The sequence below is a fragment of the Kitasatospora sp. NPDC127116 genome, from assembly GCF_042677365.1.
Classification (GTDB): Bacteria; Actinomycetota; Actinomycetes; order Streptomycetales; family Streptomycetaceae; genus Kitasatospora; species Kitasatospora lactacystinica.
Genome location: NZ_JBHXTL010000015.1, coordinates 58152 through 101299, shown reverse-complemented (window position 1 = coordinate 101299; position 43148 = coordinate 58152). Strand labels below are relative to the sequence as shown.

The following is a 43148-nucleotide window of genomic DNA, read 5'->3' as shown; positions in this document are numbered from 1 at the left end:
GGGCGGCGGCGGTCGGGTGTTGGGTCAGGACGGTTCGTTCGAGGCGAGGACGCGGTCGAGGTACTCCTCGCGGGCCGTCTTCTCCAGCTTGCCGTCGAGGCTCAGCGCGCTGCGCAGCGCGTCAGCGCTGACGTCAGCCGGGATCTTCAGACGGGCTTCGGCCTCGCGCTGGATCTCGCCGAGGGTGTGCTGTGCGGAGGCGGGGTGGTGGCAGATGAACCAGTCCAGCATCTTGGCCACTGGCGGGAAGCGCTCTGGTCTCTTCATCCTGCCGCGAGCGGCCGCCAAGCGCGCGGCATGGACCCCACGGGCGGGGCGTGGTAGCTCCGGTGCTCCCGGCCGGTCCCAGGGGGTAGGCGCGACTTGCGGTCTCCCTCCGTGACCGTGCCCGCCGACGGACCCACGGGTCGCTGGTCCGCCCGGCGCCCTACATCGCGGCACCTGCCACGACCGTCGATGCCGGGGAAGGCATCGTGCCCCGGCGCCACGCACGGCGCGTCGGTCGAGGCGTGTAACGCGCTGCGGACCGGGCAGACGGTGGCCGGACGTCCTGCGGTCTCGCTGGGTCGGGCCGCCGCTCGCGGCCGACCAGTGGCGCCGGGCGCCCGGGGGTGCCGCTGACTCGTCCGCCCGGATCTGGCTGGGCCGGAGTTTTGTCTGGAGGACCAATGAGCAAGTCCAACCCTGTGCGCAAGCTCGTGGGCGCCGTGACGGACGCTGTCTCGGGCAAGATGGATCACGGCCGGCCGGAAGTGCCGGGCGCGCCCGGCGTGCAGCCGCCGCCGGTGGCGGAGCCCACGGAGCCGCGCGCCCCGCTGCCGCCCAAGCCCGACCAGAGCCCGCCTGCCGTCCTGTCAGCGACCGGCCGAAGAGGTGGCGGGGCCGAGGATGCGCGCGCGGCTTCTTCCGTCAGGCGAGCAGCTTGAGGAGAGCCCGGTGCCGCGCCGCCGGCCGTGTTGTCAGGGAGACGGCGTCCTATATCTGGGCACCACCCCGGCGGTGTGCCGGGCCTCCGACGTCAATCCCAGACTCATCGAGCCCTACGGGCGGACCATCGCCGTCGCGCTGGCCGGCCTCGTCGCGGACCCCGCGGGCCCAGACTTGCCGGGCGGCGGCGAGACTGTCGAACATGCCGTCCTCGACCTGCTGCATCACCGCCGGAGCTGTCCAGTGAGGCCCTATGCCTTGCTCGACCTCGACCCGACCGCACGGAGCCGGTCGACCCGACCGAACCGGTGGCCCGCTTGCATCCCGCCGGTCGCCCGGCGGCCCGGCTGTTCCTGCGGCGGCTGCTGGCCGGGCGGCGTACGGCGGCTCTGGAGGAGTGCGGCCGGGAACCCGCCGCCCGCCGGCCTGCGAGGTGCGGTCGCAGGCCCCACCGGGACCGCCCTCAGGGGCAGCCGGAGACCCACTGCCGCGACACCGCTCTGCCGCTGCGGCCCGAGGACGGCACCGTGCTGTTCTGGACCGACGGCCTGCTGAACCGCCGCGACGAGGGCACTGTCCGCCCGGACCGGCTGCTGCGCGAGGCCGAGAAGCGCGGCACCCGCGAGCTGGCGGACTTCCTCGACCGCATCGCAGCCCGCCTCGGCGGCCCCAGCTCCGACGACGACAGCTACCTGCCGGCCGCCCGGCTCCGGGCGGGGTCGAGGCGTTAGCGATCGCGGATCCGGGGTAGCCGCAGCGGCAGACCGCGGGGACCACGTTGCGAGGAGGCGGACGGCATGGACGGACGTGAGCAGATGGAGCTGCGCGGGATCGAACGGGGGCTCCACCGCGACCGCGTCCTGGAGCTGCGGCTGCGCGTCGTCGGGCTCCGCCTGCGCGGCCGGGCCTGGGACGTGCTGCGCGGCGTGCGGCCGCGGACCGTCCTGGCGCTCGCGCTGCTGTCGCTGGGCCTGCTCGGGGCAGGCCTGGGGACGTCCGAGGCGCCGTTTCTGTGGGTCTTCACGGGCTGCTGGGCCCTGACCCTGACCATCGCCTTCGCGGTGCTCTGTGCCTGCGCCGACGGCTGCCGGGAGGAGGGGTGAACGCGCTGCCCACGCCGCGCGGTCCGCTGTCGGCTGCGGTGTCGGCCCTGCTCACCTCCGGACCGCCAGGAGCGGGCCGTCCGCTCACACCGTCCGGCCCGCCCACCGAGCCGTGGGGCGAGGACCACCAACTGGCCCTGCACCTGTGCTACGAGCTCCACGACCGCGGGCTGCCCGGGGTCCCGGACGGCTGGGAGTGGGATCCCGAACTCCTGAGATTCCGGAAAGAGTTGGAGCAGCCTTTCCTGGCCGCGGTGCGCGCGGAGGCGGAGCCCGTGCCGCCCTTGAGGGAGGCGTTGGAAGCACTGCTCACCGAGCCGCCCGACGGCACCGGCCCGTCGCACTACCTGCTCGCCGAGGGCGAGCGCCGGCACGCCCGCGAGTACCTGGTGCACCGCTCGGTCTACCACCTCAAGGAGGCGGACCCGCAGCTGTGGATGCTGCCGAGGATCCACGGGCCCGCACAGGCGGTGCTGACGGCGATCCTCTACGACGAGTACGGTGCCGGACGGCCGGAGCGGGCCCACGCCCGGCTGTTCGAGCGGATGATGGTCGCCTTCGGCCTCGACCCCGGCTACGGGCACTACCTGGACCTCGTGCCAGCGCCGACCCTGGCCGTGGTCAACTTGATGACGCTCTTCGGCTTGCACCGGGCGTTGCGCGGCGCGGCCGTCGGGCACTTCGCCACCGTGGAGGTCACCTCGTCGCCCGGCTCCGCCCGCTTGGCGGCGGCGTTGGAACGGCTCGGCGGCGGCCCGGACGGCACCCTCTTCTACCGGGAACACGTCGAGGCGGACGCCGTCCACGAGCAACTCGTGCGGCGCGGGGTCATCGAGGAACTGGTCGCGGCCGAGCCCGAGTTCGCCCGGGACGTGGCGTTCGGCGTGGCTGCGGCCGGGGTGGTCGGCGGGCACTTCGCGGACCACCTGCTCGGCCGCTGGCGGGCCGGACGCAGCTCGCTGCGCTCCCCGCTGCCGGACGGCACGGGGTGAGCCGGGCCCGTCCGGGCCCCGGCCCGGACGGTCAGCCGGCCCTGGGAGCCGGACCTCCAGGTGCTCGGAGAGCACCCGCGTCTCCAGTGCCGGCTGGGGCGCGGTGGCCGGGCCATGTACGACCTCGCCGTCCCGCAATCGGAACTCGCTGCCGTGCCACGGGCAGCGCAGGCAGCCCTCCACCAGTTCGCTCTCGGAGATCGGCCCTGTGCGGCACGGCCGTCCATGGAGAACTTCACCGGCGTGATCAGCGATGTACGCATCTGGAGCCCTGCCCGCCAGGGGTCTTCAGGGTGCAGGCCGGCTGGCGCAGTTCCCAGGTCCACGGCGCGGCGGTCTCTCGGACCACCAAGAAGGCCGCCCACCAGTACGCAACAGTGAGCCTGCTGGGACACATAGCTGGCATCGAGCCGGTCGAGCAAACCGGCTCGGTGTCGGGCTGGGTGTCAGCAGCGCGCGGTACGCGAGCGATCCGCTTCCCGAGCAGGCACGGGAGCTGTCCTTCGCCGACCGCCTGCAGCACGTTCTGGAACTGCCGCAATTCGCACCCGCTGTGGTGGCGGAGGTGGTCGCACGCATTGCCGCAGGTGCGCTCATCCCCGGGACCTTCACGCGGTGCTGTTTGCGGCGGTCTCCTCGGCCTGGGAGCCGGCGTGCCGAGCCGTCCTACAGGCTGCCGCGGCGGAGCCTGGCACAGCGGTGGCCTTGCTGACGCTCTACCAGTCGATGGGCAATCGCCCCATGACCGGCAGCGGCAGCTGGGCCCAGGTGCGGCCGTCGAGTAGGCGGCCGCCGGCCTTGGGGGTGTGCCCGCCCCACTGCTTGAAGAAGAACGCCACCTCGCCCTGAACACAGGCGTCGCGGATGTCCCGGGTCCAGGCCGCCTCCATGGGGCGGTACCCCGGCCCGGACTCACCACCGGCAATGACCCAGTGGATGCCGCCCAGCTCCAGCCCGTCAAGTGGGCCCAACAGCGGCTCGCAGGACAGGAACCGGACAGCGGCGGGCACTACGCGAAGGTCGTCCACCCGGTCGAGTTCCTCCGCGCTCTCCACGGACACGCCCATCCACACGTTGGAGGGCCACTCCAGCCGGTCCGCCACGCGCCGGAGCCGGCGGGCCCGCTTGGGTCAGCACCTGGTACGTGTGCTGCGGCGTGTCCGCCATCACGGCGAAGACCCGGCGCACGAAGTCCAGCGGGACCCGGGCGTGGAAGAGGTCGGACATCGAGTCGACGAAGACCGTCCGCGGACCGCGCCATCCGTACGGAGCCCGCAGAACGTCCGGGTGGAGCGTGAGATCGAAGCCGGGCCCCGACGTCCGCGGATCACCGTCGTTCTGGTACTTTGCAGCGCCCATCGCCTTCAACCGCTTCGCCAGCGTGAGCGCGTAGCAGTTGTCGCAGCCAGCCGACACTCGGTCACACCCCGTCGTGGGATTCCACGTCACCTCCGTCCACTCGATCCCGCTGCGCTCGCCCGCTGCCGCTCCCGATCTCCGTCGTGCTCTGCGGCCCCGCCCCCGCAAGCGTCCGCGTCCCGTGTTCGGGACAACCCTCCTCCGTCGCCGGAGCCCTGTCGAACCCGGCAGGTCACAGCTCCGCACTCGCCGGGGACGCCTATCACCGGCCGACGGCTCGGCCAAGCTGTCCGATCCGGCGACGATCGGTCGCCCCGTTGTCCGACGGGTGCTCATCGCCCCCCAGGGAGAAGCACTCATGCCCGAGCAGTTCATGACCGTCAAGCAGACCGCTGCCTACCTGAATATGTCTGTCGCCTGGGTGTACCGAGAGGCGCCGCGGGTCGGGCTGAGCCCCTACAAGTTCGGCCGCGGACCGAACGCGAAGCTCCAGTTCAAGCTGTCGGAGGTCCAGGCGTGGGTGAAGCAGCAGCGGATAGCGGGGGTCTCACGGCGTTCGCGCGTGACGGAGGGCCTGCCCTGGGTAGGGCAGGCCCTCCGCGTGTTCAGGTGGCCAGGCCGAGGTCGAGGAGTTGGGCGGCTCGGCTGAGCGAGCCGGGCATGAGGTGGCGGTAGATCCCGAACGTGATGTCGATGCTTCGGTGGCCCATCCACTCCGCCACGTCGGTGATCGCTATGCCGTTGCTGAGGCAGTTCGACGCAAAGAAGTGACGGAGGCCGTAGAGCACCATCCCTTCCGGGATGCCGGCGAGGCCGGACTTCTTGATCCGCCGCCACTGGCGGTCGATGACGTAGTGCGGCATAGCCCGGGTGATGTCCACGGGGTTGCGGGAGGAGGTACCCGTCCACGGTTCCGTACGTGTCGGCGTACTCCTCGATCGAGCGCCGGGTGCGGGCCGGCAGTGGGACGTCCCGGTACTCGCCGGCCTTGCGGTGCTTCAGACGGGCGTAGGACCGGGTGGTCTGGTTGACTTGCTCGGTGACCCGGTAGACGTCGTCGGCGACGATGTTGTTGATGTTGACGGCGTACGCCTCTCCGTTGCGCAGACCACAGCCGCTCATGAGGTTGGCGATCAGACGGAAGGTGTCGGCGCCCGCATCCCGGATCTGGTGCAACTGAGAGAGCGACGGGATCACCGCACGCTTCGGGTCGTACTGCGGCGACTTGACCCCGTCGAGCGGGCTGCCCTCGTAGAGGCCGAGCCTGTGCGCGTCGAGCAGGATGGCCTTCAGGCTCATGAACGCGTTGGCCTGGGTGGCCAGGCCGACGCCGTTTCGCTCCATGTCCTGGATAAACGCTTCGACGACCTTGTGGTCGAATGTGCCCATGCGGCGACTGCCGAAGGCGGGGAGGAGGTGGATCCTCAGAAGGGAGTCGACGTTCCGCAGCGAAGTGGGACCCAGGTCGCGCTGACTCTTGAGCCACTCGGCGACGTAGTCGGAGAAACTCATCCCTCCGTACTTCTGGACGCGCTCGGCCTTGCGCTGGCTTTGCGGGGAGTTCTTTCGCGCGTGGTACACCTCGGCGAGACGGGTCTTGGCCTTGTCCTGAGTGGCGAAGCCGGACTCCTCCGTCTGACGGCCCGCCGCGTTGCGGTACCTGATCTTGTACTCGTGAGGGCACTTGCTCCAGCGGGACTCGGGGTGCTCGCACTCCTTGAAGAAGCTGCCCATGCCGCGGGTGAGGCCTGTGGTCGCCATGGTGGTCGGAACCTCCGGGAGTCTTGCTGACGTTTTGCTGACTCCGGATGGTCGATCATGCCCCTGAGCTGGGCGGAAACGTCAGTTCCGCTATATCCTGCGCAAGGTGATCTGGATGGTCCCGGGCTTCACCGTCGACGCCTACCGGGACCGGCTGCGCGAGCTGGACGCCCGGATCCGGGCCGAGGGCCTGTTCGTGGCCCACTCGGCGCGCTTCCTGATCGAGGCGCGCAAGCCGTAGCCGTAGCCGTAGCCGTAGCCGTAGCCGTAGCCGCGGCCCGCCGGACGCCGGCCCGCCGGGCAGGGGACCGGCGGGCCGGCGTCGGAGCTCAGGACTGTGCGACCAGGTCCAGGTACGCGTCGTGCCAGAGGTCCTCGTCCCCGTCCGGCAGGAGCAGCACGCGGTCGGGCCGGAGGGCCTCGATGGCGCCGGGGTCGTGGGTGACCATCACGATCGCGCCCGGGTAGCTGCCCACAGCCGTCAGGACCTCCGTGCGGGAGGCCGGGTCGAGGTTGTTGGTCGGCTCGTCCAGCAGCAGGACGTTGGCGCCGGAGTGCACCAGGGCGGCCAGGGCGAGCCGGGTCTTCTCACCGCCGGACAGCACCCTGGCCGGCTTGTCGGCGTCGTCTCCCCGGAAGAGGAACGCGCCGAGCACGTGCCGCAGTTCGCCGTCGGTCAGGCCGGGCGCGGCCGCGGCGAGGTTGTCGCGCACGCTGAGTGCCGGGTCGAGGGTGTCGTGCTCCTGGGCGAAGTAGCCGAGTCGCAGACCGGAGCCGGGGACGACGCGGCCGGAGTCCGGTGTCTCCCGGCCGGCCAGGATGCGCAACAGGGTGGTCTTTCCGGCCCCGTTCAGGCCGAGCACGACCAGCCGGCTGCCGCGGTCCACGGCCAGGTCCAGTCCGGTCAGCACCGGCCGGCCGCCGTAGGACTTGGCGAGGCTGATCGCCCCGAGCGGCATCCGGCCGCACGGGGCGGGCTCGGGCAGCCGGATCCGGGCGGTGCGCTCGGCCTGCCGGACGGGTTCGAGTTCGGCGAGCATCCGGTCGGCCCGGCGGGCCATGCTGCGGGCGGTGGTCGCGGTGGCGACGTTGGCCCGCATCCGGTCGGCCTGCGCGTGCAGGGAGGCGGCCTTGCGTTCGGCGTTGGCCCGCTCCCGGGTGCGACGGCGCTCGTCGGCGGCGCGCTGGGTCAGATAGGTCTCCCAGCCGGTGTTGTGGACGTCGATCGTGGCGCGCTGCGGGTCCAGGTGGAAGACCCGGTTGACGGTCTCCGCGAGCAGGCGCAGGTCGTGGCTGATCAGTACCAGCCCGCCCTGGTGGGTGGCGAGGAAGCCGCGCAGCCAGGCGACGGAGTCGGCGTCCAGGTGGTTGGTCGGCTCGTCCAGCAGCAGGACGCCGTGGTCGGCGAACAGGATGCGGGCCAGCTCGACCCGGCGGCGCTGGCCGCCGGAGAGCGTGCCGACGGGCGAGCCCATCAGGTGGGTGGGCAGGCCGAGCCCGGCCGCGACCCGGGCCGCCTCGGCCTCGGCGGCGTAGCCGCCGCGGGACTGGAACCCGGCCTCGGCCCGGACGTACGCGTCCATCGCCCGGCGTTCCTCGGCCGGTGACCCGGCGCGGGCCATCGCCGCCTCGGCGGCGCGCAGCGTGCGGACGGCGGTGTCCAGGCCGCGGGCGGACAGGATGCGGTCGGTGACGGTGACCGACGGGTCGGCGGCGCGGGAGTCCTGCGGGAGGTAGCCGACGGCTCCGGTTCGGGTGACGGTGCCGGCGGCGGGTGCCAGCCGCCCGGCCAGGGTGGCGAGCAGCGTGGTCTTGCCGGCACCGTTGCGGCCGACCAGGCCGATCCGGTCGCCGGGGGCGATGTGCAGGGTGACGTCGGACAGCAGGAGACGGGCGGCGACGCGCACGTCGACACCACGGGTGGTGATCACGGGATGACGCTCCGAAAGGGCTAGCGAACAGACGGGTGGCGTGGAAGCGGTCCGTCGGCTAGGAAATTCGGGGCGTTGACATGGGGCCACGGTAGCGGGAGGGGTGGACCGGACGCATTCGAATTAACGGGGCGGCGCGGGGTGGTCGGCCGCGGCGGGGCCCAGAGGGCAGGCCGGTCCGCCCGGGGCGGTGCGGTTTCGGCCATGCCGGAGGCGGATGGCGCGCGGGGCCTCCTTGTCATGGTCGCGGCGTAATCGCTTGCATGTCCGCATGGGCCGACGCGATCTCGTACTCCTGACCGACCACAGCTCGACCGAAGGCAGCCGGCAGGTGCTCGCCGCCGCCGCGCGGACGCTGACCGGCCGGGAACCCGTCCAGCTGGACGCCCGGCACTTCATGACCGGCGGCAGCGGTCTGATCGAGGCCGACGACGCGGGCGGAATCCGGCTGGAGGCGGGCGGCCGGGCGGTGACCGCCGACACGGTGATCGTCTACGAGATCCCGCCGCACCGGCGCCGCGCGTTCGAGGGCTGCCAACGGCGGCTGCGCGGCTTCGGCGCCCGCTCGCTCGGCACCGACGCCGAGGCGTGGCGGGCGGCCACCGAGAAGGACGCCACGGTCGCGAGCTTCGTCCGGGACGGCGTGCCGCACATGCCCAGCATCGCGCTCTCCAGGCCGAGCCCGGAGGCCGCCGCCGACGCCTTCGCGGCGCTCGGCGGCGACGTCTGGGCCAGGCCCTGCATCGGGATGGGCGGCGACGACGTCTTCCACGTCACCACCCACGCGCAGCTCGACACCGCCGCGCGGCACTACGCCCGGGCGGGCGCGGACTGGCTGATCGCCCGCGACGCGCGGAACGTCCTCCCGGACGGGCGCCGCCACCAGTACCGGGTGGTGGTGCTGCAGGGGCGCGTGGTCCGGGTCGTCGAGCACGTCCAGGCGGACCCGGACGCGCCCTGCAACGAGAGCCGGGGGGCCGTCTCCACGCTGCTCGACTACACCGAACTGCCGGACGGGCTCGCGGAGTCGGCCGTCGCGGCGGCCGCCTCCACGGGCCTCGACCTCGCCGGGGTGGACCTCGCCGCCGAGAGCGGCGGCGTGGTCTTCGAGGTCAACGTCCACCCCGCCTTCGGCCGGCGCGGCCTGGAACAGGTGGCGCTGCCGTACGTCGCCGCGCACCTCGGCGAGTAGCGCCGGGGGCGTCGCGCCGGTGCCTGGAACACCCCGTCGGTGCCCGGAACGCCCTAGTGGTGCCCGGACACCCCGCCGGTGCCCGGAAGGCCCCGGTGCCCGACTCAGGCCCGCAGGACCGCCGCGAGCACCGAAGGCCGGAACAGCGCCGACGGTGGCGCCACCAGCGACATCACCTCGTGGAACACCGCGGTGACCGCCGTGTCCAAGGTGCTGGCCGCCAGCACCTTGTCGAAGAAGCTGTGCTGGAGCCCGATCAGGGCGCCGGAGGGCGCGCCGGTGGTGGCGGGGAAGCGGGCGTCCTCGGCGCAGGAGATCACCCAGGGGATCTTGGACGCCACCGCGACGGCGCGCCGTGCGGCCCGGGCGGTGGCGTGTCCGATGCCGCCGTGCCGCTTCGCGGTGCGGCGGAGCTCCCGGGCGCAGAACAGCGCGACGGTGACGCCCTGCCCGTACACCGGGTTGAAGGTGCTCGCGGCGTCGCCGACCACCACCAGCCCGTCCGGGCAGCTGCGCTCGTAGTGCCGGCGCACGCCCGGGCCGGGGTGGAAGCCGCGGACCTCGCCCGCGGGTTCGGCGTCCCGCAGCATCTCGTGCAGGAGCGGGTCGCGCAGCAGGCGCAGGTGTTCGGTGAAGCCCTCCTCGCCGGCCGCCGGCTCGGCGCCGCGCATCCCGGCGAGGCTGACGATCCAGCGGTCGCCCTCGACCGGCAGCAGCACGCCCATGCGCTGCGCGTCCGGCGCCTTGGTCTGGAGGTAGGCCGCCCGGCCGACGGTCTCGGACCCGTCCGGGCGGTGGAACATCCGGGAGGCGTACGCGACGCCCGCGTCCACCCGCTCCTCGGGCACCGGCGGGCAGCCCAGCTCGGCGAGCCACTTCGGCACCGAGGTCGAGCGGCCCGTCGCGTCCACCACCAACTCGGCGGGTATCTCCCGGACTTCGCCGCGCTCCTGACCGCGCTCGCGGACCTTCACCCCGGTCACCGTGGTCGCCGTGCCGAGCAGTCCGACCGCGTCCGTGCCCTCCAGGAACTCGATCGCGGGATGGGCGCGGACCCGGTCCAGCACGAACGAGTCCAGCAGCGACCGGGTGCAGGAGAGGAAGCCCACCTGCGCCGGGTACTCGGCCAGCCACCCGGCGGAGCAGAGCCACTTGACGTCCGAGGCGGCCACCCGCTGCGCGCCCGCGGCCACCAGCTCCTGCTTGATGCCGGGCATCATCTCCTCCAGCAGCCGGTGCCCGGCCTCCAGCACCAGGTGCGCGTGCCGGCCCTGCGGCACCCCCGCCCGGAACTCCGCCCCCGCCGGGTACCGGTCCCGCTCCACCACCACGATCCGCTCGGCGAACCCGCGCAGCGCCCACGCGGCCGCCATTCCCGCGAGCCCGCCGCCGATCACCACTGCCGTACCCCGCCCCGGGGCCCTCTCCGAAGAAGTCATGACACGTAGCGTAGTGGCGTGCTCGCCTCCCCGTGATCACTTCGCTGCCGACGAACAGCCCTGCCCGGTGGGGCCGTTGACGGCGCACGGCGGCACCGGACGGTCCGCGGGGCGCGCGTGGGGCGTGCGCGGGGGCGGCAGGCGCGGGCGGCGGACACGGTCCGGGGGCGCAGGCCCGGGCGGGCCCCGGCCGGAGCCCGGGCCGTCACCCCGGTCGGGGCCCCGGTCGTGCGGGTACTAGACTCGACGGGATTGTGCTGGCGCCCCTCCCGGTGCGCGGGCGCGCGGAGGCGAGGAGGTGAGGGCCGTGGAGTGCAGTAGTACGGGTCGAAGTCGGCCCCGCCCCCGGTTGTCCCGCACCACTCGCGGCCCCCGGCACACCTCCTCCCGTACGGCTCCCGCGCGGCACTGACCTCGTCCTCCCGGCGAGGCGCCGCCGGTCGCGCCGTGCGCGTGGCGGCCGGCCGGGCGCCTCCGGTCCGCCGTGTCCCCTTGCGGCGGCCGGGCATCCACCGTGGAGGTCCCGCCATGTCCGACTGGCGTGTGCGCGCCGTGCGCGCGAGCAAGCGTCCGTTCTCCCGTTCCGTCGTCCGGCCCACGGACACCCAGCCCGCGCCCGAGCACTCGATGGACCCCCGGCCCGACCAGCCCGTCGAGCCGGTGACGCTGGAACGCTCCGTGGTGGACGCGGCCGTCTACCGGGACGGCCGCCGGACGGACGCGCCCACCGACCTCGCCGACATCTACCGCACGCTGCCCGACCGGCCCGGCACGATGGCCTGGATCGGGCTCTTCCGTCCCGCCGAGGCGCAACTGCTGGAGGCCGCCGACCGGTTCGACCTGCACGAGCTGGCCGTCGAGGACGCCATCGTCGCCCATCAGCGGCCGAAGCTGGAGCGCTACGGCGACACCCTGTTCGTGGTGCTGCGCGCCGCCCGCTACCTGGACGAGGCGGAGGAGGTCGACTTCGGCGAGATCCACCTCTTCGTCGGCCCCGACTTCGTGCTCACCGTCCGGCACTCCCAGGCCCCGGACCTGTCGGCGGTGCGCCGCCGGCTGGAGGCCGACCCGGAGCTGCTGGCGCTCGGCCCGGAAGCGGTGCTGTACGCGGTGCTGGACGCCGTGGTCGACGGCTACGCGCCGGTGATCGCCGGCCTCCAGCACGACATCGACGAGATCGAGACCGAGGTGTTCGGCGGCGACCCGCAGGTCTCCCGCCGCATCTACGAGCTCTCCCGCGAGGTGATCGAGTTCCAGCGGGCCACCCGCCCGCTGCTGGAGATCATGAAGAGCCTGGAGGCGGGCTTCGGCAAGTACGGCACCGACGACGAGCTCCAGCGCTACCTGCGCGACGTCGCCGACCACGCCACCTACGCCGCCGAGCGGGTGGACGGCTTCCGGCAGATGCTCCAGAACATCCTGACCGTCAACGCGACGCTGGTCTCCCAGCGGCAGAACGAGGAGATGAAGCAGCTCGCCGAGGCGGGGCACGCGCAGAACGACGAGATCAAGAAGATCTCCTCCTGGGCGGCCATCCTCTTCGCGCCGACACTGATCGGTAACAGTGTTTGTAATGAGCGAACCGCCCTGGCCAGCAGGTAGGCGGCGCTGGAGGCAGCCAGACGGTCTGCAGAGAGGGACCCCGGCCAGGTTGATAGCTCGGTGAGCGGCGCGCCCGATCCGCCCTCAGGCGTCCCCCCAGCCCGCCGAACTTGCGTGGGCTGGGGGAGCTCCCCGAGGCCGGATCGGGCGGCGGAGGGTCTACGTGATGCCCGCACAGGGGGACTTGGTTCTGGGCGTCATTGGAGTTCGGACCGGCCGATCGGGGTGGCTATGAAGTGCTTGGCCCGTCGGCGTCAGGGGTGCATTGCTCCAAGAGTTCCGCGAGACCTTCTACGGTGGCGGCAAGCCTGTCAATCATGAGAATCATGGCAGCCGGGGTCTCCTTGGTGAGATCGATCCGGCGGGCCTCGCTCAGCTGAGTTCTGGCGATCCGCAGCCGCATCTGAGCGGCTGCAGAGTGGGTTCTGGGATCGGGCGGTGGGACTGCGGTGCTCACGGTTCTCCTGCGAGGGTGGGGGTTAGGTCGCGAGAGAGCGTGGCGACCTGGGAGAGAACGACCGATTGTCCGGGCGAGGTTAAGAGGGTGACGGCTCGCAGGTTCACGTGTTTCCTGGGATTCCGGGGGATGTTCGATTGGGGGCTGCCGCAACGGAGCGGTACCCAACCTGGCATGTATGCAGATTGATCATCTAGGTGTGTTGCCGAGTGGTTATCCAGTGTTCGAACTGGTGGGGTGAGTATGTCCAAGAGAGTCGCTTTGTACCACCCCTGGTACAGACTTTTGATCTTGATCGGTGTGGCATATCAGGGTGCCGACCGAACTGCCCGCCTGGGCTCTTGCCCAGCGCCGCTCCGTCGGCGAGCGTGTCCGTGAGCTGCGCGTAGAGCGGCAGCTAACCCAGGAACAGCTTGGCCATGCGACCGGCCTGGACAGGAAAACGGTCAACCGGGTGGAGCAGGCCACCTATGGCAGCAGTATCGACGTGTATCTGCTGATCGCCCGTGAGCTCGACTGCTCGCCGGAAGAGCTGTTCCGAGGCCTTTAGCGGACGGTTCAGTGCGGACGGTGCGGACACATCGGCGCTCGCTGCTCCGCCTCCGGCGCCTCGCTGGCCGGTCGGGTGGAGCTGATGTGCGCACGCAGTTCGTCGAAGGAGGCCTCGATCCGCTGCAGCTCCTGCGGGTCGATCGTCTCGTGGGGGTCCATCAGGCGCTCCTCGGTGCATGTGGGGTGCGCGACCACGGCCCAGCCCAGCGGGGCGAAGCCGCGCCTGGTCGTCATGGGGTAGTGGCCGCTGGGGACCAGCTCGCCGTCCTCGCTGCCGCAGTGGATGCAGGCCCGCTCGTGGAGCTGGGCCCGGGTGGGTGGGATGGCCGTCTCGGGCATGCGACACCCACTGTCAGTAGCGTGGCGCCACCGGTCGGTGACGGGACTAATCGTCGTCCCCGAGGCGGACGTCCTGAAGGTCTCGCAGAGGACTCTTGGGGGACGCCCAGAGGACATGATAGACCGTCATATGCCAGATGGGTCCCCGAAGAGGCCGCCACCACGTAGGGTCGAGCCATCATCGGATCGTGCGGAGGACACCGTGCCCAACGTCGCGCTCAAGGCGGCCCGCGTGGCCGCCGGCTATGCCACCCAGCAGGCCCTCGCCAACGCCCTGGCCAAGGCCGCCCGGCAACTTGGCATGAGCGACGTCGAGGTCAGCGTGCGGCAAGTCCGCCGGTGGGAATCCGACACCCCGCCGTGGCCGGGCGAGGATTACCAGCGCCTCCTCACCCACGTACTCCGGCGGCCCATCGAGGAGCTCGGCTTTCGCGCCCCATGGACCCGGGACCAGCCGTCGGCCATCTCCGTTCCGACCCCCGCCGCGGCGCTCCGCCCCACGCCCACCGGCCTCCGTGGCACACTGCCTCGACCGTACGGATCCAGGGGAACCCAGCCCGGGACAGTGGGCGCCGACTACGCCATAGTTACCGAGGCACATCGTCGGCTCTACCTGTCCACGGCCCCGGCCGCACTCCACCCCGCGGTGGCAGCACACGCCGAACTTGGTGCTGTTCTGCTCGGCGACACCGACGGCGTGGCCCGCCGCGTCCTCGCGTCCGCCCTCGCCGAGGGCCTGCTCCTGCTCGGACGGATCGAGTTCTTCGACCTCCGTCAGCCCGACGCGGCCGACGCCACCTTCGTCCGAGCGCTCCAGGCCGCCGGAGAGGCTGACGACAGCCTGCTCGGCGCCGCCATCCTCGCCCACAGCGCGTTCGTGCCCGGCTGGGACGGCCGCCTGGCAGCGACCCGCGAGCGCATGCAGGCCGCACGGGCCTACGCCCGACGCGCCCCGGCATCCGCCGAGGTGGTGGCGTGGCTGGACGCAGTCGAAGCCGAGTGCCTTACGCGCTGCGGCGACCACCGGGGAGCGCTCTCCCTGCTCCGGCATGCCGAGGATGTCCTCGCAGCCGGGAACGATGTCCTGTCTCCCGACTGGTTCACCTGGTTCTCGCCCACCCGGTTGAGGGCGTTCCGCGGCAACACCGAGCTCCTGGCCGGCCTGATCCCGCAGGCCCGCACCACGCTGGAGCAGGTGCTCGCCGACCTGCCTGCCGCCGATGGCAAGCAGCGCGTTGTTGTGCTGGGCGACCTGGCTGCCGTTGAGGCTGCGGCAGGTCGGCCGGAGCAGGCGTGCACGCTACTGGAGCAGGCCCTCGACCAGCTGGCCATCACCTGGTACGCGACCGGCATGGAGCGCGTGCGCGAGGCCCGGCGGGCGCTTACCCCGTGGCAGGACACGGCGGCCGTCCGACACGTGGACGACCGCCTCTACTCCTGGTCGGCGACGCTCAGCTCGCTCCAGCGTTAGCCTTCGCGATCAGCTCCGGCAGCTCCGCGAGCGAGTCGATCCGGAACGTCGCCTCGGCGGCGGCCGGGTCGTGCTGCTGGATCCAGCCCCACGGCCCGCGCCGGATCAGTGCCGTCTGCATCCCCGCCGCTCGGGCGGGGAGCACGTCGTTGTCGAGCCGGTCACCGACGTAAAGGATCTCGCCGGGCTCGGCCGGGACCACCTCGGCGACCTTCTCGAAGAACGCCGGGTCTGGCTTGCTGGCGCCCCAGTCGTCCGAGGTGCCGATCAGGTCGACGTCGCCGGTGAACAGCTCGCGCAGAAGCCCGCCGGCCCGCACGGTCTGGTTGCCGGCGATCGTCAGGTGCAGGCCGTCCGCCCGCAGCTGAGCGAAGGTGGGCCGGACGTCCGCGTAGAGGTCGTCCTCGCCGAACCACTCCGGCCGGCCGGCGGCCGCCCGCTTCTCCCGCTCCTCGTACAGGTCGAAGCCCGGACGGAACACCTGGAACGTCTCCCGGTAGTCGCGGCCCTGCGCGATCACCGCACCGAACTGGGCCACGAACGTGTGCCGGGGCACCCCCAGCCAGTCCGCCCAGGTGCCGTACTCCCGGGTCTCGTCCACCAGGCACTCGCCGACGTCAAACACCACAGCCGTGATCGTCATGGCCGCAGCCTAGCGGCGTACGGACGTCCCGCCAGCGTCCTCTCGTACGATGGCGGCATGGCCGACCTCGAACTCCCTGCTGCCCCTGCACACCGCCGCCCTGCGCGCGGAGCGGGCGATGACGACGGCGCGGGAGACCGGCGGCGACGTCGAGGCCTCACGCGAGGAGTACCTGGCCGCCGCCACGGCTCTCCACGCCCACCCCTACTGGGAGCAGGCCCGGCAGGCCGGTGAGCACTACAAGGCATCCCAGGCCAGCCTCCAGGCCGCGAAGGCCGCACTCGACGGCGCCGAGGCCTGATGGACTCCTGGGAGACCGTCGAGCTGCACGGCGGACCATTGGACGGCTACCGCACTGTCGTCGACCCTGACGACCCCAGACCCTGGCACCGGCTACCCCCAGCAGACCGGCCCGGCGGCCGGTCCTGGTACGCGCCGGACGAGCACGGCGTGTGGCGGTGGGGCGGCGACACGCCCTGAACACGACGACGCGCCCCGCTCTCCACGAAAGAGCGGGGCGTTTTCCGTTCCAGATAGGCCAGTTGGGTGAATCCACTTGAACTATGCCTCACCGTGAGGCATAGTTTGGGTTGTCGAGAGGAGAGCCCGATGACCACCATCACCACCATTAACGCCGCCACCCAGGCCGGAGTCACGGTCGACACCATCCGTGCCTGGTGCCGCACCGGCGTCGTCACCGCCACCAAGCGTGCCGGTCGCTGGATCATCGACACCGCCTCCCTCGCCTACCGCATCAAGCTCCCCGCCCTCCTGCGCCGAACCCCCAAGCCGACCACTCTTACCGCCGACGTGATCGTCGCCCTCGGCGGCCGCCGCTGGCAGAAGAACGGCATGGACCGCATCTACATCAACGACTGGTCCGCCTTCGCCGGCCTCGACGTCGCCTACTACGGCACCGGCAACATCTCCTCCGCCTCCTGGCACGGCGAGCGAATCTCCAACTCCCAGGCCCGCCTCATCCTCGGCTCACTCACCAAGGTCTGGTTCGACGTTGCCGACGGCAAGCTCCACGGCCACTTCGGCCACACCGACTCCCGCGTCGCCGACCGAGACGCGGTATGGACGGCCACCACCGCCGGCATCCGCACTGCGGCAGCCGCGCTCTGAACAGCCCGAAAGGACAAACCATGGCCACGACCACCAGCTACGGCACCTGGCTCAACCACACCAAGCACAGCCTCGACCCCGAATCCGTCATCCTCGACTACATCAACGGCGGCGGCAGCGACTGGTGTGGCAGGGTCGAGGAGAGCGGCGCCTTTGACCGCATGTCCAGCGACTACCGCGATGCCGTCCAGGCGGCCCTGCCTGAGGGCGTCTGGCTGACCGGCGAGGAGTTCATCGGCCCGGCCTACGAGAAGGACCACAGCTGGGACGGCGACCTCGACATCAGCGAGATCATCGAAGGCATCGACGTCGGCCCGATCGTCGAACGCTGGGACCCCGACGCCGAGTGGACCATCGAAGACGTTACCGACCGCCTCGGCGCCGGCAGCGCCGGATCCGCCCGCAAGACCCTGTCCAGGTGGGGAGTCGAAGCCACCAGCCGACAGCCCGGTCGCGCCGGCCAGTCCATCTTCCACGCCGAAGACGTCATCGCCGCCATGAACACCCGACCCGGCCGCGGCACCCGAACTGACCTCCAGGACGATACCGAGTGAAGGATCAGTGCAAGGCAACCAAAAAGTCCTGCGGGACCCCAACCGGGTGGCGCCAGGGCGGTCGTTGCCCGCGCTGCCGGGCCGCTCACAACGAGGACACCGCCAAGCGGCGACGCGCCCGCAACGCCCCGCGTCCTGCCATCATTGCTGAGTACGCGGCAAGACTCGAAGCTGGCGCCAATCCCACCGACGCCGCCAACGAACTGGGCATTAACGCCCGCCAAGCACGGGCCTTGCCCAAGGACCACCCCAAGATCGCCGAAGCCCTGGCTCGGCAGGGTGGCCCGGATCGGATTCCCGCTTCCCGAGCCGCTCGGCAAGCGGACTACCTCAAGGCACTGATCGACGGAAACGGCGTAGTTACCGCAGCCTGGCGCTCCTCCGCTGTCAGCGAGAGCACTCTAGGCAGGTGGCGTACCGACAACCGCTTTGCCGTCGCTGAGCAGGCCATCCGGGAGTGGATTGCCCACCGGCCGGTCGTTCCTCGGAAGGCATACGCACTCCGGGCTTCCGAGAACCAGTTCCAACGATTCCTTGAACTCCTGCAGGACGCCAGCGCCAGCATCAAGGACGCCGCCCACGAGGTAGGACTGGGGGCCAGCACAATCCGCTACAAGGCCTCTCGGGACGCGGACTTCAAAGCGCAGCTGGAAGCGCTTAGGCCCGTTGGGCACGGAGGACGACGTCGGAGGCCCATTACGGTCGTCGACAAGGCGTGACCTCAGCCAATGACGAAGCGCCCCCGCCCGGCCCTCCCGAGGGAGAGTCGAGCGGGGGCAGGGTGGTCATACGTCAAGGCCTTGGAGGAAGGGCCGCACGTCCTCGGGGACGGGCTGGGGCGCCGGTGGCGGTTCGAGGCCGCTGGCACGGACGAATCCGACCATCGAGCGCACCCATCCGGCGAGGTAGCGGATGCTGTACTCCTGGCCGGCCAGTCTGGCCTTCTGCTGGACGGATTCGAGTTCCTGTTCGTCGAGCCGTTTGCCCAGGCGTTCCAGCTCACGTTCCATGCGGTTGGTGACGACGCGGAAGTCGTCGCGTCGTTCGGCGGCGGCGCTTCGGCGTCCGGCTCGTGCCGTGTAGACGGTGCCGGCGAGGGTGACAGCGGAGACGCCGAGCGCGGAGGCGGCAGCCCAGGATTCTGCGCTCATGGGCGCCACCGGTTGTGCGGTGGTTCGGGCCACTCGGCGGCGATCGCGGCGACCCCGCCGAATGCCCCCCACACGACCGCTGACGCCCAGCCGCGAGGATTGTCGTACAGCCACCAGGACGCGAGCGAGCCCAAAGCCCACGGCGCGACGACGAGGCAGATGGCGGGGTAGCCGAGCCAGTCCCGGCCCGGCTGACGCCACGCACACCCGATGGCGAGCAGGCCGGCACCGATCCATACCCATCCCCAGGCGTGCAGCGGCATGAGGTCGAGCAGAAGACGGATGCCGCGGGTGTCCTGAGGCGGCTGGACGAGCAGGCTGTAGCCATAGATCGCAGCCATGATCCCCTTGAATGTGAGAACGGCGCCGCGGCGGCCCAGCCGACGCGCGGCGCGGTGGACCGCCGTGCGCATCACGGCTCCGTGGGGGTGCTGCCCGAGGCCGCCGTGACAAGGTCGGGCCGCGGCGTGTGCTTGGCTTGGTAGCCGGCGACACCGGCGATGGCAGTGGGCACGACGGCGAGGACGAACGGGGCGAGCCAGGCAGGTAGCCAGCCAACCAGGCCGGGGTGGTCCTGTACGACGGTGAGCCCGGCGAGCAGGGAGGTGGAGGCGACGTAGGTTGCGGCAGCCGCGGCCTTGACCTTGGTTTCGACGGCCATCACGAGGCCTCCTTCATGGTGGTGAGGTGGACGGTGACGTTGTCGATGGCCTGCTGGATCTTCGCGACCAGGGCGTCGGCGTCGACCTGGGTGCCGGATGCGATCTGCTGGGCGAGCGCGGTGATTGCTGCGCCCTGCGCCGCCAGCTGAGCGCCGAGAGTGGTGATCTGGGTGCTCAGGGCGGCGAGCTTCACGCTTGCGTCCTTGGTGTCGTTCCAGACCTCACCGACCCGGGGGAGATAGCCGTTGGGCAGCCTTGCGTACTCGGGCATCGGGTAGTCGAGCAGTTCGGCGGGGGTCATGTCGTCCTCCAGTGGGCGGGGAGCCCCGGTCTGGACCCAGCCGTAGAGCGGGTCGCCGGGGCAGTCGGTCTGGTGGCCGTCGCGGTGGCCCTTGACTTCCGGGCCGGCGGGGCCTCGCTGCTGGCAGTACTCGATTGCGTCACGCAGGCCTTGCAACTGCTCGGTGGCGGGCTCGGTCGACCCGGACGAGCCGAGGAGGGCACACACGGCGTAGTGGGCCTCGTTGAGCGAGGTGTCGCCGTTGGCGCTGTTGCGCCGGTCCAGGCCGCGGCCCTCGAAGACGTAGCCGTGCTCGCAGACCATGAAGCTGTAGCCGATGTCGGACCAGCCGTTGCCGTCCATGTGCGAGGCCTGGATCCTGCGGACGTAGGCGGGGCACGTGGTGTGGTCGCCGAAGGTGTACTGCTCGCCGAGGTAGTGGACCTTCACCCCGGCCCGTGCACCGGCGTACAGGATCGAGCCGTTCGGCTCCCGCCACGGCCGGGCACCCCACTGGTCGCGGCTCACCAGCTGCAGCCCCGGCCACGAGCCGGGACCTGCCGCCGGGGCCGACGAAGAGGCAGCAACCACGGTGCCGGCCCAGGACCGCAGGTCGTCGATGCTGCCGTTGTACACGTCGGCGTCCAGCGGGGCATCCGTCCACTGATGGAACTTCCACGGCGCCTGGACCCGGGGCGAGCCCGCGGCAACGTAGTCGGCGATCCACAGGAAGTCGCCCGCGTTGTCGTCGGTGCGGTGCCACCAGTCGACGCTCGTGTACAGACCGACCCGGTTGTTCGGGTAGCGCTGCTTGACCGCCGCCAGCCAGGCATTCTTCGCCGCCGTTGCCTGGGCATCGGCAACCGGTTGGCCGTACGGCTCGAAGTCCAGCACCAGCAGCTCGCCCGCGGGCACCTGTCCGACGACCCGGCAGAAGTGCTCGACCTCGCCGGCGACCGGGTTCTCCGCGTGCAGGAAGTGGTAGTGCCCGACGACCAGGCCACGTCGGCGGGCGTTGTCCCGCTTGGCCGCGTAACCGAACTGCTCGGTGCGGGCCCCCTCGGACGCCTTGATGAACACGAAGTCGGCGTCGGCCGGAATCGAGGACTGGTAGTCCGACACGTCATAGCCGCGGGCGGTCGCCATCACGAATCCTCTCGGGTCACGGCGGCGTGAATCTTCCGCAGGTGGCGACGGACCAGCAGGTGGTGGGTGACGAACGCGGGCGTCGCCCAGATCACGGAGGCGGCCAGGTTTGGCCAGACCTGCGACCAGGCGCCCAGCAACCAGGCCATCAGCTGATCAGCCCGGGAACGTACAGCTGCGCCGACCAGTCCGCGTGAGACGCCGTGTGCGCACCGCCGTGGCCGCGGTGGTGGAAGGCGCACAGCCACCGGAACTCGCCGGGCGAGCTCTCCAGCCACTGGGCGATCTCCTCGGCCGTGGCGTGCTCGCTGATCTCCGGGAAGTCTCGGTGCAGGGCTGCCGGGTCGGCGGCGTTGGCGGTGGCGAACTCCAGCACGGCGTGGTGCAGTTCGAGGCCGCCGGCGCACTGTTCATGGCCGGCTCGCTCACCGACGTAGCAGGCAGCGCTGTCGTGGTGGTGGCGGCGGAATGCCTCGAACGCTGCGTAGTGCGGGTCGCCCGTACGGGGGGCATGGTCGGGGTAGTGCATGGTGTAGCGGTGGGTGACGGCCTGGGTGTGTGCGGCGACGTCACCGTGTTGTGAGGTGTTCACGGTGGCTCCGGGGCTGTGGGATCAGGGTGATGCGGCCGGTGATGCAGGCTGTGCCGGCTCCGGTGCGGCAGTTGGCGGGGTGACAACCCAGCCCGATGGCAGCGGGGCCGGGGGCTGCGGTACCGGGGTGGTGGGTAGCGGCTCGGGCGTGCACGCGCAGCCCGGCAGGCGGGCCGGATCCGGAACACATGTGCTGGCGTGGATCCGGGCCGCCAGATCCAGGCCGAGCAGGTGCTGCACGCAGCCGTACACCGCCTGGGTGCAGGTCTCCGCAGTCGGCAGCGGGCCGAACGCGGTGGTGCCGCCGTCGGCCCCGGAGAGCTCGATGATGCGCTGGCGCTGCGCCTGTTCGGCGGCAACCACGGCATCAAGTTCGGCGGCAGTCGGGCGGCGGCGCCACTGCGCGGCGGCGGGCGAGACGCAGCCGGGCGCGGAGCAGGTGGCTGAGGCCGCGGCAAACGGTGTACTCACGGAGGTCTCCTAGGCGTGCAGCCATAGCACGGTCATGCCGCACTGGGAGGGAACGGTGCTCAGGGAGCCGCCGGAGGTCTGGTAGGTGTAGGCCTCCACGTAGTCCCCGGCGGCGAGCAGGACCAGGGCGCAGACCTGGTTCGCGGAGCTGTTGGACGTGGTGGGGGAGAGGCCGACGCCCTGGCCGAGTGCGAGTGTTCCGCCGCCGTTCTTGTGGAGCTCGATCAGCCGGTTGCCGCTGGCGTTCGCTGTATAGCCGACCTGGCCGATGATCAGGTAGTAGCCGCCGACCTGGGCGGTGTAGCGGGAGTTGTTGGTGACGTTGGAGTGGCCGCCGTAGGAGTCGACGACGGCGGAGTCCATCGCCAGGGCCGTGACGGTCGAATTGGCGATGGACTGGGCGGCGGACTGGTAGCCGGCGTACAGCGGAGGGTTGGTGAGGAACGATCCGTTGTTGTAGACGTTGGCGTTCCACAACGCTGAGGTGACGAAGGCCCCGGGGACGACTTGAGCGTAGGAGGGTACGGGCAGGTTGGGCACAGACGGCTCCTAGTAGGCGAAGGCGACCTGGTCGAACCGCGCCACCGAATCCCAGGTCGTCGCGGACGTCACCCCGGCTGGCAGACGCTCACACACCACGTCACCAGCGGAGTGGGCGTTCAGCGTGGTGCTCGTCAGTGTCAGGACCGCCGTGCTCCAGCCCGCCGTGGTTGCCGAGACGGACAGCACGGTGACGGTCTCCTGGTTGGCGGTGCCCAGGCTGAGGACGAGCTGCTGGCCCTGGCCGATCTGGGTGGCGGCCGGGTTGGTGTTGTCGGCGCCGGCGCTGATGGTGACAACGGAGACTCCGGCAGCCGCCGACGAGGCGAGGACCGTGTGGAACGAGGCGAGCAGGCCGTACGGGGTCAGGTCGGCGGGTGAGCACTGGATGCTCACCACGGCGTCGCCGTTGTCGCCGAGCGTCCAGTCGATCGCGTCGACGAAGCAGTCGGTGGAGATCGCCGGTGCCGGGGCCGGCGGCCTTCGCATCACCCTGATGCGGGTGCCGAGTTCCAGGCCCAGGCAGGCGGCCCAGATCGCCGGGTTGGCGCCCGGATGCAGCCGCACGCCGGAGATGCGGGGTGCCGGCGACTTGTAGCGGCTCAGCAGGTAGTTCGCCGCGTCCTGGCACTCCTGAGCTGAGGAGACGTTGATGCTGCGGGAGAGGGTGCGAGGGAAGTATTGGGTCTGCGATGCCGGACTGACAGCGCTGAAGACCTGGCCGGTGCTTGCCTGGGTGACCTTCACGATGTTTGCGAGCCTGGTCGGGTCGTAGTCCAGCGCACAGTCCTCGTAGGGGATCTCGCCGAGGTCGGCCCGTTCGCCGAGCACGATGACGGGGGTGAGTGCGTTGTAGCGTGCCGACCTGGCCTTGTAGGTGAGGATGCCGGCGCGGTCGACGTAGTGGGTGCCGTTCTCGGCGTCGACCACGGCCTGCAGTGCCGACAGGGCGTCCTGGCCGCCGACTGCGGCGGGCCCCATGGATGTGGTGAGGCCGGTCTGGATGGAGGTTGTGCCGGTGTAGCCGGCCCATCCGAGGATGCGGGTGTAGCGGGTGTTGCTGGAGTCGCCGGTGAAGCTGTTCTTCCAGGCGTTGTACAGGGTGGTGAGGTCGTTCTGGGAGGCCGGGCCGATGAAGGTGGGGAATTCGATGGCGAACGCGATGTCACCCTGGAAGTTGCTCCAGGTGGAGTTCCCGTTGGCGCCGTCCACGAAGTTGCCGACACTGTCGAAGGCGAGTCCCGAGGGGGTGACGGTCGCGGGCTGCGAGAAGTAGTAGCTTGCCGTGGCGCCGTCTTGGGATGCGAGGGCCGTGTTGGACGCCTGGTCGTAGCCGAAGATCAGCAGGTGCCAGTTTCCGTCAACCACGTTCGTTGCGCCGCCGAAGTACCCGCTGAGGCCGGTTCCGCTGGGGCCGTTGATGATGATGGCGGGTTGGCCGGTCGAGTTGATGTGGACGAGGATCTGGCTGCCTGAGGGGCCGTTGTTGGCGTGCTGGGTGTCCATGCAGTGCCAGATGCTGGCGGAGAAGCCGGCCGCGGGAGTCGGGCCCGTGTAGCGGAAGGCGATCATGCGGGTCCACGACTGCGGATTCGCGGGGCCTGTGATGCCGGCGCCGTTCAGGCTGATGAACGTGGCCGGGCTGTAGGCCCCGGAGCCGGGGTTGGCGTTGGCGACCGTGACCACGGTTCCCGTTGACCCGATGTACCCGCCGCCCGCGGAGGCCGACGTGATCTGGCTGCCGGCGGTCAGCGACCCCGGACCGAAGCGGCTGACCCCGATCGGCGCGGGCGGGTACGCGCCCGCGGAGTCGGTGAACGCCTGCGATCCCTGAGGGTCGCCGAGGGTGAACACGAACCGCGGGCTGCGCTTGAAGATCTCCTCGGTCAGCGGGTCGCGCAGAACCCTTTGCGACAGCAGGCTGAAGGGGTCCACGCTCGTGGTTTCCACGCGGCCGTAGGTGCCGTGGGAGGTCCAGGTCTGCGGGTACCTCTCCACGAATCCGGCGAAGATCGGATACATGGTCCCAGGCTGGACCCAGGTGGTCGGCGCGGCGGCCTTCTCCAACTGCCAGCCATCAACCTGCAGGTTGGCGGACACGGTAAGAGTCGCCCGCAACTCGACGCCGTACACCATGCCGTAGACGTTCGCCGGGGCAGTGGCTGTCACCGTGATGCGGGTCCAGGCCGCGCTCGGGGAGCCGACCAGGGAGACGGTGCTGCCCGTGGTGAAGGTGACGGCACCGGCAGAGTTGACCCAGCCGATGACGGGCCGGATCTGCAGGGTGGTGCTACCCGAGGTGACGTTGCGGACCTGCATCTGCATCGAGTAGGTGGTGCCGGGTTCGGCAGCCACCTGCGCGCTCCAGCAGGGCAACTGGCCGATTGTCGCGTTGAACGTGACGCCGAACTGAAAGGTGCACGAGCCCTGCCACGCGGTGGCGCTGTTGACGATGAGGCCCGTCGTCGGGTCGGTGTCGCTGTACACGGCGATGTCGGCCGCGAAGTTCGCGTTGGCCTGCAGGAAGCCGGCCGGGTAGCCGCCGGCATCCCCGCCGGTCGCCTGCACGGGGGTCAGCAGGTTGGCGGTCGGCGGCCATTGAGCCCGGATCCTGAGCGGCTGGTAGGGAACGACACTTCCCGCCCACGGGCTGCCGCTGTTGGCCGGGTCGAACGCGCCGTCGCGGTTGGCCAGGCCGACGGTGGCCTCGCCGGTGCGGATCTGGTCGAGCTCGAACTGGCGGCCGCGGCGGGTGGCGCTTCTGGTGCGGGTTCGGGAGGAGAGCTCCACGAACTTGGACTGGGGGACGCTGCCCTTGTTGGCCCCCCAGATCGGGCCCCAGGAGTATTCCACGGCCGGCCAGTTCTGGTTGGTCACCACAGTGTTCACCTCCTGGGGTCAGCGGCGCGCGTACGGCTGCCAGGTCTGGGAGTTGCGCATGCCGAGCTGATACATCTGCTGCTCCAGCGTGCGCCGCAGTTCGACCTCGGACAGCACGGAGCCCTGGACGGTCACGTTGACGACGACGGTGGTGCCGCCCCCGGCTGCGCCTTGTGTGCCGGCCAGGGCGAGGCCGGGGAGGCTGGTGCTGCCGTTGAACGATCCGCTGAGGGAGTCGGTCAGGTTGCCGACGGAGTCCACGGCGATGCCGCTGTGATCATCGATGCCCTTGGCGATGCCTTCGGGGATGCTCTTCCCGACCACGTCGGCGAAGACTTTCGAGGGGCTGTTGATGCCGAGGAAGTCCTTGGCTGCGGCCAGTGCATTGTGGGCGAGATTCTTGATCTGATCCTTGAGCCAGTTCCAGCCCGAGGCGATACCGCGGCCGATGCCGTTGATGATCTCGATACCGATGTTGGCGAACTCGAAGGCTTTCTCTTTCGCGGCATTCCACGCGTCGGACAGGCCGTTCTTGATGGACGTGCCGATGCTGCCGACAACGTTGGAGACGGAGTTTGCGACGTTCTCGATCGGCCCGATGATGACGCGGCTGATCCAGTCCCACACGGACCGGGCGAAGTTGAGGATGCCGGTCCAGGCACTGGAGAGCCATCCGGACAGCAGGTTCCAGAGGGCCACCATGGACTGCCACATGTCGACCATCGGATTGATGATCGTCCACTTGATGAGATCCCAGACGAACTGTGCGGCGGGATAGATGACGTCGTTCCAGACCCAGGACAGGAAGTCGGTGACCGCGTTCCACGCTGTCTTGAGAGTGTCGATGATCTGCTCGTGGAAGTGGTTCCAGATCGCAATGATGATGGCGACGAACGGGAAGAAGATCACGAGGAGAAGTGGCCACCATTTCGCGAAGAAATCGTGGATCGAGTTCCAAACGGTCATCGTGATGCTGCTGACCCAGTTCCAGGCATCGACGATCGGGTCGGCGACGGCGTGCCACGCAGAAGTGAAGAAGGCCGCTATGTCGCGCCAAGCCCCCTTGATCGGCTCGACGATGTCGTTGTGCCAGATGCTGGAGGCCCTGTCGGCGATCCACTGCCAGCCTCTGACCACGGTGTCGGCCACGTCCTTGGCGACGTCCGTGACCGACTTCCATACTTCGCGCCAGTTCATGGCCAGGAGGGCGACTGCGGCGATGAGGGCCATGATGGCGAGGACGACCTCGGGAATGCCGGTGGCCCAGAGAGCAGCCGCGAAGCTCCACGCCGCGGCGGTTGCCAGTACCAGGCCGACGACCAGGACCCCTCCGATGGCGAGACCCAGCGCCTCCGTGAGCTGCTTGTGCTCCCGGAAGAAATCAACAACCTTCAGTACCACGGGAATCAGCTTCGTTCCGATGGTGATGGCCGCAGTCTCAAGGCGCTCCTTGAGCTGGCTCATTTGGAAGTTGAAGGTGTGAGTGATCTCTTCCCAGCCGTGAATGTCCTCGCCGGTCTGCTGGCTCGCCTTTCCGACGGTCTTCACGTTCTTCTCGAAATCGGCCATGCTCTCGCCGCCGAGCATGAGCGCGGTGTTCAGGCCGACAGCGCCACCCATCATCTTCTTCATGGAGGCGTTGAACGTCTCCTCAGATGGTCCACCATTCTTCAGCTGCTGGTTGAATCCCTGGGACTTATTGACGAGGTTGGCGAACTGGGCTGCGAGGTTCGCCTGGTCCGTCGGCAGGGCCTTCAGCTGCTGGCGCCATTCCCCTAGGGTGACCTTCCCGGACAGAAACTCCTGGGCCACGCTCTGCAGCGACTTCGGCATCGACGCGATCATCGTGTTCGCGTCCTGCGCGGCCTGCCTCGACGTGTTGAAGACGTTCAGCAGGACCATGCCCGAGGGCCCCATGTGCTCCAGGATGGTGCGCTGAAGCAGGTCGATCGTGCCGGTGAGGCCGCGCTCGCCGAGCTTCGCGGAGACGTCGTTAGAGCTGAGGCCGAGGCGCTGCATCTCCTGAATGGCAACGTTGTTGGGTGCCTGCAACGACCGGATGGAGAAGGCGAGTTCCTGGGTGGCCTCGCGGGCGCTGGTGCCGTGGTTGGTGAGCGTGGCGATGGCGCCGCCGACTTCGGCGAAGCTGACGTGGGCGGCGGAGGCGATCGGCAGGACCGTGGCCAGGGAGCCGGCGAACTCGCCGAACGTGGTCTTGCCACTGCCGACCGCGGCGATCATCTGGTTGGTGATGGTCGTCGACTGGTCCGCCGCCAGGTGGTAGCTCTTGAGGGCGCTGGTGACGGCGTTGCTGACCTCTGCGAGCGGCGCCTGCTCGGCGCGGGCGCCTTCCGCGGCGGCCTTGAGAACAGTCAGGCCGTCCGCCCCGTGGAAGCCGGCCGATTCCACCAGGTACATGCCGTCGGCGAGTTCCCTGGTGGCGGTACCAGTCTCGACAGCGATCCGCTTGACGCCTTCCGACACCATCTGGAGGTTCGCCTGGGACTCGCCTGCGGTCGTGGTGAGCTTGACCATGCTCGCCTCGAAATCACCGGCCATCTTGAGCGAGACGCCGGCGATGGCCACGCCGGCAACGGCAGTCGCGGTGCCGACCTTCGTCAGGACCCCGGTGACACCGCCCATGCGGTTGGTGAAGGCTTCGCCTTCCTCGCCGGCGGTCCGCATCCCGGCGAGGAACGGCGCGGTTTCCGCCCGCAGGACCACAAAGAGATCCGCCACCTCGGAGGACATGGCACCTCCTCTGCGGTCAGGTCAGGCGCTTCCAACCGCCGTCGCCGTAGGCCGCGCGGTAGATCACGGGAGCGGCGACACGGACCCCGAATCCGAACGCGGTGCTCAGGAACGGGAACTTGGCGCCGTTCTTCAGCCCGCGCTCCAGGTGCGCGCCGTACTTGCTGCTCGGGGTGCGGCTGTACGGGGGCGTCATGCCGGGCTGCGTGCCAATGCGGACCTCAGCGCCGGTCACGGTGTGGGTGACCGTCGTGCGGGCCAGCGAGCGCACCAGGGTGCCCGAGATTCGCGCGGGCCCCTCGCCGTGTCGGGCCGGTGTGGGGGTTCCCCGTGCGTGCGAGCCGTTGCTGGCGTTCGTCTTGGCCTGTTTGAGGATCGCATCGGCCAGCTCGCCCAGAGCGATCGGCGTCTGGGCGAGGCCCTGCGCGCCGAGCTTCGAGAAGGTGGCTGACATGAGTCCAGGGCGGAGTTCAGGCACTGCTCCTCCGGGTTCCGCGTTCCTGGGCCTGCTGTTCGGCTTGGCGTCGGATGAGCAGGAGGTCCCAGGTGTACCGGCGGACGTACCAGGGTGCGCCCTGCAGTTCCTGCCAGGACCAGCCCATCTCCCGCATCACCTCGAAGTCGACGACTTCGTCCGGTGGCGGGCCGGACGACCACGTACCGTCATAGATGCTCTCGGCCGGCCAGAGCACCTCGTTCAGGTACGGGTCATCCAGCCCTAGACTCCCGCGCCGGTCACCGCCGAGATCTCCGCAGCCATGCGGTTCTGGATCTCCATCGGAAGCTTCGCGACGAGTTCGGCCGTCGCCGGCAGGGGCAGCGGCGGCTGGTCGTCGTCGAGGCTGGTCGCGTCGTAGACGTGCCAGCCGATGACCAGCTTGGCGAGGATGGCGAGACCGGCCTGGAACGCCTCCGAGGTGGTGGCGTTGTCGGGGGCGTCCGGCATCAGTTCCTGGGACGGGACAGTCTTCGGGTTGCGCATGACGACGCGGATGGGTTCGGCGTCGGGTTCGGTGAGGTCGGGGAAGTCGAGGGTGATGACGCGGTTGGCGTACCCGGCCATGTGTGCTCCTTGAGGGGTGGGGAGAAAGGGGATCCCGGCGCGGCAGGGGCGCGTCCCCGCGCCCTCAACGCTCGCGCGCCCATGCCGTGCCGGGACGTTCGAGGGGCCACCGTCAGTAGGCGGCGGTCTGCCAGTTCGTGAGGGTGGCCTGGACGGCGCCGCCGTCGGTGGTGTTGTAGATGCCGACGATGCTGAAGTCGGCCTGCGCGTACATGGATCCGAGGTCTCGCTTGCCCTTGAGGTAGCCGCTCTTGGACATGGTCAGGGCGAGGGACTGGCCGCCGCGGGCGATGGGCTGCTGGAGAGTCGCGGTGGTAGCGGTCTGTGTGTAGGTGAGGTACAGGTTCAGGTCGGTCTGGCTCTCGAAGATCGCCTTGTACGACCCGTCGACCTCGATGGGCCCGGCGAAGATCTCCCGCGGCGCCTGGACCCCGTCCGAGCTCTGGATGGCCTCTACTGCCCGCTTCACCGTCAGGTCCAGGGACAGGCCGCGGGTTGACGCGGAACCGGCGTTGGTCATGCCCCACGACCAGCCGAGGAGCGGGTCGAACGCCGTGAACGTCGGCGTCGCCGAGGTCTGCACGGTCGACGGCATCGACGTGGCCTTGACGGAGACCTGCACCGCGCCCTTGGGATCGACCTTGAGCTGCAGGTCCGACCAGCGCACGTAGGAACAGCTGACCGTCTGCGTGGTGTCGTACAGCGTCAGGCTGTACGTCGGCAGTGGCGACGTCGACTGCTTGAAGGTGTGCACGGTCGGGGTGGTCACTGCGGCACTTGACGCGTGCGCCTGGCCGAGCCCGACCCGGCTGGTGCCGGTGCGGCCGAGCACGGTGGTGACGTTGCTGGTGTACGGGCCGGTGCCGGTTGCTGCTCCGTCCGTCCAGGCGTACTCCGTGAGGCCGGCCGTGTCGATGCGGATCACGGTGCCGGCCGCGAGGGAGACGGCGGTCTGGATGGAGGTGGCGCCGACGGTGGTGGCTGCGGACAGGGTCGTCGTGGTCGCAGCGGTCACGGTGTCCGGGCCGATGAGCGCGGCAAGGAAGTGCCCGGTCAGGTCCGGGTAGGCCAGGACGTCGATCGACCAGGTTGCGTTCACGACGCCCTGGTAGACGCCCTGCAGCACGGTGTCGTTGCCGCGGACGCTCTCATCCTTGATCTCTGCGTAGACGTCCTCGAACTCAGCCTTGCCGAACGGGATGCCGACGGTCGGCGCCACGTAGGTGCCGGCCGTCGTCTCCTTGGCGAGGCCGAGGGTTGCGAGGCGGGAAAGCTGGGTCACGGCGCGGGCTCCTCACCGGTCGAGGCCGGCGTGGCGGCGGCCTTCTTGCTGGTCTTGGCCGGCTGTTGATCCGGGTCCGGCGGGACGGGTTCGAAGCCGGCGATGGGGATGGGCCAGTCGATGGTCTCGCCGGGCTGCACGGTGGCGGGGATCGCCGGGATATCGACCGGGGAGTCGTGGGTGGAGCGCTGCAGCATGGGTCCCTCCCGGCGCCTAGCCGGTGATCTCGATGTCGTCGGCGGAGTAGGTGATCTCGGCGTGGAACTCGACCTCGGAGGGCACCGTGATCGCGGGGTCGGCGAACCGGACGTCGATCCAACGCGGGCTTTCGGCGACCGAGCGGAAGCGGCCGCCGTGTGACTTGTCGCCAGGGAATCCGCCGATGCGGGTGAGGACGTCGTCAACCGCCGCGTCGAAGGCCCGCTGGTCGGCTTCGCTGTTGCCGGATCCGGATGAGAGCGGCCACACCAGTCTCAGGAGGAACTCGTACGTGGGCATGCGGCGAACGTTGGCGAACCGCTCCTCACGGATCGACCTGCGCAGCACATAGATGTTGCTGCCGCGCCGGCCGGGGGTGCGGGGCATGTACGCCTGGACGGTCTGCCACTGGCCGCCGTTGGCGGTCAGCAGGGCAGGCAGACCGTCGCCATAGGAGGTGAGCCATGCGACCTCGCGGTCGACGGCGTCGGCTGTGGACATGGCCGTCACCTCCTCCGCCGGCGGCGCCAGGTGCGCGCCCTGTGGTGGACAGTGGGTCCGCGCCTGTAGCGGCGATGGACGGAGCGGGTGTTGCGGCGAGGCTTGTACCGCACCTGCAGCGTTTTGAAGGAGGCGTTTCGGGTGCTGGGCCGCGGTCCGCTCGCGTGTGGCTTCCGCACACCGGGATGGCGCGGCCGCGGGGATCCGGAGGTCTTGGTTCTGCCGCTGCGGGGCCGTGTCGATGCCGGCTTGGTGCGGTGCACGGTGGTGGGCCGGGTGGTGCTGCGCCGTGTCGACGGGTGGGCGCGACCCTTCAGCCGTGCCGAGATCTTGGCGCGGGTGGTGGCGCTGAGGCGGTGCCCCGGATGCCGTCTACCCTTCAGTTTCGCGGAGATCTTCGCGCGGGCTGCTGCCGAGAGTCGGTGCCCGGGGTGGTGGCGGCCCTTCAGCTTCGCGGAGATCTTGGCCCGCGCGGCGGCGGACAGCTTGTGGCCTGCGTGGTGGCGGCCGCGCAGCTTGTTCGAGATCTTCGCGCGGGCCGCCGCCGACAGCGGATGCCCCTTGTGAGGATGGGACCTGCCGCGCATCCGCGCCGAGATCTTCGCCCGCGCCCCGGCGGACAGCTGCCGCTTCTTCCCGGCCATAGTCACCGCCTGGAGTAGGGGGCGAGCATCTCCAGGGCGTCGGCCCGCAGCGCGTCCGGGTCGTGCCCGGACCTGCCGTCAACCGGGTCCAACTGTTTCACGGCCATTGATGCCGCCATGTACTGGCAGGCCTGCACCAGGTCCGCCGGTACCGTGATGTAGCCGCCCGAGTACGTCACCTTGATCGTGGTGCCGGGCGGAACGAACGTGCCCAGCTGGAACCGGACATGACCCGTGTCGGGCTCGTACTGCAGCGTGCTGATGTCAACGGTCTGCGTGCCGGAGTAGGAGCGGGCCAGCAACACCCCGGTCACCGTACCGGACCACATCTCCGGATAGCGCGGCGGGAACTCCCGCACCCAGAAATGCCTGACCAGTAGCGTCGATCCAAGGGACTGCGCCCGGGAGAACCCCAGCTGCGCCGTCGGATCCAGCGGGACGTAGGCATCGAGGGCGTCCTCGACGTCCATGGCCTCGGCGCGCTGGGTCTCGACAATGCCGGTGAACGGGGCGAGCCGGCGGTCGCACGCCGACTCGCAGGCACGGGTGGCCTGCAGCATCAGGTTCGTCTTGGCCTGCGTCGTGTAGCCGGAGACCAGATTGGCGAACGGCCCCTCCGTGAAATTGGCGACCGTGGCGAGCGGAGTGGGACTGTCGGTCGGCACGGCTCGTCACACCCCTCTCGTCGTGGTCGGCGGGTTGCTACTCGGAGACGGCAGCCGGGTCGGTCGGAGCGCGCCGGGTGTACTTGCGCTTCGGAGCCTCGACCACGGCCTCCTGGGCATCGGCGCCGGGTGCCTCCGTCACCTCGGTGCTCACCGTCACTGGCAGGTGCGGCACATGCTCGAACCCGGCGCCCGGAATGGCCAGCAGCTCCACAGCCAGCTCGTCCGGGACCTCGACGACGTCGCCGGACGTGCTCCAGGTCAGGCCGCCCGGTGCCGAGCCGGGCGCGTACTGCTTGCGCAGCTTCATCAGCGTGGATCCTCTCCGTTCGTTGGCTGTTGGCCGGCAGCGGGCCCGGCAGGCAATCCGGCCGGGCCCACCGGGGCTACAGGGCGGCGGTCAGCCGGGAGAGCCGGCCCACGTACTTCGGCGCCCGAACCGCGAGCGTGGTGTCCGAGACCACCGCGAACGGGAGCGTGTCAGGGGCGGTGACGGTCGGCGACAGCGGGATGAGCTGCATGTCGCGGGTGTACGGGCGCACCAGGAAGTTCTCATCCCGGGGGATGAGGTAGACGTCCTCCTGCGGGCTGTTGCCGGTGCGCGGCAGCGCTCCAGCGTTGCCGCCCACGTACGCGGACGGGCCAGTGTTGCCGGAGGAGTTGGTCAGCAGGTTGCTGCCGGTGTCGACGATCGACGTGACCGCGGCGCCGGTGGTGTCGAACGCGTCGACCACGCCGACCAGGGACTCGGTGCCGGTTGCAGTGGACCGGTACACCTTGTACATGATCGGGGCGGCGCCGTCCGGCAGGTTCGACGGCGTTGAGAAGCTGAGCGTGACGGTGCTGGCCGCCCCGGTGGTGGTCTGCGACACCTCCGCCGCGGACAGGGTCTCACCGAAGCGGGCGACGACCGCGGAGACGCGGTAGTAGTACGTTCCGGCGGCGAGCGAGCCGCCGGTGGTGGCGGTCGCGGTGGAGACGGTGCTCATCTGCGCGGTGCGGGTCGACAGGAACGACGACTTGATGATCGGGATGTCCCTGTACGTCGGCACGTTGAGGCCGGCGCCGATGGTGGTGGTCGGCGCGGCGAATCGCTGCTGGTTGACCAGCGACTGGCCGACGGCGGAAGCCATGCGCGGAGACATCACGAACATCCAGCCGGAGCCGATCGGCATGGCCGCGTTCGTCTCGACCAGGTCGATCAGCTGGTCGAGGTAGTGCAGCGCGAAGCTGTTGTTGATGTCGAGGGCGTTGACGAACGCGTTGGAGCCGGTGCCGGCGTTCCAGTTGGAGATCAGGTAGTCGAGGCCGGAGCTGATCGGGTACTGGCCGAGCGCGGTCGCCGGGGCGTTGCCCCAGATGAACGCATTCTCGATCGTCCACAGCATCGACGACATGGTGCCGTCGAGTTCGAGCTGGCGCAGGTCGCCGACGATGTCGCGGGACACGGTCTGGGCGTAGCCGGTGACGGAGCCGACGGCCTGGTACAGCTTGATGTCGAAAACAGCCTGCTCGTAGGTGCTGTTGCCGATCGGGCGGGCGCCGCCGTCGACGACACCGCCGCTGTCGGGCCTGTTGGCGCGGCGGTTGAAGAAGTACTGCGTCGAGTTCCAGTTCTTCGACGGGATGGCCGCGAGGAGCGGCGCGTACCGGCGCTGGTACTCCAGCAGCAGCGGGCTGATGGCCTTGGGGATGAGCGGGGAGATCGTACCCGCGGTGGTGATGGCTTCCTGCAGCTCGTTCGGCACCGGAAGCTCCTCCTGTCATGCGAAAGCCCCGTGCGGCATGACCGACGGGGCGGAAGGTCTGTGGGGGTGGGGTGCTGCCGGTGCTACGCGGCGGGCTTGGGGGTGACGCCGTAGGCGCCGAGGATGGCGTCGGCGCGGCCGGCCCAAAGCTCGTCGCTGGACGGCTTGTCGGCCTCGTCGGTCTCGCCGACGCGGTAGCCGCGGCGGCCCGGGGTACCGAACTCGCGCAGGAGCTCCTCGCGCAGCTCGTTGCGCAGGGCCGCCTTGAGCTCGTCGCGCTCGCCCACCGGGGCCTGCGGCGCCGGCGACTCCGCAGCGGTCTCGGCGACGCCGCCGTCGGCCTGCTTGGTCTCCTTCGCCGTCTTGTCCTTGCGCTTGCGGCTCTCCTTGATGGCCGTGGCGACGGGCTCCAGCTGCTCCTTGAGCGCGGCACCGAACAGGGTGCCCAGCGCGGTGATGTCGGCGTCGGTGAGGGACCGGGCCGGGGCCGCGGTCTCCTGGGGGGTGGGCTCGCTCACGGCGGGCTCCTCCTCTGTGGTGGGTGCGGCCTCGCCCAGGTCGGGCAAGGTGGTCTCGGTGAGGGCGCGCGCTTCGACCGTGGCGGCGGGCTCGGTGACCGGCTCCAAGGTCGGGCCGGCGGTCTCCTTCGACGCCGGCTTGGTGCCCGCATCGCCGTCGGTGTCCGCGTTCGGCGCGCCTGCGACGTCGATGTCGGCGTCCATGTCCGGGTCCATGGCGGCGAGCGCGTCGCAGGCGGCCTTCATGGCGGCGGCGGTGATGGTCCGCAGCCCGGCCGGGTCGATGCCGTAGGCCCGCAGGGTGATGCTGAGCGGGCCGTTGTAGGCGTCGACGCAGAACCCGGCTGCGCCGCCGGGCCCGTCGGGGTAGTACTCGCGGACATCCGAGTAGCGGGTGGTCTCCTGCATGGAGCCGTCCTCCATCCAGTGAGAGGGGATCAGGTCGGTGTGGCCGAGCGCCTTAGCACGCTCCACGACGTGGAGGCGGGAGGCGGGCGTGTTCGCCTCGCGAATGGCGCGCCGAACGCCGGCCCGGCTGCGGATTGGCGGGGCCTCCTCGCGGAGGGACTCGACCAGCACCTCGACGCTCTCGCTGATCGGCGTGCGACCGCCCGTGCTCTCGCTGGCCGCCGGAGCATCGGGCGCGTAGGCGGCGGAGGTCACGGAGGCGCCAAGTACGCCGGGGGTGGCAGTGAAGTCGAGGGCGTCGATCTCCAACCCGTCGGCGGTGGTGACCTGCTGGCCCTCGTGCGCGACGCGCTTGACGGGGCCGGTCCAGTAGCCGTGGATGCTGACAGACCGGAGCGCCGGGGGCTGGCCCTTGGCGGGGACGACGAGGGCGGCGATGTCGCGGCCGTGGCTGGTGTCGTAGAGAGTGGCCCTGTAGCTGGCCGAGCCGTCCTTCTCCGTGGTGACGTCGGTGAGACGGCCGACGATGCGGGCCGAGTCGTCGCCGGCGTCGTGGTGGGTCCGCATGACGATCGGCAGCCCGTCGGGGTCGGCCATGCGCTTCCGCATCATTTCGACTGCGGACGCGATCAGTTCCGGCGTGTAGAGCCGGTTGTTGCGGGAGACGCCGGGGCGGAGCATCGTGCCGGAGATGGTGGCGATCGTGCCGGGCATCAACGCCCCCTTCCTGTCTGCCGCAGTGGGGTGACGGTGGGCCGCGGCTTGCGGGTCCGGTTCATGGCGACGAGGCGGAGGAGGGCCGCGCGAACCTCGGGATCGTTCTCGATGGCATCGATCAGTCGCTCTCGGGCCGCGGCCCGTTCGACGTCGGCAGCAGTTACTGCTCTGGGTCGCTTCGGTCGCTCGTACACGGCTTCGGGTTCCCTCCTCAGGCGGGTGCGAGGCAGCAGCGGCAGCTCGGATGCTGCGGCAGAGTCGGTGTGGCGAGCACCGGGTACGGGCCGCCAGCCTCGGCGTCGGAGCAGGCGGTGCACACGCGCCCGTCGCCCGCGGTCAGCCAGCTCACGGACCGCTGCCCGGCGGCGTGGTAGGCGGACAGCTGGCCGAGCCCGTAGACGGAGGACACGGCGACGTCGGCGGCGAGTGCCACGCTGCGCCCGTCCCGGACGTCGCTGGTGGCGTCGTCGGCGCTGTCGGTGTCGGCGAGGATCCGTCCGGCATGGCGGGCGGTGGCCGCGAGGGCCGCGGTGAGCGTGGAGGCGGCGGTGAGGTCGGCCTGCGTGTCGGTCAGGTCGATGCCGGAGACGGCGTCTTCGTCGTAGTCGGTGTCGGTGTCGTCGTCCGTCTCTACGGTGACCAGGTGCCGGCCGGCTGTGTAGCCGGCTCGGTGAGCGCGGATCACCGCGGTGCGGATCCCGACCCGGGTGCGCCGGAAGTCCCAGGCAGCGAGCACAGACAGGACGAGTGCGGTGTCGGCTTCGCGCTGGTCCGGACTTGCACTCTCGGAGGCGCCCCACAGGGTGGGGCGGCGGATGGTCAGGTCGGCGGTGTCGGCCCGCCACGCCGCGGCGATGACGTCGTCGGCGGTGCGGTGCAGGGCGATGCGGCGGGCATAGACGGGGCGCCACGCGCCGGCGAGGGAGGCGAGCTGGATCGTGGCGTCGCCCACTGCTCACCTCCCCCTGTGGCCGGCGTCAGCCGATCTGCTTGGCGATGAGCGGGGCGATGTCCTGCGCGCGGGTGGGGTGTCCACTTTCCACGGTCCTCACCCCCTCTTCATGCGGCGATGGGGATGAGGAACTCGTCGGGACGGCCGAGGCCGAGGCGGGCCATGTAGATCTCCACTTCGGCCGCGGTCGCGAACGTGATGCGGCGGCTCTCCCGGTGGCCGTACCAGCGGCACTCGAACCCGCCCAACGCGTCCGGGTCGAGCACTTCGTCCATGCCGCGGATAGGGGTGAGCGGCGGGTAGTGGCTGCGCTCGCAGTCCCTGGCGAGGGACGGAATGGGCCAGTGTCGGCCGCAGTCTCCGCACCGGTGACGGTCAGGCGGCGATGCGGGCGAGCGCTTCGTCGAGGTGCTGCCGGTAGAGGTCATCCCATGCCTCCCGCTCCGGGTCCTTGCCATGGAACTGGGAGGAGTGGAGCTGGGTCCACGGGCCGTGGTCCTGGTCGACGGTGCCGACCCAGGCGAGGATCGGCTTGCCGGCCTTGCGGTAGGCGAGGGCGCGGTGGTGGCCGTCGATGATCAGCAGCTTCGGGTTGCCCGGGGCTTTGACCAGCACGGCCGGCTTCGTCTTGCCACGCTTTTTGATCTGCCGGACGAAGTGCTTCACCCGCTCGGGTTCCTGGGTCGCGGCCCAGTCCTCCTCGTCGTCGAAGTCGACGTCGTCGATGTCGACGGACTCGGGACCGCTCCATGCCGCGTCCTGCACCCAGTCCAGCGACCTGGTGGGGTAGTTCTGCAGCAGTTGGTCGCGGACCTGCTCGGCCTTTGGCGTTGTCTTCTCGGTGAGGGACTCGCGAGGCCCGGAGCCTTGCGTGGCGTCCTTGGCGAGGCCGGGCTCGTCCTCCGGGTCCGTGAGCATCGCAGGGCCGTCGCTGGCTGGCTTCTCGGCATCCCCGTCGCCCTGGTCCTGCCTTGGCCGGACCTGGACGCCCGGGACCTGGACGCCGGCGGAGACGCCCGGTGCCGCGGCCTTGGCGATCTGCGCCTCGGACATGCGGCCCATATCGGCCCACAACACCAGGTTCTGCTTGTCAACGAGAACAGGGTCGTCGCCGCCCTCGACCGGCGGCTCGCCGATCTCGTCCCGGTACCGGTTGAGGGTGTAGGAGCCATTACGGAGCCGCATGTCGCGGATCTCCTCGACAACTTTGCTGTCGCGGTAGTCGATCTCCGAGAATTCCAGGTGCCAGTCGGTGATGCCGAACCCGCGGTCGAGGAGGTGGTAGTTCAGCTTTTCCAGGATCAAGTTCGCGACAGGGACCACAGTGTTGACCCGGAACGTCTTGTCCTGGGACTCGCCGGATCCAGACCCCAGGTTGCCGGTCTCGATGATCCCCAGCTTGGCCGGCGGGCAGCCGAAGCAGGCGATGATCTCGTCCCTCAACTGGCGTGTGGCGTCCAGGTAGTCGGTGACCTTCCGCGGGTCGATGACCTGCACACCGCCGCCGTCCGTCGTGATGACGGGCGTCCCCACGGCTTTCGGGCCGAGGTTGTGGACGGTGTACTGCTCGCGCCAGCGCTGGACATCGGCGTCCTGGGCATGCGCGAGGTCGACATGGATGCGAGGCGGGTCGCCCCGTCGGCCGCACTCTTTCAGAGTCGCTTCCCAGAAAAGCCACGCCGTCACCGGCAGCAGCGCCTTCGCCGCGGGAGACACGCCGTACAGGCCACCACGCGGGGAGTCCAGGCTGATGTGGATGACGTCCTCCGGGGCGAACGTCGCGGAGCGGACCCCGTCCACGTCCTGCCGGTAGCCGGTCACCTCGCCGTGCTGATCCGAGATGACCGTCATGGTGGTGGAGTCCAGTGTGTAGATCGCCACCGGTTCGCCGAGGAGCCGCACGATCTCCAGGTAGGCGTCCCCGAACAGCTCCAGGTCGGTGACCGCGTTCCGCAGCAGCTGGACCATGTCCTCATGCGGGTTCACGAACCTCAGCAGCCGTCGCAACCGCGCTACCTCGGGCGGGTCCGGCGGCAGTTCGCCTTCCGGGACGTCCTCGTTGGAGACGATCTGGACGCCGCCGGCGGTGACGGTGCGGGCGATCAGGTCGATCGGGCTGCTCACCCAGATGCAGGTCAGGTAGGCCTGGTGGAGCTGGGTGAGGATCTGCTGCCGCTCGGACGTCGCGGCGACCTGTGCTGAGGAGGAGATGTTGGCCAGGGGGATGCCGAACTCGTAGCCGGTGCGGCGGACCTGGGCTGCGGTCGGCTGCTCCCGGGACTCGGCGACATCGGCGGCGGGGGCCAGGCCACGGCGGAACGCGCCGGCAATGCGGCTCAGTACGCCCACGGGTCACCCCCAGCCGCTATCGGAAATCCGCCGATCGTCGGCACCTGGGTCCGTTCGCGGTCGTGGCGGCCGGCATGGCCCGGTTCGAGAGCCGGAGAGGCGACCGGGTCGTCGGGGAAGTGGAACCTGGGGGCATTACCGAGGTTGATCAGCAGGTAGCGGAGGGCGTCCGGGGCGTGGTCCTCGGCTTTGGTGTCCACGTCCTCTGGGTTGCCAGTGGTGGCGTGCGGCAGTGCCGGAAGGGTGCGGACCAGGTTCTCTGCTCCTGCGAACACGTGGAGCTTCGGGCAGGTCTCCCAGCCCAGCGCCCGATGGTGGAGGCACGCCGGGGCCTCGGCGAGGTAGGAGTGGACGCGTTGCCAGCCGGAGATGCGACTGCCAGGGCCCTTTCCCGCTGCGGTCAGGTGAGCGCCGTTCTCCGCGTACACGTCTGCGATCGGCTTCGCCTCGCCCCGACTGGCCCACATCGCGTCATCCGCGTACCGGGCCGCCACACTCTCGCCGGCCTCCGCAGCGACAATCCGCTGCGCCTGGACCGACTCTGCGACCTGCGTGTCGTACAGCTCCCGGTAGACCCACACCCGGCCGTCCTCGTCGACCGCGCCCCAGAGCACGCACCACGGCGCGGTGTAGCCCCAGTCGACGCCCGCGAACCGGTGCCATGAGGACGGCAGCGTGGTCGGCTGCACCACGTGTCGCTCGTAGCGCCACTCGGAGAAGACCTGGCCGCTGAACATGCCCCAGTCGCCGTCGAGGAACGCCCGGCGGAGCTTCTCGTCGAGGCCCTGCAGGTTGCGCCGGTACTCGGCGCCGAGCTGCGGGGTGTCGGAGACCCGGGCCTGGATGAAGATGCGGCGCCGACCGTTGCCGTCCTCGATCTCCCGCTCGCCGTGGCCAGTTGCGTCTACGTACTCGGCGCGGACCCGGGAGTGCCCGATGCCGCCGGGGTTCGTTGCCGAGCGCACGCCGAGGCAGGGAACGCCGGCGACGCCGGAGCGGACACGGACGTACAGCTGGTCGACGACGTCCGGGGGAATGGTGGTCCGCTCGTCGATCAGCAGCAGGTTGATCTCCGCCGATTGGAGGGCGGACACCTCGCTGATGTTCTTGGCATGTCCGAACGTGAACACCGACCCGTTGGCGAACCGCAGTTCGTGCGTGGAACCGTTGTAGCGGGCGCCGAGCGCCCGAGCGTAGTTGTAGCGGGCGAGCATCCGCAGGACGGACTGCTCCAGCTCAGGAAACGAGCGGCGGAACCAGAACGCCTGCAGGCCGGGGAACCGGTAGCAGGCCCGTAGCCCGTACATCAGCAGCGACGTGCTCTTGGAGCCGCCGGCCGCCCCGCCGTACAGGACATCGAAGTTGGCGTCGGGCAGGGACAGGAACCGGCTCTGGGGGCCCGGGTTCGGAGCGAACCCGAGCACCTCGAAGGGGTCGACCGGCGGGGCCGAGATCCGCTGCGCCGCGAGGGCGAGTGGGTCGGTGCGCACTGGCCCTCCCGGCTGCTACTCCACGGCGCGGAGGTGCCGGGCTGCCACCTGTCGAGCAGTTGCCGCTTCCGTCCCAGACACGCCCGCCGACAACAGGGCCGCATCGATAGCGGAGATGACCTTTGCGGCCTGCGCTTCAGAGATCGACGCGAGGCGCTCCTCGATGTTCAGCCTGGCGATCGCGGAAAGCACGGCGAGTGCCCGGTCCATGGCCCGTTCGTACAGCTGCACCTCGGCGCGGGTCTGTTCGCTACCGGAGTTGCCCTCGTAACGGATCCTGTCGCCGAGCCCGTTGACCAAGGTCGCGGTGGCGGTCTGCCACGAGACGACCTGGCCGGCGAGCTGCATGAGGGCGGTCAAAGGGTCACCGACCGGTTCGACGTCGAGTTCGGCGAGCACGGCCCGGGCCTCCCGTTCGACGTTGTCGCGAGTGGCCTTGAGTTGCTGCCCTGGGGTCTTCCCGCCGTGCAGCTTGCACCGGCCGACGCCCGGGTGGTCGGTGCCCCAACCGGCGGGGAGTCCGCAGTTTTCGGCGGACTGCTCCTGCCGTGTCTTGGCGCCGCAGACCGGCTTGTCGCCCCTGGCCACTGTCAGACCTGCGGTTCGGAGGTTGCCGCCCCGATGAGGCTGCCGTCGGCCCGGTACCAGTCGATGCTGTCGAGCCGGGGGGTGATCCGGCCCTCGTGGTGGAGTGCCCGGTACGTCGGGACCGCCCGCACGGCGTCGGCAGGGGCTCCGGGGATGTGGACGTCGAGGTCGACGACGAACTGGTGAAGGGGCAGGTGGCGGCCGCGGAGCTGCGCCTTGGGGTGCAGCAGGTGCAGGCTCTGGCGGAAATGGGGTTCGATCTCGGGGGACACCTGGATGCGGACCGTGTGCCAGTAGGCGGCGCGGGCGTTCCTCTTGGCATTCGCGCGCTGCCGTCCGCCTGCGGCGGGGTTCTGTGCGCGGAGCCAGGAGGTGTCGTGCTTGCCGTGGACGAGCGCGGAGATGTCGCCGCGCCATCCGTGGCGGCGGCGTTCACGCCTGGTCGGTCCGTCGGCCGGGTTGGGCCGGGTGTAAGTGCGTGCGGCGTCACGGCTGAAGGCGCGGCGTTCGGCGCGGAGACGGAGAGGCATGAGGGCTCCCGGTTGAGGGCGGGGTGGTCAGTCGAGTACGGCGCGGACGAAGCAGTCCTTCGCTTCGAGCAGCTTTCGGAGTCCGGCCGTCAGCTCGGGGCTATCCGCCATCTTGTGGAGCATGGCCTCGGCGAGGTCATGGCACGGCTTGCTGATCGCCTGAAGGTGCTCGGGGAGGTGGGCGTACGCGAAGTGCTTGGCGATGGCGGTGGTTCCGGGGTGACGTCCGGTGGTATCCATGAGGGCTCCGTTAGAGGGTGGGCGACTGTGCTTGGTCGGGGATGAACTCGGCGGCTACCGGGGCGGTGATCCGGTCGGTGTGCCGGGCTCGACAGGTGGCGCCTTCGTGCCACCAGCGGAGCTCGCCGAGCCAGGCCGGCCTCCTGCATCGGGAGCAGGTGCCGGGGATCGGCTTCCAGGCGCCAGGGTTGAACGGAGCGTCGAGGGCACGCCAGCTGTAGGCATTGGGTCCCACGATCGCCGTCCTTCACCATCAGGGCTGAGCGGAAGGTGAGGGAGTTGAACCCCCAGCGGTGTTACCCGCCACGCTTTTCGAGAGCGCTTGGCACGCCGATGCCGGACCTTCCAGGCCAGTCGAAGCTGGTGATGGGCTCGCGGCCTGGCGGGACGGTGGGGTGCCAGGCCGCGAGCCGGGCCCGCCGCCCTCAGGGCGGGCCGTCCCCGCCGGCCGGCACACGCGGGCGGCACACGGCGGGGAGCTTGAGGAGTCAGGCCGCCATCGGGGCCGACGCAGAGCGGGCCGCGGCGAGTTCCTCGATCTCCGGCCTGGCGTACAGCGTTCCCTCGGAGCGCCGGCGACCTGGAAACCGATGGATCTTGCCGCGCGTCGCCCACTGCCTGATCGCGGACTCTGTCACACCAGCGAGCTTTGCGGCCTCGGCTGCCGGTATCAAGTCGCCCGGAAGAAGGTGGAGAACCTGCACATCCACCTCCAGGCATGTCAAAACCCCCGCCACAGAGTGACAGGGGTCGAGAAGACATGGGTGTTGCACTGATCGGATTGTGACAGCCGCCGCTCTATACCGCAAGGCGGCGTGCATTCGGGCCGCGATCGAACCAAGCCCGATGGTGCTGCACGAGGAACCTCAGGTGGTCGAGGTAGTAGGTCGGCCAGTTCCTTCCAGTCGATCCAGCCGACTTGATGAGGCCTCGGTGCGCCCACCCATGAATCGTGTTCCTGTTGATGCCCAAGCGCCGCGCCCCTTCAGCCGCCGTGACAACTTCGGTCGACGTTGGCGGGGGAAGGACAGGCTTCTGCCTGGGGCGGACATGGGGCCGCCCAACGATGCTTACCGTGGTTGGCCACGTTGGATCTGGATCGCCGTAGCGGTCTCGCACTTCGGCGGCATGCGCCACCAGGTCGGGACCCAGGAAGAAGTACTCGCCCCGCTCGGAAACGCGCAAATGAGCGAACTGTGCATGGCGCGAAGCCTCCTTCGCTCTGCCGCCAGGCTCGAACGCCAGGATCTCGTCGGGCAGAAGCGAATTGAACCGCCGCACCGGATTGACGGTTGTCCCGATCTTCAGTAGATCGCCTCGCCGAATGTAGTA

General features: G+C 70.1%; 50 protein-coding genes, 1 tRNA gene and 5 pseudogenes. 15 read left to right on the top strand and 41 right to left on the bottom strand.

Going from position 1 to position 43148, the window contains the following annotated elements:
* Positions 1–24 precede the first annotated feature (24 nt).
* The gene (locus ACFVHV_RS10010; protein WP_359900699.1) at positions 25–267 is read right to left on the bottom strand and encodes a hypothetical protein; all 243 of its coding nucleotides are present in this window, start codon (positions 265–267) and stop codon (positions 25–27) included.
* Between the two features lie 401 nt (positions 268–668).
* Between ACFVHV_RS10010 and ACFVHV_RS10005 the strand changes: the two genes are divergently transcribed.
* From ACFVHV_RS10005 to ACFVHV_RS09990, 4 genes are all read left to right on the top strand, one after another.
* Positions 669–926 (top strand): hypothetical protein, encoded by a 258-nt coding sequence (locus tag ACFVHV_RS10005; RefSeq protein WP_359900896.1) that lies wholly within the window; start codon positions 669–671, stop codon positions 924–926.
* A gap of 318 nt (positions 927–1244) precedes the next feature.
* Positions 1245–1658 (top strand): hypothetical protein, encoded by a 414-nt coding sequence (locus tag ACFVHV_RS10000; RefSeq protein WP_359900899.1) that lies wholly within the window; start codon positions 1245–1247, stop codon positions 1656–1658.
* A gap of 66 nt (positions 1659–1724) precedes the next feature.
* Positions 1725–2030, top strand: coding sequence for a hypothetical protein (locus tag ACFVHV_RS09995; RefSeq protein ID WP_380350496.1), 306 nt, complete (start codon positions 1725–1727; stop codon positions 2028–2030).
* Entirely contained in the window at positions 2027–3022 is a 996-nt protein-coding gene (locus ACFVHV_RS09990) for an iron-containing redox enzyme family protein (RefSeq protein WP_359900704.1), read from the top strand. Before ACFVHV_RS09995 ends, ACFVHV_RS09990 begins: the two co-directional genes overlap by 4 nt.
* Before the next feature lie 102 nt (positions 3023–3124).
* On the opposite strand, the pseudogene ACFVHV_RS09985 reads toward ACFVHV_RS09990, so the two are convergent.
* From ACFVHV_RS09985 to ACFVHV_RS09975, 3 genes and pseudogenes are all read right to left on the bottom strand, one after another.
* Positions 3125–3223 (bottom strand): annotated as a pseudogene (locus tag ACFVHV_RS09985) (Rieske 2Fe-2S domain-containing protein); the annotation flags it as partial.
* A gap of 515 nt (positions 3224–3738) precedes the next feature.
* Entirely contained in the window at positions 3739–4125 is a 387-nt protein-coding gene (locus ACFVHV_RS09980) for a DUF5131 family protein (protein WP_359900707.1), read from the bottom strand.
* Positions 4126–4210: 85 nt separating this feature from the next.
* Positions 4211–4717: pseudogene (locus ACFVHV_RS09975) on the bottom strand (DUF5131 family protein); the annotation flags it as partial.
* Positions 4718–4739: 22 nt separating this feature from the next.
* Between ACFVHV_RS09975 and ACFVHV_RS09970 the strand changes: the two are divergent.
* Complete coding sequence (locus ACFVHV_RS09970; protein ID WP_380350493.1) at positions 4740–5030, top strand: helix-turn-helix domain-containing protein; 291 nt, start codon at positions 4740–4742, stop codon at positions 5028–5030.
* On the opposite strand, the gene ACFVHV_RS09965 is transcribed toward ACFVHV_RS09970, so the two are convergent.
* Both ACFVHV_RS09965 and ACFVHV_RS09960 read right to left on the bottom strand, forming a co-directional pair.
* Positions 4987–5244 carry a tyrosine-type recombinase/integrase gene (locus tag ACFVHV_RS09965; protein ID WP_359900883.1) on the bottom strand — a complete coding sequence of 86 codons (258 nt, stop codon included), beginning with the start codon at positions 5242–5244 and terminating at the stop codon, positions 4987–4989. The two genes, ACFVHV_RS09970 and ACFVHV_RS09965, sit on opposite strands and share 44 nt — an antisense overlap.
* Before the next feature lie 538 nt (positions 5245–5782).
* Positions 5783–5893, bottom strand: a pseudogene (locus ACFVHV_RS09960) (hypothetical protein); the annotation flags it as partial.
* 340 nt (positions 5894–6233) lie between these two features.
* Between ACFVHV_RS09960 and ACFVHV_RS09955 the strand changes: the two are divergent.
* Positions 6234–6383 (top strand): annotated as a pseudogene (locus ACFVHV_RS09955) (SAM-dependent methyltransferase); the annotation flags it as partial.
* An 88-nt stretch (positions 6384–6471) separates the two neighbouring features.
* Here the strand turns inward: ACFVHV_RS09955 and ACFVHV_RS09950 are convergent.
* Positions 6472–8073 carry an ABC-F family ATP-binding cassette domain-containing protein gene (locus ACFVHV_RS09950; protein WP_380350491.1) on the bottom strand — a complete coding sequence of 534 codons (1602 nt, stop codon included), beginning with the start codon at positions 8071–8073 and terminating at the stop codon, positions 6472–6474.
* A 271-nt stretch (positions 8074–8344) separates the two neighbouring features.
* On the opposite strand from ACFVHV_RS09950, the gene ACFVHV_RS09945 reads away from it, so the two are divergent.
* Positions 8345–9265 (top strand): alpha-L-glutamate ligase, encoded by a 921-nt coding sequence (locus ACFVHV_RS09945; RefSeq protein ID WP_359900712.1) that lies wholly within the window; start codon positions 8345–8347, stop codon positions 9263–9265.
* 104 nt (positions 9266–9369) lie between these two features.
* Here ACFVHV_RS09945 and ACFVHV_RS09940 read toward each other — a convergent pair whose 3' ends face one another.
* Positions 9370–10704, bottom strand: a complete 1335-nt coding sequence (locus ACFVHV_RS09940) for an FAD-dependent monooxygenase (protein WP_359900715.1) — start codon at positions 10702–10704, stop codon at positions 9370–9372.
* Between the two features lie 528 nt (positions 10705–11232).
* On the opposite strand from ACFVHV_RS09940, the gene ACFVHV_RS09935 reads away from it, so the two are divergent.
* Together ACFVHV_RS09935 and ACFVHV_RS09930 are read left to right on the top strand one after the other, a co-directional pair.
* Positions 11233–12306 carry a magnesium and cobalt transport protein CorA gene (locus ACFVHV_RS09935; protein ID WP_380350489.1) on the top strand — a complete coding sequence of 358 codons (1074 nt, stop codon included), beginning with the start codon at positions 11233–11235 and terminating at the stop codon, positions 12304–12306.
* A gap of 770 nt (positions 12307–13076) precedes the next feature.
* Entirely contained in the window at positions 13077–13313 is a 237-nt protein-coding gene (locus ACFVHV_RS09930) for a helix-turn-helix transcriptional regulator (RefSeq protein WP_380350487.1), read from the top strand.
* An 8-nt stretch (positions 13314–13321) separates the two neighbouring features.
* Here ACFVHV_RS09930 and ACFVHV_RS09925 read toward each other — a convergent pair whose 3' ends face one another.
* On the bottom strand, positions 13322–13654 hold the full coding sequence (locus ACFVHV_RS09925) for a hypothetical protein (RefSeq protein ID WP_380350485.1): 333 nt from the start codon (positions 13652–13654) through the stop codon (positions 13322–13324).
* Between the two features lie 202 nt (positions 13655–13856).
* On the opposite strand from ACFVHV_RS09925, the gene ACFVHV_RS09920 reads away from it, so the two are divergent.
* A complete protein-coding gene (locus ACFVHV_RS09920; protein ID WP_380350484.1) occupies positions 13857–15125 on the top strand; it encodes a transcriptional regulator in 1269 nt (422 codons plus the stop codon).
* On the opposite strand, the gene ACFVHV_RS09915 is transcribed toward ACFVHV_RS09920, so the two are convergent.
* On the bottom strand, positions 15106–15768 hold the full coding sequence (locus ACFVHV_RS09915) for an HAD family hydrolase (RefSeq protein WP_380350482.1): 663 nt from the start codon (positions 15766–15768) through the stop codon (positions 15106–15108). The two genes, ACFVHV_RS09920 and ACFVHV_RS09915, sit on opposite strands and share 20 nt — an antisense overlap.
* Positions 15769–15817: 49 nt before the next feature.
* On the opposite strand from ACFVHV_RS09915, the gene ACFVHV_RS09910 reads away from it, so the two are divergent.
* The 5 genes from ACFVHV_RS09910 to ACFVHV_RS09890 all read left to right on the top strand — a co-directional run bounded on the left by ACFVHV_RS09910 (position 15818) and on the right by ACFVHV_RS09890 (position 18169).
* Entirely contained in the window at positions 15818–16069 is a 252-nt protein-coding gene (locus tag ACFVHV_RS09910; protein ID WP_380350480.1) for a hypothetical protein, read from the top strand.
* The gene (locus ACFVHV_RS09905) at positions 16069–16248 is read left to right on the top strand and encodes a hypothetical protein (protein WP_380350478.1); all 180 of its coding nucleotides are present in this window, start codon (positions 16069–16071) and stop codon (positions 16246–16248) included. The genes ACFVHV_RS09910 and ACFVHV_RS09905 overlap by 1 nt, the downstream gene beginning before the upstream one ends.
* 129 nt (positions 16249–16377) lie before the next feature.
* The gene (locus ACFVHV_RS09900; protein ID WP_380350477.1) at positions 16378–16896 is read left to right on the top strand and encodes a hypothetical protein; all 519 of its coding nucleotides are present in this window, start codon (positions 16378–16380) and stop codon (positions 16894–16896) included.
* 20 nt (positions 16897–16916) lie between these two features.
* Positions 16917–17450 (top strand): hypothetical protein, encoded by a 534-nt coding sequence (locus ACFVHV_RS09895; RefSeq protein WP_380350475.1) that lies wholly within the window; start codon positions 16917–16919, stop codon positions 17448–17450.
* A gap of 233 nt (positions 17451–17683) precedes the next feature.
* Positions 17684–18169 (top strand): hypothetical protein, encoded by a 486-nt coding sequence (locus ACFVHV_RS09890; RefSeq protein WP_380350473.1) that lies wholly within the window; start codon positions 17684–17686, stop codon positions 18167–18169.
* Positions 18170–18235: 66 nt separating this feature from the next.
* Here the strand turns inward: ACFVHV_RS09890 and ACFVHV_RS09885 are convergent, their stop codons facing one another.
* From ACFVHV_RS09885 to ACFVHV_RS09735, 31 genes and pseudogenes are all read right to left on the bottom strand, one after another.
* Entirely contained in the window at positions 18236–18601 is a 366-nt protein-coding gene (locus ACFVHV_RS09885) for a hypothetical protein (RefSeq protein WP_380350471.1), read from the bottom strand.
* Positions 18598–19014 (bottom strand): hypothetical protein, encoded by a 417-nt coding sequence (locus tag ACFVHV_RS09880; protein ID WP_380350469.1) that lies wholly within the window; start codon positions 19012–19014, stop codon positions 18598–18600. Before ACFVHV_RS09880 ends, ACFVHV_RS09885 begins: the two co-directional genes overlap by 4 nt.
* Complete coding sequence (locus ACFVHV_RS09875) at positions 19014–19262, bottom strand: holin (RefSeq protein ID WP_380350468.1); 249 nt, start codon at positions 19260–19262, stop codon at positions 19014–19016. Before ACFVHV_RS09875 ends, ACFVHV_RS09880 begins: the two co-directional genes overlap by 1 nt.
* Positions 19262–20689, bottom strand: coding sequence for a GH25 family lysozyme (locus ACFVHV_RS09870; RefSeq protein WP_380350466.1), 1428 nt, complete (start codon positions 20687–20689; stop codon positions 19262–19264). Before ACFVHV_RS09870 ends, ACFVHV_RS09875 begins: the two co-directional genes overlap by 1 nt.
* Positions 20689–20838: a hypothetical protein gene (locus ACFVHV_RS09865; RefSeq protein WP_380350464.1), complete on the bottom strand. Its 150-nt coding sequence runs from the start codon at positions 20836–20838 to the stop codon at positions 20689–20691. Before ACFVHV_RS09865 ends, ACFVHV_RS09870 begins: the two co-directional genes overlap by 1 nt.
* A complete protein-coding gene (locus ACFVHV_RS09860) occupies positions 20838–21281 on the bottom strand; it encodes a hypothetical protein (protein WP_380350463.1) in 444 nt (147 codons plus the stop codon). Before ACFVHV_RS09860 ends, ACFVHV_RS09865 begins: the two co-directional genes overlap by 1 nt.
* A gap of 21 nt (positions 21282–21302) precedes the next feature.
* Complete coding sequence (locus ACFVHV_RS09855) at positions 21303–21752, bottom strand: hypothetical protein (RefSeq protein ID WP_380350461.1); 450 nt, start codon at positions 21750–21752, stop codon at positions 21303–21305.
* 9 nt (positions 21753–21761) lie between these two features.
* Complete coding sequence (locus ACFVHV_RS09850) at positions 21762–22292, bottom strand: hypothetical protein (RefSeq protein ID WP_380350459.1); 531 nt, start codon at positions 22290–22292, stop codon at positions 21762–21764.
* A gap of 9 nt (positions 22293–22301) precedes the next feature.
* Positions 22302–25169, bottom strand: coding sequence for a hypothetical protein (locus ACFVHV_RS09845; RefSeq protein WP_380350458.1), 2868 nt, complete (start codon positions 25167–25169; stop codon positions 22302–22304).
* A 21-nt stretch (positions 25170–25190) separates the two neighbouring features.
* Complete coding sequence (locus ACFVHV_RS09840; protein WP_380350456.1) at positions 25191–27923, bottom strand: phage tail tape measure protein; 2733 nt, start codon at positions 27921–27923, stop codon at positions 25191–25193.
* A 16-nt stretch (positions 27924–27939) separates the two neighbouring features.
* A complete protein-coding gene (locus ACFVHV_RS09835; RefSeq protein ID WP_380350454.1) occupies positions 27940–28377 on the bottom strand; it encodes a hypothetical protein in 438 nt (145 codons plus the stop codon).
* A 16-nt stretch (positions 28378–28393) separates the two neighbouring features.
* Positions 28394–28615 carry a hypothetical protein gene (locus ACFVHV_RS09830; RefSeq protein WP_380350452.1) on the bottom strand — a complete coding sequence of 74 codons (222 nt, stop codon included), beginning with the start codon at positions 28613–28615 and terminating at the stop codon, positions 28394–28396.
* A 26-nt stretch (positions 28616–28641) separates the two neighbouring features.
* Positions 28642–28986, bottom strand: coding sequence for a hypothetical protein (locus ACFVHV_RS09825; protein ID WP_380350450.1), 345 nt, complete (start codon positions 28984–28986; stop codon positions 28642–28644).
* A gap of 112 nt (positions 28987–29098) precedes the next feature.
* Entirely contained in the window at positions 29099–30268 is a 1170-nt protein-coding gene (locus ACFVHV_RS09820; protein ID WP_380350448.1) for a phage tail tube protein, read from the bottom strand.
* Positions 30265–30465: a hypothetical protein gene (locus ACFVHV_RS09815; protein WP_380350446.1), complete on the bottom strand. Its 201-nt coding sequence runs from the start codon at positions 30463–30465 to the stop codon at positions 30265–30267. Before ACFVHV_RS09815 ends, ACFVHV_RS09820 begins: the two co-directional genes overlap by 4 nt.
* Positions 30466–30481: 16 nt before the next feature.
* Positions 30482–30967 carry a hypothetical protein gene (locus ACFVHV_RS09810; protein ID WP_380350444.1) on the bottom strand — a complete coding sequence of 162 codons (486 nt, stop codon included), beginning with the start codon at positions 30965–30967 and terminating at the stop codon, positions 30482–30484.
* A 5-nt stretch (positions 30968–30972) separates the two neighbouring features.
* Positions 30973–31611, bottom strand: a complete 639-nt coding sequence (locus ACFVHV_RS09805) for an NUMOD3 domain-containing DNA-binding protein (protein ID WP_380350442.1) — start codon at positions 31609–31611, stop codon at positions 30973–30975.
* 2 nt (positions 31612–31613) lie between these two features.
* Positions 31614–32276: a hypothetical protein gene (locus ACFVHV_RS09800; RefSeq protein WP_380350440.1), complete on the bottom strand. Its 663-nt coding sequence runs from the start codon at positions 32274–32276 to the stop codon at positions 31614–31616.
* 37 nt (positions 32277–32313) lie between these two features.
* A complete protein-coding gene (locus tag ACFVHV_RS09795; RefSeq protein ID WP_380350438.1) occupies positions 32314–32586 on the bottom strand; it encodes a hypothetical protein in 273 nt (90 codons plus the stop codon).
* A 76-nt stretch (positions 32587–32662) separates the two neighbouring features.
* Positions 32663–34024, bottom strand: a complete 1362-nt coding sequence (locus ACFVHV_RS09790; protein WP_380350436.1) for a hypothetical protein — start codon at positions 34022–34024, stop codon at positions 32663–32665.
* Positions 34025–34107: 83 nt separating this feature from the next.
* Positions 34108–35664, bottom strand: coding sequence for a hypothetical protein (locus tag ACFVHV_RS09785; RefSeq protein WP_380350434.1), 1557 nt, complete (start codon positions 35662–35664; stop codon positions 34108–34110).
* 214 nt (positions 35665–35878) lie between these two features.
* On the bottom strand, positions 35879–36619 hold the full coding sequence (locus ACFVHV_RS09780) for a hypothetical protein (protein ID WP_380350432.1): 741 nt from the start codon (positions 36617–36619) through the stop codon (positions 35879–35881).
* A gap of 107 nt (positions 36620–36726) precedes the next feature.
* On the bottom strand, positions 36727–36894 hold the full coding sequence (locus ACFVHV_RS09775) for a hypothetical protein (protein ID WP_380350430.1): 168 nt from the start codon (positions 36892–36894) through the stop codon (positions 36727–36729).
* 100 nt (positions 36895–36994) lie between these two features.
* A complete protein-coding gene (locus ACFVHV_RS09770; RefSeq protein WP_380350428.1) occupies positions 36995–38968 on the bottom strand; it encodes a phage portal protein in 1974 nt (657 codons plus the stop codon).
* Entirely contained in the window at positions 38956–40458 is a 1503-nt protein-coding gene (locus ACFVHV_RS09765; RefSeq protein WP_380350426.1) for a hypothetical protein, read from the bottom strand. Before ACFVHV_RS09765 ends, ACFVHV_RS09770 begins: the two co-directional genes overlap by 13 nt.
* Positions 40459–40473: 15 nt before the next feature.
* Positions 40474–41046 carry a hypothetical protein gene (locus ACFVHV_RS09760; protein ID WP_380350425.1) on the bottom strand — a complete coding sequence of 191 codons (573 nt, stop codon included), beginning with the start codon at positions 41044–41046 and terminating at the stop codon, positions 40474–40476.
* A 2-nt stretch (positions 41047–41048) separates the two neighbouring features.
* Positions 41049–41576 (bottom strand): hypothetical protein, encoded by a 528-nt coding sequence (locus tag ACFVHV_RS09755; RefSeq protein WP_380350423.1) that lies wholly within the window; start codon positions 41574–41576, stop codon positions 41049–41051.
* Positions 41577–41603: 27 nt separating this feature from the next.
* Entirely contained in the window at positions 41604–41816 is a 213-nt protein-coding gene (locus ACFVHV_RS09750) for a hypothetical protein (protein WP_380350422.1), read from the bottom strand.
* 10 nt (positions 41817–41826) lie between these two features.
* The gene (locus ACFVHV_RS09745) at positions 41827–42051 is read right to left on the bottom strand and encodes a hypothetical protein (RefSeq protein WP_380350421.1); all 225 of its coding nucleotides are present in this window, start codon (positions 42049–42051) and stop codon (positions 41827–41829) included.
* Between the two features lie 29 nt (positions 42052–42080).
* Positions 42081–42163, bottom strand: a tRNA-Ser gene (locus ACFVHV_RS09740).
* Between the two features lie 451 nt (positions 42164–42614).
* A pseudogene (locus tag ACFVHV_RS09735) lies at positions 42615–43148 on the bottom strand (hypothetical protein); the annotation flags it as partial.

What these genes read in the sequence shown, in the direction of transcription:
- ACFVHV_RS09825 (WP_380350450.1), bottom strand. Translation starts at nt 28,986, where the DNA reads ATGGCCGGGTACGCCAACCGCGTCATCACCCTCGACTTCCCCGACCTC.
- ACFVHV_RS09805 (WP_380350442.1), bottom strand. Translation starts at nt 31,611, where the DNA reads ATGGCCGGGAAGAAGCGGCAGCTGTCCGCCGGGGCGCGGGCGAAGATC.
- ACFVHV_RS09940 (WP_359900715.1), bottom strand. Translation starts at nt 10,704, where the DNA reads ATGACTTCTTCGGAGAGGGCCCCGGGGCGGGGTACGGCAGTGGTGATC.
- ACFVHV_RS10010 (WP_359900699.1), bottom strand. Translation starts at nt 267, where the DNA reads ATGAAGAGACCAGAGCGCTTCCCGCCAGTGGCCAAGATGCTGGACTGG.
- ACFVHV_RS09935 (WP_380350489.1), top strand. Translation starts at nt 11,233, where the DNA reads ATGTCCGACTGGCGTGTGCGCGCCGTGCGCGCGAGCAAGCGTCCGTTC.
- ACFVHV_RS09910 (WP_380350480.1), top strand. Translation starts at nt 15,818, where the DNA reads ATGGCGGCATGGCCGACCTCGAACTCCCTGCTGCCCCTGCACACCGCC.
- ACFVHV_RS09905 (WP_380350478.1), top strand. Translation starts at nt 16,069, where the DNA reads ATGGACTCCTGGGAGACCGTCGAGCTGCACGGCGGACCATTGGACGGC.
- ACFVHV_RS09925 (WP_380350485.1), bottom strand. Translation starts at nt 13,654, where the DNA reads ATGCCCGAGACGGCCATCCCACCCACCCGGGCCCAGCTCCACGAGCGG.
- ACFVHV_RS09775 (WP_380350430.1), bottom strand. Translation starts at nt 36,894, where the DNA reads ATGGACGAAGTGCTCGACCCGGACGCGTTGGGCGGGTTCGAGTGCCGC.
- ACFVHV_RS09915 (WP_380350482.1), bottom strand. Translation starts at nt 15,768, where the DNA reads ATGACGATCACGGCTGTGGTGTTTGACGTCGGCGAGTGCCTGGTGGAC.
- ACFVHV_RS09970 (WP_380350493.1), top strand. Translation starts at nt 4,740, where the DNA reads ATGCCCGAGCAGTTCATGACCGTCAAGCAGACCGCTGCCTACCTGAAT.
- ACFVHV_RS09965 (WP_359900883.1), bottom strand. Translation starts at nt 5,244, where the DNA reads ATGCCGCACTACGTCATCGACCGCCAGTGGCGGCGGATCAAGAAGTCC.
- ACFVHV_RS09810 (WP_380350444.1), bottom strand. Translation starts at nt 30,967, where the DNA reads ATGTCCACAGCCGACGCCGTCGACCGCGAGGTCGCATGGCTCACCTCC.
- ACFVHV_RS09755 (WP_380350423.1), bottom strand. Translation starts at nt 41,576, where the DNA reads ATGCCTCTCCGTCTCCGCGCCGAACGCCGCGCCTTCAGCCGTGACGCC.
- ACFVHV_RS09995 (WP_380350496.1), top strand. Translation starts at nt 1,725, where the DNA reads ATGGACGGACGTGAGCAGATGGAGCTGCGCGGGATCGAACGGGGGCTC.
- ACFVHV_RS09870 (WP_380350466.1), bottom strand. Translation starts at nt 20,689, where the DNA reads ATGGCGACCGCCCGCGGCTATGACGTGTCGGACTACCAGTCCTCGATT.
- ACFVHV_RS09795 (WP_380350438.1), bottom strand. Translation starts at nt 32,586, where the DNA reads ATGAAGCTGCGCAAGCAGTACGCGCCCGGCTCGGCACCGGGCGGCCTG.
- ACFVHV_RS09815 (WP_380350446.1), bottom strand. Translation starts at nt 30,465, where the DNA reads ATGCTGCAGCGCTCCACCCACGACTCCCCGGTCGATATCCCGGCGATC.
- ACFVHV_RS09840 (WP_380350456.1), bottom strand. Translation starts at nt 27,923, where the DNA reads ATGTCCTCCGAGGTGGCGGATCTCTTTGTGGTCCTGCGGGCGGAAACC.
- ACFVHV_RS10005 (WP_359900896.1), top strand. Translation starts at nt 669, where the DNA reads ATGAGCAAGTCCAACCCTGTGCGCAAGCTCGTGGGCGCCGTGACGGAC.
- ACFVHV_RS09900 (WP_380350477.1), top strand. Translation starts at nt 16,378, where the DNA reads ATGACCACCATCACCACCATTAACGCCGCCACCCAGGCCGGAGTCACG.
- ACFVHV_RS09885 (WP_380350471.1), bottom strand. Translation starts at nt 18,601, where the DNA reads ATGAGCGCAGAATCCTGGGCTGCCGCCTCCGCGCTCGGCGTCTCCGCT.
- ACFVHV_RS09750 (WP_380350422.1), bottom strand. Translation starts at nt 41,816, where the DNA reads ATGGATACCACCGGACGTCACCCCGGAACCACCGCCATCGCCAAGCAC.
- ACFVHV_RS09945 (WP_359900712.1), top strand. Translation starts at nt 8,345, where the DNA reads ATGGGCCGACGCGATCTCGTACTCCTGACCGACCACAGCTCGACCGAA.
- ACFVHV_RS09785 (WP_380350434.1), bottom strand. Translation starts at nt 35,664, where the DNA reads ATGCCCGGCACGATCGCCACCATCTCCGGCACGATGCTCCGCCCCGGC.
- ACFVHV_RS09880 (WP_380350469.1), bottom strand. Translation starts at nt 19,014, where the DNA reads ATGCGCACGGCGGTCCACCGCGCCGCGCGTCGGCTGGGCCGCCGCGGC.
- ACFVHV_RS09875 (WP_380350468.1), bottom strand. Translation starts at nt 19,262, where the DNA reads ATGGCCGTCGAAACCAAGGTCAAGGCCGCGGCTGCCGCAACCTACGTC.
- ACFVHV_RS09895 (WP_380350475.1), top strand. Translation starts at nt 16,917, where the DNA reads ATGGCCACGACCACCAGCTACGGCACCTGGCTCAACCACACCAAGCAC.
- ACFVHV_RS09835 (WP_380350454.1), bottom strand. Translation starts at nt 28,377, where the DNA reads ATGTCAGCCACCTTCTCGAAGCTCGGCGCGCAGGGCCTCGCCCAGACG.
- ACFVHV_RS09865 (WP_380350464.1), bottom strand. Translation starts at nt 20,838, where the DNA reads ATGGCCTGGTTGCTGGGCGCCTGGTCGCAGGTCTGGCCAAACCTGGCC.